The 55474-nt window shown below is 66.3% G+C and carries 56 protein-coding genes (1 of these 56 cut by a window edge); 30 read left to right on the plus strand and 26 right to left on the minus strand.

Annotated elements, in window-relative coordinates:
• Nucleotides 1-383: the start of a helix-turn-helix domain-containing protein gene (locus NLR35_RS05600; RefSeq protein WP_257165558.1), read on the minus strand. It extends 574 nt beyond the left edge of the window; only the first 383 of its 957 coding nucleotides appear in the window; its start codon is at nucleotides 381-383; the stop codon falls past the left edge of the window.
• Nucleotides 384-578: 195 nt separating this feature from the next.
• Between NLR35_RS05600 and NLR35_RS05605 the strand changes: the two genes are divergently transcribed.
• From NLR35_RS05605 to NLR35_RS05615, 3 genes are all read left to right on the plus strand, one after another.
• Nucleotides 579-1616: a carbon-nitrogen hydrolase family protein gene (locus NLR35_RS05605; RefSeq protein ID WP_257165559.1), complete on the plus strand. Its 1038-nt coding sequence runs from the start codon at nucleotides 579-581 to the stop codon at nucleotides 1614-1616.
• An 11-nt stretch (nucleotides 1617-1627) separates the two neighbouring features.
• A complete protein-coding gene (locus NLR35_RS05610; RefSeq protein WP_257165560.1) occupies nucleotides 1628-2653 on the plus strand; it encodes a phenylacetaldoxime dehydratase family protein in 1026 nt (341 codons plus the stop codon).
• A gap of 269 nt (nucleotides 2654-2922) precedes the next feature.
• Nucleotides 2923-3216: a hypothetical protein gene (locus NLR35_RS05615; RefSeq protein ID WP_257165561.1), complete on the plus strand. Its 294-nt coding sequence runs from the start codon at nucleotides 2923-2925 to the stop codon at nucleotides 3214-3216.
• A 60-nt stretch (nucleotides 3217-3276) separates the two neighbouring features.
• On the opposite strand, the gene NLR35_RS05620 is transcribed toward NLR35_RS05615, so the two are convergent.
• Nucleotides 3277-4212, minus strand: a complete 936-nt coding sequence (locus NLR35_RS05620) for a glycine/sarcosine/betaine reductase selenoprotein B family protein (RefSeq protein WP_257165562.1) — start codon at nucleotides 4210-4212, stop codon at nucleotides 3277-3279.
• 202 nt (nucleotides 4213-4414) lie between these two features.
• On the opposite strand from NLR35_RS05620, the gene NLR35_RS05625 reads away from it, so the two are divergent.
• From NLR35_RS05625 to nadC, 8 genes are all read left to right on the plus strand, one after another.
• Entirely contained in the window at nucleotides 4415-5353 is a 939-nt protein-coding gene (locus NLR35_RS05625; RefSeq protein ID WP_374940790.1) for a transglycosylase SLT domain-containing protein, read from the plus strand.
• Nucleotides 5354-5455: 102 nt separating this feature from the next.
• Entirely contained in the window at nucleotides 5456-6202 is a 747-nt protein-coding gene (locus NLR35_RS05630; protein ID WP_257165563.1) for an AzlC family ABC transporter permease, read from the plus strand.
• Complete coding sequence (locus NLR35_RS05635) at nucleotides 6199-6543, plus strand: AzlD domain-containing protein (protein WP_257165564.1); 345 nt, start codon at nucleotides 6199-6201, stop codon at nucleotides 6541-6543. Before NLR35_RS05630 ends, NLR35_RS05635 begins: the two co-directional genes overlap by 4 nt.
• 67 nt (nucleotides 6544-6610) lie before the next feature.
• Nucleotides 6611-7099, plus strand: coding sequence for a tRNA (N6-threonylcarbamoyladenosine(37)-N6)-methyltransferase TrmO (gene tsaA / locus NLR35_RS05640; RefSeq protein ID WP_257165565.1), 489 nt, complete (start codon nucleotides 6611-6613; stop codon nucleotides 7097-7099).
• A gap of 15 nt (nucleotides 7100-7114) precedes the next feature.
• On the plus strand, nucleotides 7115-8071 hold the full coding sequence (locus NLR35_RS05645; protein ID WP_257165780.1) for a hypothetical protein: 957 nt from the start codon (nucleotides 7115-7117) through the stop codon (nucleotides 8069-8071).
• Between the two features lie 68 nt (nucleotides 8072-8139).
• Nucleotides 8140-9126, plus strand: coding sequence for a quinolinate synthase NadA (gene nadA / locus NLR35_RS05650; RefSeq protein ID WP_257165566.1), 987 nt, complete (start codon nucleotides 8140-8142; stop codon nucleotides 9124-9126).
• The gene (locus NLR35_RS05655) at nucleotides 9123-10676 is read left to right on the plus strand and encodes an L-aspartate oxidase (protein WP_257165567.1); all 1554 of its coding nucleotides are present in this window, start codon (nucleotides 9123-9125) and stop codon (nucleotides 10674-10676) included. Before nadA ends, NLR35_RS05655 begins: the two co-directional genes overlap by 4 nt.
• Nucleotides 10673-11521: a carboxylating nicotinate-nucleotide diphosphorylase gene (gene nadC, locus NLR35_RS05660; RefSeq protein ID WP_257165568.1), complete on the plus strand. Its 849-nt coding sequence runs from the start codon at nucleotides 10673-10675 to the stop codon at nucleotides 11519-11521. Before NLR35_RS05655 ends, nadC begins: the two co-directional genes overlap by 4 nt.
• Here the strand turns inward: nadC and NLR35_RS05665 are convergent, their stop codons facing one another.
• The 4 genes from NLR35_RS05665 to NLR35_RS05680 all read right to left on the minus strand — a co-directional run bounded on the left by NLR35_RS05665 (nucleotide 11522) and on the right by NLR35_RS05680 (nucleotide 14569).
• Entirely contained in the window at nucleotides 11522-11947 is a 426-nt protein-coding gene (locus tag NLR35_RS05665; RefSeq protein WP_257165569.1) for an HIT family protein, read from the minus strand.
• A 61-nt stretch (nucleotides 11948-12008) separates the two neighbouring features.
• Nucleotides 12009-13217 (minus strand): GNAT family N-acetyltransferase, encoded by a 1209-nt coding sequence (locus NLR35_RS05670; RefSeq protein WP_257165570.1) that lies wholly within the window; start codon nucleotides 13215-13217, stop codon nucleotides 12009-12011.
• A 101-nt stretch (nucleotides 13218-13318) separates the two neighbouring features.
• Nucleotides 13319-14071 carry a glycerophosphodiester phosphodiesterase gene (locus tag NLR35_RS05675; RefSeq protein ID WP_257165571.1) on the minus strand — a complete coding sequence of 251 codons (753 nt, stop codon included), beginning with the start codon at nucleotides 14069-14071 and terminating at the stop codon, nucleotides 13319-13321.
• A 30-nt stretch (nucleotides 14072-14101) separates the two neighbouring features.
• A complete protein-coding gene (locus tag NLR35_RS05680) occupies nucleotides 14102-14569 on the minus strand; it encodes a RidA family protein (protein ID WP_257165572.1) in 468 nt (155 codons plus the stop codon).
• 205 nt (nucleotides 14570-14774) lie between these two features.
• Here NLR35_RS05680 and NLR35_RS05685 point away from each other — a divergent pair, with 205 nt between their 5' ends.
• Nucleotides 14775-15632, plus strand: a complete 858-nt coding sequence (locus NLR35_RS05685) for a cell envelope integrity EipB family protein (RefSeq protein ID WP_257165573.1) — start codon at nucleotides 14775-14777, stop codon at nucleotides 15630-15632.
• An 8-nt stretch (nucleotides 15633-15640) separates the two neighbouring features.
• On the opposite strand, the gene NLR35_RS05690 is transcribed toward NLR35_RS05685, so the two are convergent.
• Nucleotides 15641-16948, minus strand: a complete 1308-nt coding sequence (locus NLR35_RS05690) for a DNA polymerase IV (RefSeq protein ID WP_257165574.1) — start codon at nucleotides 16946-16948, stop codon at nucleotides 15641-15643.
• The gene (locus NLR35_RS05695; RefSeq protein WP_257165575.1) at nucleotides 16945-17244 is read right to left on the minus strand and encodes a DUF3572 domain-containing protein; all 300 of its coding nucleotides are present in this window, start codon (nucleotides 17242-17244) and stop codon (nucleotides 16945-16947) included. The genes NLR35_RS05690 and NLR35_RS05695 overlap by 4 nt, the downstream gene beginning before the upstream one ends.
• Before the next feature lie 218 nt (nucleotides 17245-17462).
• Here NLR35_RS05695 and NLR35_RS05700 point away from each other — a divergent pair, with 218 nt between their 5' ends.
• Together NLR35_RS05700 and NLR35_RS05705 are read left to right on the plus strand one after the other, a co-directional pair.
• Complete coding sequence (locus NLR35_RS05700; protein ID WP_006611250.1) at nucleotides 17463-17828, plus strand: response regulator; 366 nt, start codon at nucleotides 17463-17465, stop codon at nucleotides 17826-17828.
• 12 nt (nucleotides 17829-17840) lie between these two features.
• Complete coding sequence (locus NLR35_RS05705) at nucleotides 17841-19262, plus strand: PleD family two-component system response regulator (RefSeq protein ID WP_257165576.1); 1422 nt, start codon at nucleotides 17841-17843, stop codon at nucleotides 19260-19262.
• Between the two features lie 1380 nt (nucleotides 19263-20642).
• On the opposite strand, the gene NLR35_RS05710 is transcribed toward NLR35_RS05705, so the two are convergent.
• A complete protein-coding gene (locus NLR35_RS05710; protein WP_257165577.1) occupies nucleotides 20643-21023 on the minus strand; it encodes a DUF6869 domain-containing protein in 381 nt (126 codons plus the stop codon).
• Nucleotides 21024-21370: 347 nt separating this feature from the next.
• Here NLR35_RS05710 and NLR35_RS05715 point away from each other — a divergent pair, with 347 nt between their 5' ends.
• A complete protein-coding gene (locus NLR35_RS05715; RefSeq protein ID WP_257165578.1) occupies nucleotides 21371-21859 on the plus strand; it encodes a DUF1127 domain-containing protein in 489 nt (162 codons plus the stop codon).
• 501 nt (nucleotides 21860-22360) lie between these two features.
• Nucleotides 22361-22744: a DUF1127 domain-containing protein gene (locus NLR35_RS05720; RefSeq protein WP_257165579.1), complete on the plus strand. Its 384-nt coding sequence runs from the start codon at nucleotides 22361-22363 to the stop codon at nucleotides 22742-22744.
• A gap of 343 nt (nucleotides 22745-23087) precedes the next feature.
• Here NLR35_RS05720 and NLR35_RS05725 read toward each other — a convergent pair whose 3' ends face one another.
• Nucleotides 23088-23375 (minus strand): hypothetical protein, encoded by a 288-nt coding sequence (locus tag NLR35_RS05725; RefSeq protein WP_257165580.1) that lies wholly within the window; start codon nucleotides 23373-23375, stop codon nucleotides 23088-23090.
• A gap of 143 nt (nucleotides 23376-23518) precedes the next feature.
• On the opposite strand from NLR35_RS05725, the gene NLR35_RS05730 reads away from it, so the two are divergent.
• On the plus strand, nucleotides 23519-23749 hold the full coding sequence (locus NLR35_RS05730) for a hypothetical protein (RefSeq protein WP_257165581.1): 231 nt from the start codon (nucleotides 23519-23521) through the stop codon (nucleotides 23747-23749).
• A 14-nt stretch (nucleotides 23750-23763) separates the two neighbouring features.
• Here the strand turns inward: NLR35_RS05730 and NLR35_RS05735 are convergent, their stop codons facing one another.
• The 7 genes from NLR35_RS05735 to topA form a co-directional block, all read right to left on the minus strand.
• Complete coding sequence (locus NLR35_RS05735; RefSeq protein ID WP_257165582.1) at nucleotides 23764-25116, minus strand: globin-coupled sensor protein; 1353 nt, start codon at nucleotides 25114-25116, stop codon at nucleotides 23764-23766.
• Between the two features lie 235 nt (nucleotides 25117-25351).
• Nucleotides 25352-25519, minus strand: a complete 168-nt coding sequence (gene rpmG / locus NLR35_RS05740) for a 50S ribosomal protein L33 (RefSeq protein ID WP_006611239.1) — start codon at nucleotides 25517-25519, stop codon at nucleotides 25352-25354.
• Nucleotides 25520-25648: 129 nt separating this feature from the next.
• The gene (locus tag NLR35_RS05745; protein WP_257165583.1) at nucleotides 25649-26974 is read right to left on the minus strand and encodes an LLM class flavin-dependent oxidoreductase; all 1326 of its coding nucleotides are present in this window, start codon (nucleotides 26972-26974) and stop codon (nucleotides 25649-25651) included.
• 363 nt (nucleotides 26975-27337) lie between these two features.
• The gene (locus NLR35_RS05750) at nucleotides 27338-28096 is read right to left on the minus strand and encodes an NUDIX domain-containing protein (protein ID WP_257165584.1); all 759 of its coding nucleotides are present in this window, start codon (nucleotides 28094-28096) and stop codon (nucleotides 27338-27340) included.
• 40 nt (nucleotides 28097-28136) lie between these two features.
• Nucleotides 28137-28580, minus strand: a complete 444-nt coding sequence (locus NLR35_RS05755) for a DUF983 domain-containing protein (RefSeq protein WP_257165585.1) — start codon at nucleotides 28578-28580, stop codon at nucleotides 28137-28139.
• Nucleotides 28577-30946, minus strand: a complete 2370-nt coding sequence (gene rnr / locus NLR35_RS05760; RefSeq protein WP_257165586.1) for a ribonuclease R — start codon at nucleotides 30944-30946, stop codon at nucleotides 28577-28579. The genes NLR35_RS05755 and rnr overlap by 4 nt, the downstream gene beginning before the upstream one ends.
• Before the next feature lie 4 nt (nucleotides 30947-30950).
• On the minus strand, nucleotides 30951-33713 hold the full coding sequence (topA, locus tag NLR35_RS05765) for a type I DNA topoisomerase (RefSeq protein WP_257165587.1): 2763 nt from the start codon (nucleotides 33711-33713) through the stop codon (nucleotides 30951-30953).
• Nucleotides 33714-33982: 269 nt separating this feature from the next.
• On the opposite strand from topA, the gene NLR35_RS05770 reads away from it, so the two are divergent.
• On the plus strand, nucleotides 33983-34147 hold the full coding sequence (locus NLR35_RS05770) for a hypothetical protein (RefSeq protein ID WP_008964912.1): 165 nt from the start codon (nucleotides 33983-33985) through the stop codon (nucleotides 34145-34147).
• A 223-nt stretch (nucleotides 34148-34370) separates the two neighbouring features.
• On the opposite strand, the gene NLR35_RS05775 is transcribed toward NLR35_RS05770, so the two are convergent.
• Nucleotides 34371-34979: an FMN-dependent NADH-azoreductase gene (locus NLR35_RS05775; RefSeq protein WP_257165588.1), complete on the minus strand. Its 609-nt coding sequence runs from the start codon at nucleotides 34977-34979 to the stop codon at nucleotides 34371-34373.
• 97 nt (nucleotides 34980-35076) lie between these two features.
• Between NLR35_RS05775 and NLR35_RS05780 the strand changes: the two genes are divergently transcribed.
• Nucleotides 35077-35475 carry a helix-turn-helix domain-containing protein gene (locus NLR35_RS05780; RefSeq protein WP_257165589.1) on the plus strand — a complete coding sequence of 133 codons (399 nt, stop codon included), beginning with the start codon at nucleotides 35077-35079 and terminating at the stop codon, nucleotides 35473-35475.
• Nucleotides 35476-35478: 3 nt separating this feature from the next.
• Here the strand turns inward: NLR35_RS05780 and dprA are convergent, their stop codons facing one another.
• The 5 genes from dprA to NLR35_RS05805 form a co-directional block, all read right to left on the minus strand.
• A complete protein-coding gene (gene dprA / locus NLR35_RS05785; protein ID WP_257165590.1) occupies nucleotides 35479-36597 on the minus strand; it encodes a DNA-processing protein DprA in 1119 nt (372 codons plus the stop codon).
• A 60-nt stretch (nucleotides 36598-36657) separates the two neighbouring features.
• Nucleotides 36658-37986: a patatin-like phospholipase family protein gene (locus tag NLR35_RS05790; protein WP_257165591.1), complete on the minus strand. Its 1329-nt coding sequence runs from the start codon at nucleotides 37984-37986 to the stop codon at nucleotides 36658-36660.
• A gap of 224 nt (nucleotides 37987-38210) precedes the next feature.
• Nucleotides 38211-38807: a glycerol-3-phosphate 1-O-acyltransferase PlsY gene (gene plsY / locus NLR35_RS05795; protein ID WP_257165592.1), complete on the minus strand. Its 597-nt coding sequence runs from the start codon at nucleotides 38805-38807 to the stop codon at nucleotides 38211-38213.
• A gap of 30 nt (nucleotides 38808-38837) precedes the next feature.
• Complete coding sequence (locus NLR35_RS05800; protein ID WP_257165593.1) at nucleotides 38838-40139, minus strand: dihydroorotase; 1302 nt, start codon at nucleotides 40137-40139, stop codon at nucleotides 38838-38840.
• 24 nt (nucleotides 40140-40163) lie between these two features.
• Nucleotides 40164-41117, minus strand: a complete 954-nt coding sequence (locus NLR35_RS05805) for an aspartate carbamoyltransferase catalytic subunit (protein ID WP_257165781.1) — start codon at nucleotides 41115-41117, stop codon at nucleotides 40164-40166.
• 184 nt (nucleotides 41118-41301) lie between these two features.
• Between NLR35_RS05805 and NLR35_RS05810 the strand changes: the two genes are divergently transcribed.
• From NLR35_RS05810 to NLR35_RS05825, 4 genes are all read left to right on the plus strand, one after another.
• Entirely contained in the window at nucleotides 41302-41979 is a 678-nt protein-coding gene (locus NLR35_RS05810; protein ID WP_257165782.1) for a M15 family metallopeptidase, read from the plus strand.
• 21 nt (nucleotides 41980-42000) lie between these two features.
• On the plus strand, nucleotides 42001-43644 hold the full coding sequence (locus NLR35_RS05815) for an acyl-CoA dehydrogenase family protein (protein ID WP_257165594.1): 1644 nt from the start codon (nucleotides 42001-42003) through the stop codon (nucleotides 43642-43644).
• On the plus strand, nucleotides 43641-44465 hold the full coding sequence (locus tag NLR35_RS05820) for a CPBP family intramembrane glutamic endopeptidase (protein ID WP_257165595.1): 825 nt from the start codon (nucleotides 43641-43643) through the stop codon (nucleotides 44463-44465). The genes NLR35_RS05815 and NLR35_RS05820 overlap by 4 nt, the downstream gene beginning before the upstream one ends.
• Before the next feature lie 76 nt (nucleotides 44466-44541).
• On the plus strand, nucleotides 44542-45282 hold the full coding sequence (locus tag NLR35_RS05825; RefSeq protein WP_257165596.1) for a CPBP family intramembrane glutamic endopeptidase: 741 nt from the start codon (nucleotides 44542-44544) through the stop codon (nucleotides 45280-45282).
• On the opposite strand, the gene NLR35_RS05830 is transcribed toward NLR35_RS05825, so the two are convergent.
• Both NLR35_RS05830 and ruvX read right to left on the minus strand, forming a co-directional pair.
• Nucleotides 45279-46208, minus strand: a complete 930-nt coding sequence (locus tag NLR35_RS05830; protein ID WP_257165597.1) for an AEC family transporter — start codon at nucleotides 46206-46208, stop codon at nucleotides 45279-45281. The genes NLR35_RS05825 and NLR35_RS05830 overlap by 4 nt on opposite strands.
• A gap of 3 nt (nucleotides 46209-46211) precedes the next feature.
• Entirely contained in the window at nucleotides 46212-46697 is a 486-nt protein-coding gene (gene ruvX / locus NLR35_RS05835; protein ID WP_257165598.1) for a Holliday junction resolvase RuvX, read from the minus strand.
• A 201-nt stretch (nucleotides 46698-46898) separates the two neighbouring features.
• Between ruvX and NLR35_RS05840 the strand changes: the two genes are divergently transcribed.
• Nucleotides 46899-48473, plus strand: coding sequence for an ABC-F family ATP-binding cassette domain-containing protein (locus tag NLR35_RS05840; protein WP_257165599.1), 1575 nt, complete (start codon nucleotides 46899-46901; stop codon nucleotides 48471-48473).
• Between the two features lie 290 nt (nucleotides 48474-48763).
• On the opposite strand, the gene NLR35_RS05845 is transcribed toward NLR35_RS05840, so the two are convergent.
• Nucleotides 48764-49699, minus strand: coding sequence for a cyclase family protein (locus NLR35_RS05845; RefSeq protein ID WP_257165600.1), 936 nt, complete (start codon nucleotides 49697-49699; stop codon nucleotides 48764-48766).
• 367 nt (nucleotides 49700-50066) lie between these two features.
• Between NLR35_RS05845 and NLR35_RS05850 the strand changes: the two genes are divergently transcribed.
• From NLR35_RS05850 to gatB, 6 genes are all read left to right on the plus strand, one after another.
• The gene (locus tag NLR35_RS05850) at nucleotides 50067-51143 is read left to right on the plus strand and encodes a nitronate monooxygenase family protein (RefSeq protein WP_257165601.1); all 1077 of its coding nucleotides are present in this window, start codon (nucleotides 50067-50069) and stop codon (nucleotides 51141-51143) included.
• A gap of 120 nt (nucleotides 51144-51263) precedes the next feature.
• On the plus strand, nucleotides 51264-51551 hold the full coding sequence (gatC, locus tag NLR35_RS05855) for an Asp-tRNA(Asn)/Glu-tRNA(Gln) amidotransferase subunit GatC (protein WP_257165602.1): 288 nt from the start codon (nucleotides 51264-51266) through the stop codon (nucleotides 51549-51551).
• A gap of 79 nt (nucleotides 51552-51630) precedes the next feature.
• Nucleotides 51631-51864: a hypothetical protein gene (locus tag NLR35_RS05860; protein WP_257165603.1), complete on the plus strand. Its 234-nt coding sequence runs from the start codon at nucleotides 51631-51633 to the stop codon at nucleotides 51862-51864.
• The gene (gene gatA / locus NLR35_RS05865) at nucleotides 51861-53336 is read left to right on the plus strand and encodes an Asp-tRNA(Asn)/Glu-tRNA(Gln) amidotransferase subunit GatA (RefSeq protein ID WP_257165604.1); all 1476 of its coding nucleotides are present in this window, start codon (nucleotides 51861-51863) and stop codon (nucleotides 53334-53336) included. The genes NLR35_RS05860 and gatA overlap by 4 nt, the downstream gene beginning before the upstream one ends.
• Nucleotides 53327-53623, plus strand: a complete 297-nt coding sequence (locus NLR35_RS05870; protein WP_257165605.1) for a hypothetical protein — start codon at nucleotides 53327-53329, stop codon at nucleotides 53621-53623. The genes gatA and NLR35_RS05870 overlap by 10 nt, the downstream gene beginning before the upstream one ends.
• A gap of 5 nt (nucleotides 53624-53628) precedes the next feature.
• Nucleotides 53629-55107 carry an Asp-tRNA(Asn)/Glu-tRNA(Gln) amidotransferase subunit GatB gene (gene gatB, locus NLR35_RS05875; protein WP_257165606.1) on the plus strand — a complete coding sequence of 493 codons (1479 nt, stop codon included), beginning with the start codon at nucleotides 53629-53631 and terminating at the stop codon, nucleotides 55105-55107.
• Nucleotides 55108-55474: the final 367 nt, after the last annotated feature.

A 55474-nucleotide genomic window follows, 5' to 3' on the forward strand; every position in this document is an offset into this window, starting at 1 on the left:
TTGAACACGGTCTGCCGGAATGCGGCGTCGAACTGCAGCTCGTAGGGGCGCGTCGTGTCATAGATCGCGAATTCGCCTGGCCGGATCACCGTGTCGCGGCCGTCCTGGGTCACGCCTCCGATCCCCTCACGCCCGAGCGCGACCAGCACGTAGTCCGCATCCGCCCGCGCGATGCGTTGCGACGTCCGGTGCACGCGCTGCCGGTCGGAGGCAACCTCGGAGCAGACGGCCCGCCCCAGCGTCGTGTGCGTGACCGAGCCACGAAACGCGCTGCCGAGATCGGACGTGCAGTCGAGCCCGACATAGACGTCGCAGACGATGTCCTGCCACAGCGCCAGCCGGCGGTGGCCCGGGCTTCCCTCCGTGGTGAACAGGACCGGCATCGCGGTCTCCCTTTGCACCTGTGCCAATGGACGGTTGGAAATGCAGCAAATTCCGGGCCGGCGCCTCGCACTGTGCCTGCCGCAGTCGAGTTTTCGTGCCGAGCCAGACGAGCGCGAATGGCGGCTGAGGTCAATACTTCCCAATCGAAGCGCGCGCGGCGGGACGCCGCTGATCCGGAAAAGGGGAGACGAGCGATGGGACTGGCACATCCGAAATACAAGGTGGCGGTGGTGCAGGCGGCGCCGGCCTGGCTCGACCTGGACGGCTCGATCAAGAAGACGATTGCGCTGATCGAGGAGGCGGCCGACAAGGGCGCCAAGCTGATCGCCTTTCCGGAGGTGTTCATCCCCGGATACCCCTGGCACATCTGGATGGACTCGCCCGCCTGGTGCATCGGCCGTGGCTTCGTGCAGCGCTATTTCGACAACTCGCTCGCCTATGACAGCCCGCAGGCCGAGGCGCTGCGCACCGCTGTGCGCAAGGCGAAACTAACGGCTGTGCTTGGCCTGTCCGAGCGTGACGGCGGCAGCCTCTATATCGCGCAATGGCTGATCGGTCCGGATGGCGAGACCATCGCCAAGCGCCGCAAGCTACGGCCGACCCATGCCGAGCGCACCGTCTATGGCGAGGGCGACGGCAGCGACCTTGCGGTGCATGAGCGTCCCGACATCGGCCGGATCGGCGCGCTGTGCTGCTGGGAGCATCTGCAGCCGCTGTCGAAATATGCGATGTATGCGCAGAACGAGCAGGTGCATGTCGCGGCGTGGCCGAGCTTCTCGCTCTACGACCCGTTCGCGCCTGCGCTTGGCGCCGAGGTCAATAATGCCGCCTCGCGCGTCTATGCCGTGGAAGGCTCGTGCTTCGTGCTGGCGCCGTGCGCGACCGTTTCACAGGCGATGATCGACGAGCTCTGCGACCGTCCCGACAAGCACGCGCTGCTGCATGTCGGTGGCGGCCATGCCGCGATTTTCGGTCCCGACGGCTCGATGCTCGTCGAGAAGCTGCCGCCGGAGCAGGAGGGTCTGGTGATCGCCGAGATCGATCTCGGCATGATCGGCATCGCCAAGAACGCCGCCGATCCGGCTGGGCACTATTCGCGCCCCGACGTGACCCGGCTGTTGCTCAACAAGAAGCCGTTCAATCGCGTCGAGGCGTTCGCGCTCCCGGTCGATACCGTTGCAGCCGCGGCATCCGGCGAGGCCGCGGTCGCGCGGCCTGATCAAACCGCTTGAGGGGACGCGTCATGGAGTCGGCAATTCCCTCGCATCTGACGACCACGCGCTGCCGCCATCGCCGGGTCGATGACGACTACAAGCCACCTTATCCGTCGTTCGTCGCCCGTCATGGAGCGGGCGTCAGCCGCGTGGTCATGGCCTATTTCGGCGTGCAATACCGCGCCGAGACGGCGGCCGCGCCCCCGTCGACGTCGGACTTCATGACGCTCGTATCACGAGCCGACGGACCATCGCATTGGGACCTCGCGCACCATGTCGACCAGGCCGGATGTGCGAACGACGTCTTCGTCGCCTATTGGGACGATGTCCTGCGCTTCGACAGCTGGTTCGAGCCGGCGCGCCTGGCCTGGACCGGGTCCGGCGCGGAAGGGAGCGGCCGCTTCATCGAGGTGCTGCGCCCCGCGATCGAGCGTTATGAGACGTTGTTCTCGTCGCTGGGACGTCCCGAGGGGATCGCGGTCATTGCCGAGGGCATGAGCGGCGAGGTGTTGGAGCATGCTTATTGGGGCGGCATGCGCGATCGAATCCCGTTGTCGCAAACCAACGAGATGCGATCGCTCGGCAAGCCGACCCTGCTGCAGGACGGGCCGCGCCTGCGTGTGATCGCGCAGGACAATCTCTGCATGATTCGCTCTGGCCAGGATTGGAGCGATACCGATGCGGCGGAGCGCCGGATGTATCTCGACGATGTCGAACCCGTGCTGCGCGAGGGCATGGATTTCCTGCGTGATCAGGGAATATCGATCGGCTGCTATGCGAACCGCTATATGCGCTTGCGAGGCACGGACGGCGTCCTCACGGAGAAATCCTACGGGCAGAGCTGGTGGCAGAGCCTGTCGGCGCTTGAGCGCTGGGCGGAGTCGCATCCGACGCATGTCAGGATCTTCGGCGCGGCGATGAAATATCTGTCCTCGCTCGGACCCGCCGCCAAGCTTCGGCTCTATCACGAGGTCACGGTGGCGGCTGCCGACGAGCAGTTCTTCGAATATGTCGGCTGCCACGCCAAAACGGGGATGCTGGCGGCCGTGAGTTGAGACGGCGCGCCAGACCCTCAACCGGTTGCTTCTATACTACACTGCTACCGAATCGATCGGCCGGGCGAGATATTCAGGCATAATCTCGTCCGCCAGCGCCTCGGCGGCTTGCGTTTACCCTCACATTGTTTCACGAATTCGTGGGCAAGGGGGGAATCATGTTCGTAGAGTGGCGCAATACCGGTCTTCTGGGCGCTGTGTTGGGGGCTCTTGCTCTCGGCGCCTGCGCGTCGAGTTCGACTGACATCACCCCGACCTACGTGTCTCCGATGATCTTTCAGTCGTACAACTGCCAGCAGCTTGCGATGGAAGCCCAGAGCGTCTCCTCGCGTGCAGCCATTCTGTCCGGAGCGCAGGACAAGCAGCGAACGAATGACACGATCGCGACCACTGCTGCGGTGGTGGTGTTCTGGCCGGCGGCATTTCTGGTCGGAGGCGACAAGCAGACGGCCGCCGAGCTGGCCAACATGAAGGGCCAGATGGTTGCCATCGAGCAGGCCTCGATCGCCAAGAAGTGCAACATTCAGTTTCAACGGCCCGAGCCGAAGGCTGAAGAGAAGTAGCCGTTCGGTTTTCAAGCTCGCTGGTTGACCTCAGGTCAGGCCGCGTCAGTTCGACCGCGTCTAGGCCGAGGTGTCTCGCAGGCCGCGTGCGATCGCCTTCTGGGCATCGAACTCGGCGCGCCGGCGCGCGAGTTCGGCCGGTGCGAGCAAAGCGGGATTGCTGTAGTCGCGCTTCCAACAGTGATCCCCGCTCCATTGCAGCGGCGATTGCACGGTGGTTCGTGCGGCCGGTGAACGCTCGAGCACATCGAGCGCGAGTTCGAGCGTGAAGGCTTGCGACGCCGTGTCGTGCGGCTTGCCGGCGGAATTGCCGAGCGGGAAATCCGAGAACAGGAAGCGCGGCGCGGCGGCATGCTCGACGATGTCCTTGGCGCAGCCCATCACGACCGTCGCGATGCCGTTGGCTTCGAGATGCCGCGCCACCAGTGTCACGGTCTGATGGCACACCGGGCAATTCGGCACCAGCACGACGGCATCGATCTCATCGGCGCGGCAGCGCGCCAGAATCTCCGGCGCATCGCTCTCGATGGTGACGCGCTGGCTGCGATTGGTCGGTGCCCCGAAGAAGCGTGGCCCGACGGCGCCGATGCGGCCCTCGCGAGCGAAGCGGAGCAGTTGCGCCAGGGGAAACCAGGTGTTGGAGTCCATTGCCGTCGTATGCGTCCGATCGTAAGCGATGTGCGAGATCCGCAGATCGTGCTGCGCCGACGTGTCGCCGTCATAGACGGAGTAGAACTTGGCCCCGCCATTGTAGGGCGCGCCGGGACCCTGATCGCCTTTGGCGGGATCGAAAGGCGCGGCGGTGGTGACGATTGTCACGCGCGACTGCGCCAGGGGCTTGCGCAGCGGCTGGAACGGCGCTGAATTGTAATGAGCCCAGCGATACGGCGTCCCATAGCCGATGGCGAGGTAATAGTCGCGGGTGCGCGCCATGTAGGCCAGCGGCACGGTGTCATCCGGGGCGAAGCCGAGTGTGTCGTCGGTGGGGGTGGCCATCCGTTGCGCTCCCTTGGAGATTGATGATCTGCTAGCGGCGCGACCGTCTGTGTCAAGGCGCCGCGTGCTGGAACCGGAGCACGCCTGAGGCTTTGTCTGTTTGCGGTTGGGTCCGCCGGCGGTCAGGCCGGCTTTTTTCATCGTGTCCATGCTCGTTTCGGTTTCTGCAGCTTGCCAGTCCTTGGGTATCGTCTTCTGTCTCATGGTCGCGATGCTGGGTAGCGTCGCCGCCAATGAGGGCGAGACCGTGTGGCCGCTGGTGGACGGGGCACCTCCGGCCCAGAATGATCCGAAAGACTCGGCCGCGAAGGCTGATGACCCCAAGGAGAGCGGCACCCGCGAGGCGATCTGCCTGATGATCGAGTCCGCGGCCAAGTCCAACGATCTGCCGCTCGAATTCTTTACCCGCGTGATCTGGCAGGAGAGCCGCTTCCAGAGCGATGCCGTCGGCCCGGTGACGCGCAACGGCCAGCGCGCGCAAGGCATTGCCCAGTTCATGCCGGGCACGGCGAGCGAGCGCGAGCTGCTCGATCCATTCGATCCGGTGCAGGCGCTGCCGAAATCGGCGCAGTTCCTGGCCGAGCTGCGCGATCAGTTCGGCAATCTCGGCCTGGCCGCCGCTGCCTATAATGCCGGCCCGCGTCGCGTGCAGAACTGGCTCGCCGGCAAGGGGCAGATGCCCTGGGAGACGCGCAACTACGTCTCGGCCATTACCGGCACCTCGATCGACGAGTGGGCGGCCGCCGGCAAGGGGAGCGAGAAGGGTGGCAAGCTGCCGCCGAGCGCCCGGCCGACCTCATGCCATCAGCTCATGGCGTTGTTGAAGCGCGCGCCCAATCCGTTCGTCACCCAGCTGGAACAGCATGTCGCCGTGTCCGCCGCGAAGGTGTGGGGCGTGCAGCTGGCGGCCGGCTTCGACCGCAACAAGGCGCTGTCGATGTACGCGCGGGCGATCAAGGGCCTCGGCTCGGTGATCGGCGATCGCGACCCGAGCCTGCTGTCCTCGGTCATGCGCACGCGCGGCAACCGCGCCTTCTATCAGGTCCGGATCGGCGCGGACACGCGCGGCGAGGCGGACGCGCTCTGCAACCGCATCCGCGGCGCCGGCGGCGCCTGCTTCGTGCTGCGCAACCGGGCCTGACGGCGGGCGGCTTGCGCCGCGTGCAGAGCCGCGCGCGCGTGATGACGGTTGACGCCGGGCGGTTTCGAAAGCCTTATCGCGCTCCGTTCCGCTTGGCCGCCCGTGACACTTCCTCCGCTCGATTCACCGCAATGGCATGGTTCGCTCCGGGCCTTCGGCTGGGGGCTGCGCGCGACGTCGGCGACCATCCTGTCGGTGGTGCTGTTCGTCACATTCATCGGCATCGGCGCGCTCGCCCACGACACCCATTTCAGCATGCTCTGGGCGATCCTCAGCACCGTGCTGGTGTGGGCCGGGCCGGCGCAGATCATCCTGGTGTCGACGCTTGGCTCCGGCCAGACCATCCTGCAGTCGGCGATCGCGGTCACCATGAGCGCGATCCGGCTGTTTCCGATGGTGGTGGCGGTGCTGCCGTTGATCCGCGAGCCGAAGACCAAGCGGCGGCATCTGGTGCTGATCGCGCACTTCACCGCGGTGACCCTGTGGGTCGAATGCTATCGCTTCCTGCCGCATGTGCCGCGCGAGCGCCGCATCGCCTTCGTGCACGGCCTCGGCAGTGGCCTGATGGCGGTGGCGCTGGTGGCGACCATCATCGGCTATCTGCTGGCGGCCAACCTGTCGCAGACCTTCGGCGCCGCCGTGCTGCTGCTGACGCCGCTCGCCTTCCTGTTCTCCACCCTGCGCAACGCCAAGGAGCTGGCGGACGTGCTCGCGCTCGGCCTCGGCCTTGTACTCTATCCGCTGGCCGCGAAGCTCAACAGCGGCGTCGACATCCTGGTCAGCGGCGTCGTCGCCGGGACGGTTGCGTTCGCCGTCCACAAATGGCGCGAGCGACGGGAGGCGGCATGAGCGACTTCATCGGCGACTGGCATGCGCTGGTGGTGCTGCTGGTCGCGGGCGTCATCCCGAACCAGATCTGGCGGCTGCTGGGCTTATGGTTCGGCAGCGGCCTCGACGAGGGCTCGGACCTGCTGATGTGGGTGAAGGCAGTCGCGACCGCGATCCTCGCCGGCGTTATCGCCCAGATCGTCGTGCAGCCGCCCGGCGCGCTGGCCAGCGTGCCCTGGGAGCTGCGCTATGGCGCTGTCGCAGCCGGCCTTGCGGCCTTTCTCGCGACGCGCCGCTCGATCTTCGCTGGCGTCGTCTGCGGCGAGGCGGTCATGCTGGCCGGAAAATGGTGGCTCGGCTGAGTTGCGCGACCGCAATTGCCGTGCCGCCGCATTCGGCTAGATTGACGGAAGATCCGAGGATTTTGCGATGACCACTGATACCGATCTCCGCCCGGGTGAAGTCGCGATCGCGGCGCCGCAGCCGCGTGATGCTTCGCTGTACTTCATCGGCCGCATTCGCACGCCATGGACCTCGCGGCTGGAGACGCCGCGGCAGGGCAGCTTCGAGGGGCCGGTGTGCCGGCTAGAGATCTTCGAGCCTTGGGTGGCGGCGCTGCAGGGCATCGACGGCTTCAGCCATCTCCAGGTGCTGTACTGGCTCAACCGGGCCCGGCGCGATCTCGTCAAGCAGAGCCCCCGCCATCACGACGGCGAGACCCGCGGCACCTTCGCGCTGCGCTCGCCGGTGCGGCCCAATCCGATCGGCGTCTCGACCGTCCGCTTCGTCGCGCTGGAGAGCAGCACCGTGCTGGTGCGCGGGCTCGACTGCCTCGACGAGACGCCGCTGATCGACCTGAAGCCGGACCATTGCGTGTTCACGCAGGCGCCTGCGTCGGGGGACGACGACAACGCATAAGATCGACGGAGCTCGATAGTCAACGTGAACAAGCGGCCGCAGAAGACCGTAACGGCTCTCGATGCAATCACCGCGGACCTCGTCGCCGTGCTGGTGGCGGTGACCGACGGGCAGCCCAGGATCATGACCATCGAACACGCCGCGGCATTGCCGAGCGGACCGTTTCAATTCGGTCACCGCTCGTTGCAGACGGGGCTGCGCGCGTGGGTCGAGGCACAGACCGGGCATCCCCTGGGGTATGTCGAGCAGCTCTACACTTTCGCCGACCGCGGCCGTAGCGGTGATCCCGACGCGCCCCATCGCATTTCCATCAGCTATCTCGGCCTCACGCGTGAGGAGGAGGGGCGCGAGGGGGCCGATGCGCAATGGTCGTCCTGGTACGACTACTTCCCATGGGAGGATCACCGCGATGGTCCGCCGGCGATCCTCGCCAAGATCATCGCTCCCAAGCTGAAGGCCTGGGCGCGATCCGCCGAACAGCCTGCGCTGCAGAAGACGCGGTGGCGGCGTGCCGCCATCACCTTCGGTGTCGATGGCCACGAGTGGAACGAGGAGCTGGCGCTGCAGCGCTATGAGTTGTTGTACGAGGCCGCGCTGATCGCCGAGAGCGTGCGCGAGAAGGGCGGCGAGGGTGTCGTGCCCGGCCGCGCAATGAGGGGCGACCACCGCCGCATTCTCGCCACCGGCATCGCCCGGCTGCGTGCCAAGATCAAGTATCGCCCGGTCGTGTTCGAGCTGATGCCCGACGAATTCACGCTGCTGCAACTGCAACGCAGCGTCGAGGCGCTCGCCGGGCGGCTGGTTCACAAGCAGAATTTCCGCCGTCTCATCGAGCAGCAGGATCTCGTCGAAGAGACAGGCGCGATGGCGGCCGACACGATCGGCCGTCCGGCCAAGCTGTTCCGCTTCCGCCAGGGCGTGCTGGCCGAACGCGCCGTGGTCGGAACCAAGCTGCCGCTCTCGCGGACGTGATCTCCGGCCCTTGACACGATTTATGCTCAGGATAAGTATAAGCCAGATTATGCTCAAGGAGAGTATAAATGGCCGAGATTGTCCTTTCTCCCGTCGCGCCGAATGCACCGCTCGCCGACCGATTGAAGCGGGTGATCCCGCCGCCGGAATGGGCGGTATACGAGGAGGACGTCGAAGCCATTCGGGCGCTGAAGCGCCGGCGCAAGGCCGTGGTGCTCGCGCATAACTACCAGACGCCCGAGATCTTCCACGGCGTCGCCGACATCGTCGGCGACAGCCTCTTGCTTGCACGTGAAGCGACCAAGGTCGATGCCGAGGTGATCGTGCTCGCCGGCGTGCACTTCATGGCGGAGACCGCCAAGCTGCTCAATCCCGAGAAGACGGTGCTGATCCCGGATATGGAGGCGGGCTGCTCGCTCGCGGAGTCGATCACCGCTGACGATGTCCGGCTGATGCGCGCCCGCCATCCGGGCGTGCCGGTGGTTGCCTATGTCAACACGTCCGTCGCGGTGAAGGCCGAGTCCGACATCTGCTGCACCTCCGGCAATGCACGCGCGATCGTGGAGTCTCTCGGTACGGATCACGTGATCATGCTGCCGGACGAATACCTCGCGCGCAACGTGGCGGCGCAGACCGAGGTGAGGATCACGGCGTGGAAGGGACACTGCGAGGTGCATGAGCGCTTCAGCGCGGAGGACGTTCGCACGCTGCGTGACAATCATCCAGGGGTGACCGTGCTGGCGCATCCGGAGTGTCCGCCCGAGGTGGTGGCCGAGGCGGACTTTGCCGGCTCGACGGCTGCGATGTCCGATTTTGTTGGTGACAAGCGGCCGGCGCGGGTGGTGCTGCTGACGGAATGCTCGATGAGCGACAATGTCGCGGTGATGTATCCCGACATCGAGTTCGTCCGGCCGTGCAATCTGTGCCCGCACATGAAGCGGATCACCTTGAAGAACATCCGCCATGCGCTCGAGACCAACACGCATGAGGTGACGATCGATCCAGGGATGGCCGAGCGCGCGCGGCGTTCGGTGGAAAGGATGCTGGCGCTATGAGTATCGATCTTTCTGACCTCACAGGTTATCCCGTGATCATCGGCGGCGGTGCGGCCGGATTGATGACCGCGCTCGCGCTGGCGCCCGAGCCGGTCGTTCTGCTGTCGAAGTCGCCGCTCGGCGCTGAAGCATCGAGCATGTGGGCGCAGGGCGGCCTGGCCGCCGCCGTCGGTGCTGACGACGATCCGGCGCTGCATCTGCGGGACACCATGCTGGCCGGCGCGGGCCTGTGCGACGAGGCCGCGGCGCGCCGCATCATCGATGCGGCCCCGGGCGCGGTCGAAAGGCTCGCCGAGCTTGGCGTCGCGTTTGATCGGAACGCGGATGGGAGCTGGCGCCCCGGCCTGGAGGCCGCGCACAGCCGCAACCGGATCGTCCACGCCACCGGCGACGGCACCGGACGCGAGATCATGCGCGCGCTGATCGTGGCTGTCAGGCGCTGCCCGTCGGTGACGTTGCTCGAAGGCGTCGAAGCGCGGCAGTTGATCGTTGCGGACAATGCGGTCCAGGGCGTGCTCGCGGTCCGCGGCGACGAACCGCTCGTGCTCGCCACAACACGTGTCGTGATCGCGACCGGCGGCATCGGCGGCCTGTTCCTCGACAGCACCAATCCATCCGGCTGCTTCGGCCAGGGCCTGGCGCTGGCGGCGCGGGCAGGGGCGGTCCTGTCCGATCTGGAGTTCGTGCAGTTTCACCCCACTGCCTTCGATGGGCTGTCGCGGCCGCTGCCGCTGCTCACCGAGGCGATCCGCGGCGATGGCGCGGTGCTGATCGACGAGCGAGGGGTACGCTTCATGGCCGACGAGCCCGGGGCGGAATTGGCGCCGCGCGACGTGGTGGCACGGGCGGTGTGGCGTCACCGCGCGGCGGGTCACCGGACGTTCCTCGATGCGAGGGAGAAGCCAGGCTCGGCCTTCGCCGCGCGCTATCCGGTGATCAGCGCGTTCTGCCGCATGGCCGGCCTCGATCCGGCTGTCGATCCGATCCCGGTGCGGCCGGCCGTGCACTACCATATGGGCGGCATCGCTGTTGACGGGGTGGGCCGAAGCTCGGTCGAAGGCTTATGGGCCTGCGGCGAGGCCAGCCGCACCGGCCTGCACGGCGCCAACCGGCTTGCCAGCAACTCGCTGATGGAAGCCATCGTCTGCGCGCAATGGGTGGCCGAGAGCGTGGCTGGTTCGCCGCCGCGCGCGGCCAAGCCCCGACAGGCCGCAGCAATTCCCGCTGCATCCGATCCCGCAGCGGTGCGTCCGCTGCTGTCCGATGCGCTCGGCGTGCTTCGCGACCGCGATCGGATGACAGAAGCGATTCGGAGCCTGCTCCCGCTGGCGCTGGGAGCAGGGCCTGCGGCCGATCCGGCCCTGGTCGGCCTGATGATGTCGGTTGCGGCGATGGCGCGCGAGGAGAGCCGCGGCGGGCATTGCCGGACCGACTATCCGGACACGCAGTCCGTTGCGCAGCCGTCCCGCTTCACATCGTCCTCGGCGATCGCCGCCGCGCGGGAGATCGCCGAGACCGAGCGTCCCTCGTTCAGGAGCGTCGCATCATGACCCTCAATCCAATCTCGCCCGTGCTCTATGAGCCGCTGGTGCGCATGGCGCTGCTGGAGGATCTCGGTCGCGCCGGCGATATCACCACGGATGCGATCGTGCCTGCGGAGCAGCGCGCGTCTCTCAAGCTGCGGGCGCGCCAGCATGGTGTGATCGCCGGCCTCGACATCGCGCGCTGCGCGTTCCAGACGGTCTCCCCCGAGGTTCGTATGGAGGTCATCCGCGGCGATGGCAGTGTCGTGGTGCCTGGCGACGTGATCGCCACCATCGGCGGGCCGGCGCGGGCGCTGCTGACCGGCGAGCGTGTCGCGCTCAACTTTCTCGGCCACCTCAGCGGCGTCGCCTCGGCGACGGCGTCGCTGGTCGCGGCGGTGAAGGGCACGCGGGCGCAGATCGTTTGCACGCGCAAGACCACGCCGGGGTTGCGCGCGCTGGAGAAATATGCGGTGCGCGCCGGTGGTGGAGGCAATCACCGGTTCGGGCTCGATGATGCCGTGCTGATCAAGGACAATCACGTCGCCATTGCGGGCGGCATTAAGGCTGCGATCACGAGGGCGAAGGCTCATGCCGGCCACCTCGTGAAGATCGAGGTCGAGGTCGACAATCTGGCGCAGCTCGAGGAGGCGCTGGCGCTTGGTGTCGATGCCGTCTTGCTCGATAACATGACGCCGGCGGAGCTCGAACGCGCCGTCGGCATGGCCCGGGGCAAGGCGATCACCGAAGCGTCGGGCCGGATCACGGTCGACATCGCGCCGGCGATTGCGGCGGCGGGTGTCGACCTGATCTCGGTCGGCTGGATCACGCATTCATCGGCCGCGCTCGACATCGGCCTCGACGACGCCTGATCAGCCCTTCAACGCTGCGATCAGCTTCGCGGCGTTCTCCTCCAGCACCTTCGGATCCTCCTTGCGGCTCGCCGGCGGCAGCAGGCTGTCGCCCGCGTGGCGCGGCATGATGTGGACGTGGAGGTGGAACACCATCTGGCCGCCGGCATGCTCGTTGAACTGCTGCACGGTGATGCCGTCGGCGGCAAAGGCGGTCTTGGCGGCGCGGGCGATCGTGCGCACGGCGCGGCCGACGTGGAGATAGTCCTCCTCGGTAATATCGAGGATGTTGCGGGCCGCGGCCTTCGGGATCACCAGCGTATGGCCGGGCACGCGCGGCATGATGTCGAGGAAGGCCAGCACGTGGTCATTCTCGTAGACCTTCACGCACGGGAATTCGCCGCGCAGGATCTTCGCGAACGGATTGTTGGGATCGTAGGCGGTCATCGGCAAATTCCTTCAGCGGTTCCTCGTGACGCGCCTTACTCTCATTGGCCCGTGCCGCCGGTCAAGATTGCTCGTCCACGCTCTTGCGGAACGGTCCGGACTCGGCAAGCTCGCGGCCGGCCTCTTCGATGTAGGCGCGCTCGCGTTTCAGGTAGTCATCGATGGCGCGGCGCAGGCCGCGGTCGGCGATGTAGTGGGCGGAATGGGTGGTCTGCGGCAGGTAGCCGCGCACGATCTTGTGCTCTCCTTGCGCGCCGGCCTCGACGACAGCGAGCTTGTGCTGGATCGCGAAATCGATCGCCTGGTAGTAGCAGACCTCGAAATGCAGGAACGGGTGGTGCTCGATCGCGCCCCAGTTGCGGCCGAACAGCGTATCCGAGCCGATGAAGTTGATCGCGCCCGCGATCCATCGGCCATCGCGCTTGGCCATCACCAGCAGCACGTCATCGGCCATGGTTTCGCCGATCAGCGAGAAGAACTTGCGGTTCAGATAAGGCCGGCCCCATTTGCGCGAGCCGGTGTCCATGTAGAAGTCGAAGAACGCGTCCCAGGCGTCCTCGGTGATGTCCTTGCCGGTCAGCCAGTGGATGGTGATGCCGGCACTGAGCGCGTCGCGCCGCTCGCGCTTAATCGACTTGCGGTGGCGCGAGTTCATCGTCGCCAGGAAATCGTCGAAGGTGGAAAACCCCTGATTGTGCCAGTGGAACTGCTGGTCGGTGCGCTGCAGGAAGCCTTGCGCGGCGAGCATCTCCCACTCGGCCTGCTTGGCGAAGGTGACGTGCACCGAGGACGCCTCGCTGATCCCGCACAGCGCCTTCAGGCCTTGGGCGAGAGCGTTGCCGATCATGTCGCGGTCCTGGTCGGGCCGGATCAGGAGCCGCGGCCCGGTCGCCGGGGTGAAGGGGACGGAGACCTGGAGCTTCGGATAGTAACGCCCGCCAGCGCGCTCATAGGCGTCGGCCCAGCCGCGGTCGAAGACGTATTCACCCTGCGAGTGCGATTTCAGATAGCAGGGCACGACGCCGAGGACCTCGTCGCCGAGCTTGGCCACCAGATGCCGCGGCGCCCAGCCGGTGCGGATCGTCGCTGAGCCGGAGGCTTCGCAGGCGGACAAAAAGGCGTGGGAGACGAACGGGTTGAAGGAGGGGCCGCAGGCGGCGGATGAGCCGGGCGCGAGGCGGCCGGCGGGATTGGCGCAGGCGTCCCAGGCGGCGGCCGGGATCTCGGAGATCCCGGGAACGGCTTCGAGCGTGATCTCAGGTGAGGCCATCGAACCCTTGCAACAGACACGGGCATGGAACGCTCAGCGGAAGCGTCCGGATTGCCTTGCTTCCAAGATCGTGCATCGCAGCACCGACTTCAAGGCCGGCTTCACGTCTCCGGCGTAAACCCTTCGAAGATCATCTGATCCGCGTAGCGGGCGGCGGTGGCGCGCTGCTCCGGGGTGCGGACGGTCCAGGTCAGCAGCGGGCAGCCGAACACATTGCGTGCAATCCACGGCGCGGGGGCCGGGAGCTGCTGCACCCAATAGGCGACGAAATGCGGCTGCGTGCTCATGCCGTGCTTGAGATGCAGCATGCTGTCGCGCTGCCCCTGGGTGAGCTTGTCCCAGTAGCCGTCCTGATAGGTGCGCTGGGCGACGATGCCGCGCGTCAGCGTCGGCATGGTCTCGCGCATGGCGCGCACTTGATCTGGATCGAACGACATGCCGACGGCGGGGCCGGAATAGGCCGACAGCACCTCGGCCATGCGCCGGACCAGCCGGCGGTCACCCTGGAAGGTGCTCTTGACCTCGACCACCAGCGGCACGCGGCCACCGATCAGGTCGCAGAGATCCTTGAGCGTCATCATCCGCTCGTCGGTCTGCTTGAAGCGGATGGCCTTGAGCTCGGCCGCGGTCTTCTCGATCAGCAGGCCCGAGCCCTCGGTGAGACGGCCGAGCTCGTAGTCGTGATGCACCATCGCCTCGCCATCGGCCGACAGCTGGATGTCGCATTCGATGGCGAATTTGCCGGCGACGGCGCCGCGCGCGGCGGCCGGCATGTTCTCGATGATTCCCCGGCTTGCATCATGCAGGCCGCGATGGGCGACGGGGCGGGCCGTCAGCCAGTCAGGTGCGCGCATTCGCCCCGTCCATTCTTGTCCTCGTCAATCCTATTCAACCTCGAACACGCCTTCGACCTCGACCGCCGCATCCGACGGCAGCGCCGAGACGCCGACGGTGGTGCGGGCATGGCGGCCCTTGTCGCCGAACGCCGCGACCATCAGGTCGGAGGCACCGTTGAGCACCTTCGGCCCGTCGAGGAAATCGGGCGCCGAGTTGACGAAGCCGCCGAGGCGGACCACGCGGACGACCTTGTCGAGGTCGCCGATCGCCGCCTTCACCTGCGCCAGCAGGTTCACGCCGCAGCCCTTGGCCGCCGCATAACCATCCTCGAGCGCAACGTTGTAGCCGAGCTTGCCGGCCGCGATCAGCTTACCGTCGCCGCCGAGGCAGACCTGGCCGGAGACGAACAGCAGGTTGCCGGTGCGCACGAACGGGACATAATTGGCGACCGGCGCCTTCGGTGCCGGCAAAGTGATGCCCTGTGCCGCCAGATTCTGTTCAACCGTACCCGCCATCTGAAATCCCCGTTCTGTCGCGTGAGCGCCGGTCCCGTGCCGGACCGCGGCCCTGTTTGGCGCAGTTGCCAGTGACATGCAAGCAGCCAGCGCCGGCGCGAATTCCCCGCCTGGAGCGCACGTTTCCGTGAGCCAGCCGCAGTTGCGACGTAATGCAGCGGTCTCTAATGTGACGCTTTAACGATACGTCCCTCGAGGAAAACTCATGGCTCATTCGTTTCGACTGTCGATGGGAGCGCTGGCTGTCGCGGCGATCACGTTCGCTCCGGCGCAAGCCGGAGCCGGGGTGCCGTTCCTGCCACATCAGGCGCTCTATGAGCTGAGCCTGCTCAAGTCGCGCGGATCGAGTCCGGTCAACAGCGCGCGCGGCCGCATCCTCTACAATTTCTCCGGCAATGCCTGCACCGGATACACGTCGGACTTCCGCCAGGTCTCCGAGCTCGATCTCGGCGAGGGCAAGGTCACCTTGAGCGATCTGCGCTCGACCGCGTGGGAGGATGGCGCCGGCAAGAGCTATCGCTTCAAGATCGACTCGCGGATGAACGATCAGGCGTCCAGCCCGGTCGACGGCATGGCCGAGCGCACCGGAGACCACATCACCGTCAAGCTGAAGCAGCCGGAGGCGAAGACCTTCACGCTCGATGGCGCGACCGTGTTTCCGACCGAGCAGATCCAGCGCATCATCGCGGCTGCGCGCGAGGGCAAATCGTTGCTCGAGCTGTCGGTCTATGATGGCTCCGACAATGGCGAGAAGGTCTACAACACGCTGACCGTGATCGGCGCGGCCGTGCCTGGCGACAAAGCGGCCGCCAAGCCGGACGCCTCGACTGACAACAGCGAAATGAAGACGTTGACGCGCTGGCCGGTGACGGTCAGCTACTACGACCGCGACGCCAAGCGCACCGAGGGCGAGCAGACGCCGGTTTATGCGATGTCGTTCGAGCTGTACGAGAACGGCGTCTCCCGCGCCCTCGTGCTCGACTACAACGACTTCGTCATTGCAGGCTCCCTCGGCAAGTTCGACGTCAAGGACGCGAAGGACAGCAAGCCCTGCAGCAACTGAGACTGGCCTCATTCCGTCTGCTCCGGGCCGTCATAGGCGATGCCGCGGATGACCGCGGCCTGGCCGAATTTCTTGCGCAGCGCATCCATTGCGCGTTCGGCTGAGGCCGAGCGGCGGTCGAGCATGTCGGTGTCGGAAGCCTCGGAGCCTGGACGCAGGGCGCTGACGCCTGCGCCCATCAGGCGAAACGCCGTCCCATCGGTCTCGCGCGCGAGCATCTCCTTGCAGATCGCGAAGATCTTGCCGGCCAGCTGGGTAGGGGCGGCGATCGATTGCGAGCGGGTGCGCTGGCGGAAATCCGCGGTCTTCAGCTTCAGCGTGATGGTCGAGCCGGCGAGCTGGCTCGCCTTCAGTCGCGCCGAGACCTTCTCGGACAGCCGCCACAGCAGCTTTTCCAGGGTCGCATAGTCGCGGATGTCGGTATCGAAGGTGGTCTCGCTCGAGATCGTCTTGGCGCCGCGATCGGCCACCACCTTGCGGTCGTCGATGCCGCGCGCCAGCCGCCACAGCCGTCGGCCCTCGCCGCCGAACTGCTTCATCAGCTCGATCTCGTCGGCGCGCTGCAGGTCCGCGATCAGACGAAAACCGTGGCTCGCCAGGCGCTGCTGGGTGGCCGGGCCGACGCCGAAGATGAAGCCGACCGGCTTGTCGGCGAGCATCATCAGCGCTTCGTCCTGGTCGAGCGCGGCGAAACCGCGGGGCTTATCGAGATCGGAGGCGATCTTGGCCAGGAACTTGTTGCAGGACAGCCCGACCGAGACGGTGATGCCGATCTCGCGCTCGACATCGCGGGCGAAGCGGGCCAGCACTTTCGCCGGGATCATGCCATGGACCCGCTCGGTGCCGGCGAGATCGAGGAACGCCTCGTCGATCGACAGTGGCTCGACCAGCGGCGTCAGAGCCAGCATCGCCTGCCGAACCTCGCGGCCGACCCTGACATATTTCGCCATGTCGGGGCGAATCACCACCGCTGAGGGACACAGCTCCAGCGCCTTGAACATCGGCATCGCCGAGCGCACGCCATAGGTGCGGGCGATGTAGCAGGCCGCCGAGACCACACCGCGCTTGCCGCCGCCGATGATGACCGGGCGGTCGGCGACATCAGGATTGTCACGCTTTTCGACCGTCGCATAGAAGGCGTCGCAGTCGATATGGGCGAGCGTCAGGGCCGGGAGGGTGCGGTGGCGAACCAGGCGCGGCGAGCCGCAGGCGGAGCAGCGCCGCACGGCGGGGGCCAAGTCCGCCAGACAGTCGCGGCAGAAGCAGGCCGGCCCGGCTGCCGCGCGCGATGTACCCTCTGGCGCCGGCGTGGTCACGGCACGTCACGCTCCCATTGGCGGTCGCCCAATACCTGCCGCGCTGCCATGATATTGGTCGGATGTAACTTGGAGTGGGCGGCAAAAGCCTTTACCGTTTCCTCGTCGCGCAGCACGAAATCGAGCACGCTGACCAGGAAATTCGGGTCGGCCGCCGAGGATCGCAGCGTCTCCGGCCCAATCCCGGTCTCGGCCAGGAAACGGCCGATACGCTCGGGGTCCCCGGCCAGGAATGAAAGGGCCTGAACAGCAACGATTTCAGCCACTTCGCGCGGATTTTGAGAACGCTTTTTCAACGGGACATTTGCCTTTCCATTAACTTGTCGTCTCTACTTTGCAGGCCAACATGCCCGAGTCTTCGGAGCCGGTTCAAGCAAGTGGAAACCATCTCGGGCAAAGATGGAATACCGACTTAACGGCTTTGAACGAATCTGGGGCTAGTTTGAATTAGATCAGTAGCGGTGGACAGGCGTCCGCCAGAGGACATGCCGGTGTCAGTGATTCGGAGGGGCGGATGGGCAAGACCGTCCTGATCGTGGAGGACAATGAGCTCAACATGAAGCTCTTTCGCGATCTGTTGGAGGCCCACGGATACCAGACGTCCGGCACCTCCAGCGGCGTGGAGGCGCTCGACATCGTTCGCAAGACGCGGCCCGACCTCATCCTGATGGACATTCAGCTGCCACAGGTCTCGGGGCTGGAAGTGACGAAATGGATCAAGGACGATCCGGATTTGCGCGCGATCCCGGTGGTCGCGGTGACGGCTTTTGCCATGAAGGGCGACGAGGAGCGCATCCGCGAGGGTGGCTGCGAAGCCTATCTTTCTAAGCCGATTTCGGTCGGAAAATTCATAGAAACCGTGCGACGTTTTATCGGCTGAGGAGTTTTTGCAGTGTCCGCGCGCATCCTTGTGGTCGACGACGTCCCCGCCAACGTCAAGCTGTTGGAGGCGCGGCTGTCGGCTGAATATTTCGACGTGCTGACCGCTTCGAACGGCGCCGAGGCGCTGCAGATCTGCCAGCGCGCCGAATGCGACATCATCCTGCTCGACGTCATGATGCCGGACATGGACGGCTTCGAGGTCTGCCGCCGGCTGAAGTCGAATCCGGCCACGCATTTCATTCCCGTGGTGATGGTGACCGCGCTCGACAGCCCGTCCGACCGCGTGCGCGGCCTGGAGGCCGGCGCCGACGACTTTCTCACCAAGCCGGTCTCCGACGTCGTGCTGATCGCGCGCGTGCGCTCGCTGACCCGGCTGAAGATGATGACCGACGAGCTGCGCATGCGCGCGCTGACCTCGCTGGAAATCGGCGTGCAGGCGCCCGAGCGCAATGCGGTGGCCGATGCCGGGAGGGGCGGGCGGATCCTGCTGGTCGACGACCGGCCGTCGTCCTATGAGCGGCTCGGGCCGATGCTGGCGACCGAGCATTCGGTCGACGTCGAGCCCAACCCGGCGGAGGCCGTGTTCAACGCCGCCGACGGCAATTACGACCTGGTCATCGTCTCGCTCGACCTCAACGATTTCGATGGTCTCAGGCTGTGCAGCCAGCTGCGCTCGCTGGAGCGCACGCGCCACGTGCCGATCCTGGCGATTGCGGAAGCCGAGAACAATTCGCGGCTGCTGCGTGGGCTGGAGATCGGCGTCAACGACTATCTCCTGCGCCCGGTCGACAAGAACGAACTCCTGGCGCGCGCCCGCACCCAGATCCGCAAGCGCCGCTACACCGATCATTTGCGCGACAACGTGCAGAACTCGATCGAGATGGCGATCACCGATGCGCTGACGGGCCTGCACAACCGCCGCTACATGGAGACGCATCTTTCGACGCTGGCCGACCAGGCCGCGAGCCGCGGCAAGCCGCTGGCGCTGATGATGCTCGACATCGACTACTTCAAGTCGATCAACGACAATTACGGCCATGATGCCGGCGACGATGTGCTGCGCGAGTTCGCGATGCGGGTGCGCAAATCGATCCGCGGCATCGATCTCGCCTGCCGCTATGGCGGCGAGGAGTTCGTCATCGTGATGCCCGAGACCGATCTGCACGTCGCCGGCATGGTCGCCGAGCGTCTGCGCCGCTCGGTCGCCAACGAGCCGTTCGCCGTGCACAAGGGCGAGAAGCGCATCGAGGTCACCGTCTCGATCGGCATCTCCACCCTGGAGCAGAAGGGCGAGCCGATCGCCGACGTCATGAAGCGCGCGGACGTCGCGCTGTACCGCGCCAAGAACGAAGGCCGCAACCGGGCGGTCGCGATCGCGCCGGTGCATCAAGCGCCGCCCTTCCTGCCGCAGGCCGCGGGCAGGGGCCGATAGAGGGCAGGGCGGGTCAGCGCTTTCTATCCTCTGCTGAGGTGGCCCGGCATCTCTCAAATGCCTTGAGTCCGCCATGGCGCTCATCCGGGCCTCGTGCTTTGAGACGCGCCGCAAGCGGCGCTCCTCAGCATGAGGGGTGAGAGTGTCGCCAAGATCTCTCCGAGTTCTCTCATAGACGGCTCCAAGCCCACCGACCTCGTCCTGAGGAGCACGCCGCAGACGTGCGTCTCGAAGGACGGCCGCGAGCGCTGACGAGCAGGCCGGCTCCGACGTCCGCGACGGCGTGGTTCACCGAGGCGCCGCGGCGTACTGGATCGTCCGCTTTCGCGAACGATCACAACTATGGGGGTGGCATTCACCGTCGTAGACATCGACGCGAGCTCATTCATCCTCGCCGCGCCTCCGCGCCCGAGCTGTGCCATTCAAAACCCTCTTCGAGAACAGAGGGCGCAGGGAAGGCCGGGTGCTGGTCGCACCCATGGTCCGCGTGCAGCAAAAAAGCACGCGGCAGAACCACAGGTACGAACCGGACATCCGGCCCTCCCTGCGCGATGGCTTTACGGCTTACTCCGTGCTCTCCCCGGGGACCGGCGTTCTTGCCCCCGTCGCGAGCGCGCTTCGTCAGCGCCCGCTTGGCCTCAGCATCGGGAGGCCAGGACCACACGGCTTCACCGTGCGCATCAGGATGTTCGTCCGCGCGGACAAGCCACGCTGCACCCCGACACGCCCACCGCAGCCCACCTCACGCTCGTGACGATCGCGATGCGCCCCTCTTGGCGAGGTGGGATGGGCGACGTGTAGCATGATTTCCGGAAAAACGAAAGTAAAAATGCGATACGGGGATCGGAAAGGACGATCATGTTGAGATCATTTGAGAAGTTGGGGTTTCGAAGGAGGGAGATCTCGGAGGCTGCTGAGGGCCGGATTGACTTCTGGTCGCGCGAAGCTCCAGGATGGCTTAGGAGGATCACGCTGGCGTTGATCTGCCTACGAGCTTCAGCGATCTCGTGCTAACACATGCGCTTCCAAGCAACCCGCGATCTCTGGGGAAAAACCAATGAGGCCGCTTCGTATCGGTGCTCTAACTGGTGGGCTGATGGTGTGCGGACTCCTGATCCTTTACGCCTTCGGCGTCGAAACCAACGCCTTAGTGATGGGAGTTTTGGGAGGTGTTGCCGCGTGGTTGGCTGGCTTCATTGAGGATCGCTTCATTGCCACTCGGGGAGTGCCGTAGGGCAGGTCCGTCGGGCGGATCAGCGTAGCGCGATCCGCCGCTTTGCTGCCGCGCCCAAGGACGGCGCATTACGCTAACGCGAACCCGTCCTACGGATCCGGGTTTTATCGGTAGCATGCCCATCGGCTTGGGTGCGCTTGTTGTCGCTAGAAACTTGGGCCTGCAGCGGCCTTCAGTCTCCGCCAGACGTCGTCGGCCATGCGGCTTTGTCCCCAGACGGCACCGAGCATCTTCCTCACGACCGCGTCCTGGCTTGCAAGCTGCTCGATCCGGCCGATGAAGTCGGGGCCGTGGAGGCACAACAGGTCTTCAACGGGTCCCGCGGCGATCAGGGCTAACATACGGTCCGATTGGGCGAGCATCCACAACTGTCGAATGATCGGCCAAGCGGCTTCGGGCTGGTCGCGGACGAGGGCATCCAACGCGTCCCACGCGGAAATGAGTTGTCCGCCGTTCGCCTCGCTTGGTGACAGTCGATGAGAGTCGATCCAGGCTTGGGCGAGGTCGTGGACGCTCTGCTTGGTCATCTGCATCACTCCAGCGGGCTGGCCCTGAGATTTGACTTCATGCGGCTCGTTCAAGCAGCTCTATAGGTGCGTAGCGTAGGGCGGATTAGCGGAGCATAATCCGCCGCTTGTCCGCCCGTGACATGGCGGATGACGCTGCGCTAATCCGCCCTCGCGACGTTGCCGACTCTTCAGTTCGAAGTACTCCCGTCAGAGATGTGCCATCATGCGGAACATCTCTTGATTTTATCCGACATCGATGGTATCCAGTTCTCATGAGCACATCGATCCGCATCGTCAACTTCGATCACATGACCGGCCTTGGCCGGGCCATGGAAGGAGTCGCGCGCTAGGAGATCGACGACGCGATGTTCTCACCAGGCCCCGCCGGCATCGGACGGGGCCTTTTCGTTTGGCCTTGCTCCCTGCCGGCACAACAGCAGGAGCGTAGCATGCCACCTCACCACACCCATTCAACGATCGGCGCCGGGCACGTGTCAGGGCTCAATGTCGATCTCTCGCTCGCGTCAGCGACGGGCGCGATCGGCAGCGTGCAGCCATCGATGCAGTCCGAAGCCTCCATCGCGGCGTTGCGCGAGGTGTTGTCGGAAAAGGACGCGGCCGGTCCTCCGGCTACGCCGACCTGGCTGATCATCCGCCTGATCGGCCGGTGCTGGCGCGCCATTCAAGCGTGGCAACGCCGCGAGTCCGTGCGGGCAAGCCTGTCCGGGCTGAGTGAACGCGAGCTCACCGACATCGGCATGACGCGTGCCGAGATCGAGCACATCGCCGCGCTGCAGACGCTCGAGAGCTTGAGGGAAAACCCGCTCTATCTGGTCTCGCGCAGGGGGATGTAGTCGGTCGCGGGCCGTAGCGATGCGGAGGACGGTCGGCCAATAGAGCGAGATGGTCGCCACAACGTCATTGCGAGCGTCGGCGCAGCAATCCAGGGTCCCGCCCACGACTCTGGATTGCTTCCGCCGTCAGCCTTCGGGCCATGGCGGACATGTCGCTGCGCTCGCAATGACGGCGGTGAGATGGCGCTTCTTTCTGAACAACATTCAGCCGGAGGCGTCGTTTTCGGAGTTCGGCAGAACACGAGCCCCGCATGGGTGCTCATCCGTGAGCGCAGGAACTACATGCCTTGATCTGGCGCAATCTTCGTGGTACTTGCAAACCATGATCAACGTCGTGCGCCACTCCAACCGCAAAAACCCGACCCGCCGTAGCTGGGCCGTGGGAGGAGTCGTGCGCTAGGATTTCGACGACACGATCATTCCACCAGGCCCCGCCGGCATCGGACGGGGCCTTTTTGTTGGGCCACGCTCCCTGCCGGCATCACACAGCAGGAGCGACCGATGCCGCCTCAGACCCACCTCACAGCCGAGATCGCGCACCTCGATCTCGTTCGTCCGACGACGGCCAACGCTGCGCGCGACGTGCCAGCCGCGCCGCGCCCAGCGGCATCCATCACGGTACTGCGCGACGCCATATCTGAGAAGGACGCCGCTGCGCCGCCGGGCGCGTCAGGTCGGCTTGGTCTGTTCGCGCGCCTGTGGCAGTCGTTTCAGGAGCGCCGCCGGCTGCGGCAGATGCGCATCCATCTGGCCAACCTGAGCGAGGCGCAGCTGATCGACATCGGCCTCGGCCGCGCCGACATCGAGCACATCGCCGCGCACCGCGCGCTGGAGAATCTCAAGGACAAGACGGCGCATCTCATGCTGTCGCGCGGCGTGATGTAGCTGCGGACCGGGATCGCGGCTCGGCCCCCGTGCCGGCCGAGGAGAGCGGATCAGCGCAGCTGATCCGCGCCGATGACGCGCGTCGTGACAGGCGGATCAGGCTGACGCCAAGCCGCCTTTCACGTTATCATGCCGGATTCCATGAGTGGGTGAGGCGACGTGTGACGCAACATATCGGCATCGTCGGCTGCTCGGCCGAGGGCGCGGCGCTGTGTTATCGCACGATCTGTAGCTCGCCGACTACGTGGCCTGGCTGCTCGCGCGAGCGGCGCTATCACGCATTATGGCTGGAACGAGCTACTAAGAGGGGCACGGTCTGACACGGCCTCGGGGGAAAGAAAGATCATCCGAGCTTGCGCGGGGAGGGCGGCGGCAGTTCGTCTGCCGATCCCCAACTCGCGACCCAGGCCCTCACGTCATCGAGCGGAACAGCGAGGCGGGTCTGATGAAACGCATCGAGACGCCTGCGGTCTTCGGCGACATCGGGGCCGGCGATGTCGATCATGGAATCGAGCAGCGCGACCGCTTCGGCCAGAACGGCCGCAACATCCTGGCCGCGCTCGGCCGCCAGCTCGGATAAGCGAGTATCGGTCGCTGGGTCGATCTCGATGGTGCGGCTGACGAGCTTCATGGAGCCAAGATAGCGATGCTGGCCGGGACTGTCGAGGCGTCCCGCCAGTCGCGAAGCGTCGTCGGATGATTCGGGAAGGCGGATCGTGCCGGAACCGCACGCCGTGACCCGCGTTTGTCCCCGCGCCCAAGGAGGAGCCCCTTATGACAAAGCTGATGTTCGCGGTTGCCGTCTCGTTGTCCGTTCTGCCGTCATTCGCCCTGGCGCAGGGCCATATGGGCACGCCGCAGGAGCAGAAGGCATGCGCGCCGGACGCCAAGCGCTTCTGCCGCGCTCAGCTCGGTGACGATTTCGGTGTGCAGAACTGCCTGACGCAGAACCGCGCCAAGCTCAGCAAGCGCTGCTCGGCGGTGTTCCAGAGCCACGGCATGTAGTTCGAAAGCGTCGCTCAGGCGGCGCGGACCTTCCGCAGGAATTTCTCCAGCTCGTCCTTCAGCCGATCGCTCTCGCGTGACAGCGAGTGCGCTGACGTGAGGACTTGGGAGGACGCGGAGCCGGTGGCGTCGGCGCCCTTGCTGACGTCACCGATGTTGCCAGCGACGCGCGCCGTGCCGCCGGCGACCTCCTGGACGTTGCGCGAGATCTGTCCGGTGGCGGCGCCCTGCTGCTCGACGGCCGCGGCGATGCCGGCTGCGATTTCCGAAATCTGCTGGATGGTGCCGCCGATCTGCTTGATCGAGGCCACCGACGACTGCGTCGCGTTCTGGATGCCCTCGATCTGCTGGCCGATCTCCTCGGTCGCCTTGGCGGTCTGCGAGGCCAGCGCCTTGACCTCGGAGGCGACCACCGCAAAACCGCGGCCGGCATCGCCGGCGCGCGCTGCCTCGATGGTGGCGTTCAGCGCCAGCAGGTTGGTCTGGGCGGCGATCGAGGTGATCAGCTTGAGCACGTCGCCGATGCGCTCGGCGGTGCGGGACAGCTCGCTGATGCCGACGTCGGTCTGCTCGATCTGGCGGACGGCTTCCTTGGCGATGCTGGTCGATTCCGTGACGCGGCGGCCGATCTCGTGGACGGAGGAGGTCATCTGGCCTGCGGCCGAGGCGACCGAGTGCACGGTGGCCGAGACCTGGCCGGAGGCGGCGGCGGCGCTGGACGACAGCTGCTGGGTCTGCTCGGCGGTCTTGCTCAGCGTGTTGGCCGAGACCTCGAGCGTGCGGGCGTCGGCATGGACCTTGTTGATGATCTGGCCGACGGTGGATTCGAACTCGTCGGCCATGCGCTGCATGGCCGTGTGCTGCTCGGTCTTGGCGGCGTCGAGATAGACCGAGATCGCGAGGTCCATGTCGATCATCGCCGCCTTGGTGATCGCCGCCTGCAGCGCCGCCTTCTTCTCGCGCGCGGCTTGCCCTGCGAACCAGCCGTCGGGCAGCTCGGTCTCGATCGCCCGCTGCAGGCCGGTGACGATCAGCGAATAGCCGGCGATGTACCAGCGCGGCTCCAGCCCCATCCGGTTATGGGCCTGGCCGATCCGCGTTACCGATTTCACATAGTCGGCGTCGAACTTGGCTGATGCCAGCGACATCCAATGGTCGAGCTGGGCCTTGTGGGCGTGCCGCATGGCGGCCTGGCTGGAGAACATCTTGGCGAGCGAGGGGACCTTGCCGACATGGGCGTAGAACTGGTCGAGCAGGCCGGGCAGCACCTTGCCGATCAGCGGCCGCAGCTCGCGCAAGTGCTCGCGGGTCGCGTTGTCGATGCCGATGAAGTCGAGACGGGACTGCAGGGTCTGAGGGTCGGTCATCGCGGGGCCCGGTAAGCTGGGTGAACATGAGGAAGCCGCCGCCGACATGCGGGCGCTTATCTGCCCCAAATTTGCATGGGTTTGGTTGATGGTTCCTTACGGCCGGAACCTCAATTTAACCGACCGGCGAATATTACCGGCGCGTCACGCCGGCACGGCCGATGGGGCGTGAGACAGGCGCAATAAAAAACGGGGCCGAAACGGCCCCGTTGAAGTCGAAAGCAGTCCCGCGATCTTACTTGATCTTGGCTTCGCGGAATTCGACGTGCTTGCGCGCGACCGGGTCGTACTTCTTCTTGACCATCTTGTCGGTCATGGTGCGCGAATTCTTCTTGGCGACGTAATAGAAGCCGGTGTCGGCCGACGACACGAGCTTGACCTTGATGGTGACCGCTTTGGCCATGTCTTGAACCTCTGCAATGGGATCGGGGGTGGGCACCGGCCAAAGAGGGGGCGCCGTTGGCCGGCAACCTACCCAGCCAGCCCTCAAAGTCAAGGTTGCCGGGCCAGATCCGGGGCAGATTCTCAGGTTCTAGGCCGGGAAGAAGCGGTTTTTCGGCCTGGGCAGGCCGAGATTTTCGCGCAAGGTGGGGCCTTCATACTCCGTCCGGAAGATCCCGCGGCGCTGCAGCTCGGGAATCACCTTGTCGACGACATCGTCGAGGCCCGCGGGCAGGAACGGGAACATGATGTTGAAGCCGTCGGAGCCGCGGCTTTCCAGCCAGTCCTGCATCTGGTCGGCGATGGTCTTTGCGGTGCCGACGAAGGCGAGCCCGCCATAGCCGCCGACCCGCTGCGCCAGCTGCCGCACCGTGAGCTTGTCGCGGGCGGCGACGTCGACCAGGCGCTGGCGGCCGCTCTTGGAGGCGTTGGTCTCGGGGATCTCCGGCAGCGGGCCGTCGGGATCGAAGCCGGAGGCATCGGTACCGAGGATGACCGAGAGCGAGGCGATGGCGCTGTCGTAATGCACCCGGCTGTCGAGGAGCGCGCGCTTCTCCTTGGCTTCCTCGACGCTGTCGCCGACCACGACAAAGGCGCCGGGCAGGATCTTCAGATGCTCCGGATTGCGGCCGATCTTGTCCATGCGGCCCTTGATGTCGGCATAGAGCTTCTGGCCGTCCGAAAGGCTGCCGCCGCCGGTGAACACCGCTTCCGCCGTCTCGGCCGCGAGCTGCTTGCCGTCCTCGGAGGCGCCGGCCTGCACGATGACCGGCCAGCCCTGCACGGGGCGGGCGATGTTCAGCGGCCCGCGGACCTTGAGATATTTGCCCTTGTGGTCGAGCACGTGCATCTTTCCGGGATCGAAGAACAGCCCGCTCTCAACGTCGCGCACGAAGGCATCGTCGGCGAAGGAATCCCACAGGCCGGTGACGACGTCGTAGAACTCGCGGGCGCGCTTGTAGCGCTCGGCATGCTCCATGTGATCGTCGAGGCCGAAATTCAGCGCCGCATCAGGGTTGGAGGTCGTGACGATGTTCCAGCCCGCACGGCCGCCCGAGATATGGTCGAGCGAGGCGAAACGCCGGGCGACGTGATAGGGCTCGTCGAACGTGGTCGATCCCGTCGCGATCAGGCCGATGTTCTCGGTGACCGCCGACAGAGCCGACAGCAGCGTGAACGGCTCGAACGAGGTCACGGTGTGGCTGCGCTTCAGCGCATCGATCGGCATATTCAGCACGGCCAGATGATCGGCCATGAAGAAGGCGTCGAACTTCCCGGCCTCCAGCTTGCGGATCAACTGCTTGAGATGCCCGAAGTTGAAATTCGCGTCCGGCCAGGCGCCGGGATAGCGCCACGCGCCGGTGTGGATCGAGACCGGGCGCATGAACGCGCCGAGCTTGAGTTGACGAGGGGCCATGAGGGGGAAGTCCGCGATGGTTGCTGTCTTTGAGGAGATAGGAACTTCGCGGGCGCGCGTCAGCAACCCGCCGCAGAACACGATTTCGTTTTTGGGGCCGCGCGTAGCACGCTCATTCCAGAGAGGGCCGAGCAAGCGACCCAAACAACAGTGTCGTCCCGGCCTTGAGCCGGGACCCATACTCCGTGAAGCCTATGTGAGGCACGGTCTCCATCATCCGGGCCTAAGACAGATTCCGCGGTATGGGTCCCGGCGTTCGCCGGGACGACACTTTTGGTGTGGCGCGACCGCCTATCTCATTCTGAGTGTGGTGGAGCTGACCGCGATCATTCGCGAGAAGCGAATGACATCCTCGCCTTGATGCTAGCCGCCCAGCACGTCCTTCTGCATCTTGCCGCCGTAGAAGTGGAAGAACGGCACTGGCGCGTCGTGGCGCAGCGGGCCGGTGGCCAAGCGCTTGTCGAGTTCGTGGAGGACGTTCTTCGTCATCGGGTGCAAATCGGCCAGCGGCTTGGAGCCGAGCTCGACCCAGACCAGCTCGACCAGCTCCGCATCGGCGTGAATGACGCCGTCGACGCGGTGGGTGATGGCCGATGCATCGGCCGTGAAGAAGCGGGTGTCGAAACGCTTGATGCGGCCGGGCGGAGTGATGGCGCGGGCGATCAGGAACAGGCCGGAGGGATCGGGCAGGAGGCCCGCTTCAGCGAACGGCGCCCATGGTCCGTCCAGCTTCGGGGCAGGGCCGTCGACCTTGCGGCCCAAGCACAGGCCGGTCTCCTCGCAGGCCTCGCGGATCGCGGCGACGGCCAGCGATTTCGCGCGCGAGGCCGTGGTCTGCGGCTTGCCCTTGAACAAATTGGCTTCGAGCTCGGCCGCCATGGGGGCGGCGACCGGAATGCGGTGATCGGTCTTGTCGACGCGGCCGCCGGGGAAGACGAACTTGCCCGGCATGAACACGACCTTGTCGTGGCGCTTGCCGACCAGCACCTTCGGCACCGTGCCGCTGCGGTCGACCAGGATCAGCGTCGCCGCATCCCTTGGCTTGGTGTAGGGGTGGTGATCCGCTTCCTTCTCGGCGGGCTTGCCCGCCGGTGCGCTCGTCGCCGGTGCCGTCTCGCTCATATCCTCCCCGCCTTTTCTTGTTTGTTGATCGTCCCGTCGCTCAAACCGGGGGAATGCCTTCCACCGGGTTGTCGTCGAAGCCGTGCATGCGGAACGCCCATTGCAGCCCGACGACGGCGCCCTTGACGGGCTGGATCAAGGCGAGTGAGGCAATCAAGGTCACCGGCAGATAGACCGCGAGCTGCAGGGCCACCGGCGGCGCGTAGTTGGTCTCGATCGACAGCACCAGCGGCACGATGATGTGGCCGACGATGACGATGACGAGATAGGCCGGCAGGTCGTCGGCGCGATGACCCGAGAAATCCTGGCCGCAGCGGTCACAGTTGTCCGCGACCTTGAGGAAGGCGCGGAACAGCTTGCCCTCGCCGCAACGTGGGCAGCGGCCGCGCAGGCCGCGCTTCATCGCCGTCCACACGTCGCGCTTCTCGGCGAGACCGGTGTCGCGGGTCCAGGTTTGTGGCAATGCGCGGGGCGTTGAACTCATGGCGTCCATGATCTGCCTTTCTTCGATGTGCCGGGCTTGCGTTTTGCCCCTGCCTTTTGGCTTTTCTTACGGCTCTTGTCTTTATGCTTTGGACGAGGTTCGGGCTTGGTCCGCTTGGCTCTCGTCCCGACGGTATTCTTGCGCTTCGGTCCCGCGCCGCGCGGATGCCGCGACACCAGCACGTCGGCCTGCGTCAGCAGCTCGAAGCGCAGTGCGCCGGCCACCGGTTGAGCTTCTACCAGACGCACGTCGACGACGTCCCCCAGCCGGTGCATGGCACCGCTGCGCTGGCCGATCAGCGCGTGGCGGGTCTCGTCATAGTCGAAATATTCCGTGCCGAGGGTTCGGATCGGCACCAGGCCGTCGGCGCCGGTATCATCGAGCTTGATGAAGAGACCCGCGCGGGTGACGCCGGAGATGCGACCCTGGAAGGTGGCGCCGATGCGGTCGGCGAGGTGGTGCGCGATCAGCCGGTCGGCGGTCTCGCGCTCGGCCTTCATCGCGCGGCGCTCGGTGACCGAGATCTGGGCTGCGACCTCGGCCAGATGATCCGGCGTCTCGCTGTCGGGCAGGGCGCCGTCGCCGAGACCCAATGCGCGCAGCAGGCCGCGATGCACGACAAGGTCGGCATAGCGGCGGATCGGCGAGGTGAAATGCGCGTAGCGGCGCAGGTTCAGGCCGAAATGCCCGTAATTGTCCGTGGAGTACTCGGCCTGCGCCTGCGAGCGCAGCACGACCTCGTTGACGAGCTGCTCGTAGTCCTGCCCGGCCACGAGCGTCAGCACGCGGTTGAACAGCGATGGCCGCAGCGCGCCCGATTTGGCGAAGGGCACATCGAGCGTCTTCAGGAATTCCTGCAGCGCATGCACCTTCTCCACCGTCGGCTCGTCGTGCACGCGGTAGATCAGCGGCAGCGCCTTCTTCTCCAGCAGCTCGGCCGCGGCGACGTTGGCCGAGATCATGAACTCCTCGATCAGCTTGTGCGCGTCGAGGCGTTCCGGCACGACGACGCGGTCGACGGTGCCGTCCTTCTTGAGCAGGATCTTGCGCTCGGGAATGTCGAGGTCGAGCGGATCGCGCGCATCGCGGCCGCGCTTGGCGACCTCATAGGCTGCATAGAGCGGCTTGAGGATCGGCTCGAGCAGGGGACCCGTCACGTCATCAGGCTTGCCGTCGATGGCGGCCTGCGCCTGCGCGTAGGAGAGCTTTGCGGCCGAGCGCATCAGCACGCGGTGGAAGGAGTGCGAGCGCTTGCGGCCGTCGGCGCCCATCACCATGCGCACGGCGAGCGCACCGCGCGCTTCGCCCGGCACCAGCGAGCACAGATTGTTGGAGATGCGCTCGGGCAGCATCGGCACGACGCGGTCGGGGAAGTACACCGAGTTGCCGCGGATCAGCGCGTCGCGATCGAGCGCCGAGCCGGGCCGCACGTAGTAGGCGACGTCGGCGATCGCGACGTGGAGGATGAAGCCGCCGGCATTGCTCGGATCGAGATCCGGTTCGGCGTGGACGGCGTCGTCGTGGTCCTTGGCGTCGGGCGGATCGATCGTGACCAGCGGCAGCTCGCGCCAATCCTCGCGCCCCTTCAACGTCGCCGGCTGCGCCGCCTCGGCTTCCGCAACGGCCGCAGCCGAGAAGTCCATAGGGATCTCGTGGGCGTGGATCGCGATCAGGCTGATCGCCTTCTCGGTCGCGACCGAGCCGTAGCGCTCCTTCACGCGGCCCGACGGCAGGCCGTAGCCGCGCCCGCGCAACAGGTCGACGCTGATGAGATCGCCATCCTTGGCATCTTTCGTATCGCCAGGGGCAATCGACAGCTCGCGTCCGGCCTGCTTCTTGTCGACCGGGATCAGGCGCCCGCCGTTGCCGTTGGGGTTGCTCTTGAAGATTCCGAGCACGCGGTTGCGCGCCTGGTCGAGCACCTTCAGCACGCGGCCGCGATAGGCGATCCCGTCGGCATCGTTGATCGGTTCGACGCGGAGCAAAGCGCGATCGCCGACGCCGGCGGTGGCACCTGGCTTGGCGAGGCGAGATGCGTAGATGCGGATGCGCGGCGGCTCGGACTGCTCGGCCTCGTCCCATTCGGCAGGCTTGGCGATCAGCTCGCCATCGCTGTCACGGCCGGTGATGTCGGCGACCAGCGTGGCGGGCAATGTCGCGGGCTCGACGATCTTTTTGCGGCCGCTCTTCTTGACGGTGCCGTCGGCGACGAGCTCGCGCAGCAGCTCTTTCAGTGCTGCGCGATCGGCGTTCTTCAGGCCGAACTCGCGGGCGATATCCTTGGTGCCAACCTTGCCCGGATTGGCGCGGATGAAGGCGACGATGGCCTCCCGCGGAGGGAAGCCGATGTCGCGCTTTTTGATCATTTTCTCATCCGCGGGCCTTGCCGGCGCTCTTCTTGGGCGTGGCCTTGGTGGCAGGCTTGGCCGAGGTCTTGGCGGCCTTGGCAACCGGCGCACGCGCCTTGCTGGTGGACTCTGACTTCGGCTTGGCCGCTGCCTTCTTGGCGACCGCCTTCTTCGCAGGCTTCGGCGTGTCGTCGTCGCCTCCGGCCTTCGGCTTAGTAGCCGCCTTGCTTGAAGAGGACTTGGGCTTCGCAGCCTTCTTCGGAGCCTTCGCCTTGCCGCCGCCCTTGGCCGCACGCTCGTCGATCAGCACGATCGCCTCGGCGAGCGTGATCGTGTCCTTCTCCTTGTCGCCGGGGATGGTGGCGTTGACGCCACCCGCGGTGACATAGGCGCCGTAGCGACCGGCCTTCACGGCGACCGGGCCGAGCGACGGATGGTCACCCAGCGCCTTGCCGGGGTCGGCGCCGAAGCGCTTGCTCGGGCCCTTGGCCACCTTCTCGGCGATCAGGGTGACGGCGCGGTTGAGGCCGATGTCGAACACCTCGTCGCCGGCCTCCAGGCTGGCATAGGTCTTGTCGTGCTTCACGAACGGTCCAAAGCGGCCGAGTCCGGCGGTGATCGGCAGACCCGTTTCCGGATGCTTGCCAATCTCGCGCGGCAGCGACAGCAGCTTCAGCGCCAGATCGAGATCGACGTCGGAGGGCTGCGTGCCCTTCGGGATGCCGGCGCGCTTCGGCTTCTCGCCTTCGGCATAGTCCTTCTGCTCGCCGAGCTGGATGTAGGGCCCGAACCGGCCGGCCTTGACCGCGACCTCGAGGCCGGAATCCGGATCCTGGCCGAGCATGCGATCGGCCGCGGCCTCGCTGTCGGCGGCGAGCGGGCGGGTGTAGCGGCACTCCGGATAGTTGGAGCAGCCGACGAAGGCGCCGAACTTGCCGGCCTTCAGATTGAGCCGGCCGGTGCCGCAGGTCGGGCACTGTCGGACGTCGCCGCCATCCTCGCGCGGCGGATAGATGTGCGGGCCGAGCATCTCGTCGAGCGCGTCGAGCACCTGCGCCACGCGCAGGTCCTTGATGTCGTCGACGGCGCCGATAAAGCCGGTCCAGAAATCCTTCAGTACCTGCTGCCAGGCGATCTCATTGTTGGAGATGCGGTCGAGCTGCTCCTCCAGGTCCGCCGTGAAATCATACTCGACATAGCGGCGGAAGAAGTTTTCGAGGAACGCGATCACGACGCGGCCCTTGTCCTCGCCGTGCAGCCGCTTCTTCTCCAGCTTCACATAGCCGCGCGCCTTCAGCACATCGAGGATCGAGGCATAGGTGGAGGGCCGGCCGATGCCGAGCTCTTCCATGCGCTTGACCAGCGAGGCCTCGGAGAACCGCGGCGGCGGCTCGGTGAAGTGCTGGGTCACCGCGAGATTCTGGCGCTTGAGCGGATCGTTCGGGCTCATCTGCGGCAGGCGGCGGCTGTCCTCGTCCTCCTCGTCGTCGCGGCCTTCCTGATAGAGCGCGAGGAATCCGTCGAACTTGACGACCTGGCCGGTGGCGCGCAGCTCCAGGGTGCGGCCGCCCGCCTTGGCGATGATGTCGACGGTGGTGCGCTCCAGCTCGGCCGACTCCATCTGGCTGGCGATGGTGCGGGTCCAGATCAGCTCATAGAGCTTGGCCTGGTCGTCATCGAGCCGCTTGCGCAGCTCGGCCGGCTTGCGCGACAGGTCGGTCGGTCGGATCGCCTCGTGCGCTTCCTGGGCGTTCTTGGCCTTGGTCTGGTACTGGCGCGGGCTGTCCGGCACGTATTTGTTGCCGTAGATCTCGCCGATCACCTTGCGCGCCTGGGTGATCGCCTCAGGCGCGATCTGCACGCCGTCGGTACGCATATAGGTAATGAGACCGGTGGTCTCGCCACCGATGTCGATGCCTTCATAGAGGCGTTGCGCGATGCGCATCGTATGCGCCGGCGCGAAGCCGAGCTTGCGGCTCGCCTCCTGCTGCAGGGTCGAGGTGGTGAAGGGCGCCTGCGGATTGCGGCGCGCCGGCTTGGCGTCGACGGTCGCGACCGTGTAGCTCGCCGCGTTGAGCGCGTTCTTGAAGTCTTCGGCTTCCGCACCGGTCCCGATGTCGAGCCGCTGGATCTTCTTGCCGTCGGCACCGACGAGGCGGGCCTCGAACGTGTCGCCGCGCGGTGTCGCCAAGGTTGCGATCAGCGACCAGTATTCGCGCGGAACGAACTTCTCGATCTCGAGCTCGCGATCGCAGACGAGGCGCAGCGCCACCGACTGCACGCGGCCGGCCGAGCGCGCGCCCGGCAGCTTGCGCCACAACACGGGGGAGAGCGTGAAGCCCACGAGGTAATCGAGGGCGCGGCGCGCCATGTAGGCATCAACCAGGGCGCCATCGATCTGGCGCGGATTCTTCATCGCCTCGGAGACGGCCTGCTTGGTGATCGCATTGAAGACGACGCGCTCGATCTTCTGATCCTTCAGCGCGCGCTTCTCCTTCATGACCTCGAGCACGTGCCAGGAGATCGCCTCGCCCTCACGATCAGGGTCGGTCGCGAGAATCAGGCGGTCGGCGCCCTTCAGGGACTTGGCGATATCGTTGAGTCGGCCGGCGGCCTTGGGGTCGACCTCCCAGATCATCCGGAAATTTTCTTCCGGATCGACCGAGCCGTTCTTCGCAGGGAGGTCGCGGACATGGCCGAACGAGGCCAGAACCTCATAGGAGGAGCCCAGATACTTATTGATCGTCTTGGCCTTGGCAGGCGACTCCACGATGACGATATTCATGTATTTCCAATGACTTAGTGGAGGGGTCGAAGCCGGTTTCGCGGGATTCGCGCTCGGCCCGTTGACCCGAACATGGGTGGTGAGGGGGTTCCTGTCAAATCGGGGGGCCCCGAAAGTCGATTGCGTCCCACTGGGGAAGTACCTATCAGGTTGTAGGGAGCGCCATTGGAACCGTGCTCTTTTTCCGATGTTTTTCCTTAAATACCCGTCATGGGATAGGTCGATTGGTCAAGGAAGCGGACAGACGCGACCAGGATATAGAAGAGTCGATGGAGGATCCCGATGCCGCGGCGGCGCTGATTGCCGAGGTCACGGCGAGCCTGTCGCAGCTCGCGCAACGCCATAACCTGGACATGCTCGACTACCTCCTGCGCATGGCCAATCTCGAAGCCGAGGAGCATCTCAGGCTGCGCAGCAAGCGCAGGCTGAGCTGATCTTGGTCGCGCTCACGGCGTCGCCACGGTGGTCGCTTCGTCTTGGCTGAGTTCTTGTCGGAACAGAGACGCGGTTGGCTGACAAGCCTGCAGCGACGGAGAGCGGCGGGTGCAGCGTGCTTTCCCGCGCGCTCTGGGAGAGCTGCGCCCGAAGGGGTGATTTCGTTCAGGTCAATACGGTCGGCGACTGCCTGCGCCTTGTTGCGGCAGTCGCCGAAGTCTCTCAGGCCGCGAGGTCGCTCACGGTCTTCAGCGCATGTGCGAGCGCCTGCTCGCGTTGCTCGGGTCCGACCATGATGCCGTCGGCGGCCACGAATTCAGGCGCCGTCACGCCGATGAAGCCGAGCACACCACGCAGATAGGTTTCGAGATGCTCGAGCGCTGCCATGGGGGCGGAGCCGTAGAAGCCGCCGCGTGACAGCGCGACGATGACGCGCTTGCCACCGACGAGACCCTCCGGGCCATTGGCGCCATACTTAAATGTCTTGCCCGGAACCAGAATGCGATCGATCCAGGCCTTGAGCTGGCTCGGGACGGAGAAATTGTACATCGGTGCGCCGATCACGACGATATCGGCGCGGAGAAACTCGTCGAGCACCGCTTGCCCGGCGGCCACGTCCGCCTGCACCGCAGGGTCTGTGATCGCGGCGCCATGAGCAATCGCCATATGTGCTCCGGACAGGTGCAACAACGGCGTAGCTGAGAGATCCCGGTAGGTGAGCTCGAGACCGGGCGTGAGCTCGCGCAGGCGAGTGACGATCGCGGCCGACACCTGACGGCTAACGGAATTGGGGCCGAGCACGCTGGAGTCGACATGGAGCAGTTGGGTCATAGGTCAGTCACCTCAGTACTGGTTTGTAACTGGCGCACTATGAGTGACTGTGCTGTAACCCCACAAGAACGCACATTTTTGAAACCCGGGCACAGCCGTGACACTTGCTGACAGCGATGATCCTGACCTTCCGGCGCAGCCGGGGCCGAATGACTGCCGGGGCGTGGCCTCGATCCTGGCGCGTGTCGGCGACAAATGGAGCGTATTCGTCATCATGATGCTGCAGGACGGACCGAAGCGCTTCAACGAGCTGAAGCGCCTCGTCGGCGGCATCTCCCAGCGCATGCTGACCTTGACGCTGCGCGGGCTGGAGCGCGACGGGCTGGTGACGCGGACGGTGTTTCCGACCATCCCGCCGCGGGTCGACTATGAGCTGACCGATCTCGGCCGCGGCCTGTCGCAGCCGGTGCAGGCGCTCGGGCACTGGGCCATCCAGCACCAGGAGCAGATCGAGCAGGCCCGCTCGCGCTTCGATGCACGCAAGGATGGCGGCTGAGCGTCAGGTGAGCGACACCATCCCGCCGCCATGACGCTCCAGCCGGCCGGCCAGCTCGAGCTCCAGCAGCACCATGCGCAGCACTGCGGGCGACAGGCCGCTGAGCCGGATCAGGTCGTCGATCGACACCGGCGTCGGGCCGAGCAGGGCGGTGATCTGCGCGCGGTCGTGGTTCTCGGGATCGGGCGCGAACAGCTCCTCGTCGGGTTCGCGCAGCGACAAGGGCAGCGGCCGCTCCAGGATCGGCCCGACTGCCTGGATCACATCGGCGGCCTCGGTGACGAGCGTGGCACCCTGCTTGATCAGGTCGTTGGTGCCGGCCGAGCGGGGATCGAGCGGCGAGCCCGGCACGGCGAACACCTCGCGGCCCTGTTCGCCAGCCATCCGGGCGGTGATCAGCGAGCCCGAGCGATGCGCGGCCTCGACCACGACGACGCCAAGCGAGGCGCCCGAGATCAGCCGGTTGCGGCGGGGGAAGTCGCGGGCGCGCGGCTCGTGTCCGAGCGGCATCTCGGAGATGGCGGCGCCGCTGCCGTTGACGATGGCGCCGAGCAGATCGACATGCTCCGGCGGGTAGATGCGGTCGTGGCCGCCGGCGAGAACGGCGACCGTGCCGCTGCTGATGCTCGCGCGATGCGCGGCCTGATCGATGCCGCGCGCCAGGCCGGAGATGATGACGAAGCCGGCCTGGCCGAGCTCATGGGCGATCTGGCCGGCGAATTTGAGCCCGGCCGCGGAGGCATTGCGCGAGCCGACGATGGCGATCATCGGGCGCATCAGGCTGTCGCGGGGGCCGCGGACGGCGAGCAGCGGCGGCGCATCCTCGCAGGTGGCGAGGCGCGGCGGATAGCCGTCCTCGTCCGGTGCCCGGAGTTGGACGCCCCGGCTTTTGCAGGCTTCGAGCTCGGCTTCGGCCTGGCCCACAGTGCAGATCCGGCCGCTCGTCGCCGCGCCGCCGCGGCGAGCCAGGTCCGGCAGACGGTCGAGCGCGGCGCGGGCGGTGCCGAACTGGTCGAGCAGCGCGCGGAAGGTGCGCGGGCCGACATTGTCGGAGCGGATCAGGCGCAGCCGGTCGCGCCGCTCGGTTTCGCTCAGCTCGATGGTCGTATTGATTGCGTCCACGCCAGCCTCCTCGAACAGGGCCAGCATGGAGCAACCCGAGGACGCATGGAAGAGGGCGCGCTACGCCGGAGCGACCTCGCGCGCCTCCTCAGTCGAGGTGGCCGGCCGCTCCTCCGCGATGGCCGGCATGGTGCCGGCGGGGGCCTCGCGCAGCCAGCGGTCCGCTGCCTCGCGCCCGCGTTGATGCAGCATGGCGATGAAGTCGCTGCCGAAGTCGGTGGCCTCGCGCTGCGCCAGGGACTCGATCTCGTCCTCGGCGGCGAGCCGATGCAGGCGGGGCGGGTGCAGGCCGTCGCTGCGGGCCCATTCGAGCGCCGCAAGCTCGGCGTTGAGCACGGCATTGGCTGCGATCTGGTCGAGGCGGCGATCGATCGCGGCTGAGGTCATCGGCACATGGCCGTCCCGCGCCGGCGTGACCTGAACGACGAGCAGATCGGCTGCGCTGGACTCATGTGCAATCTGGATCAGCGGCGGGTTGGCGGCGTAGCCGCCGTCCCAATAGCTTTCATCGTCGATCTCGACGGCCGCATGCATCTGGGCCGGGCAGGTTGAGGCGAGCAGCACGTCCGGCGTGATGTCGCCGTTGCGGAAGATCTGCGGCTGGCCATCGCGGATCCGGGTGGCCGCGAGCAGCAGGCGCGGCGCGCTTGCGCTCTGCACGGCGGCGAAATCGATCGTCGCGGTGAGGATGTCGCGGAGCGGCGCCAGATCGAGCGGATCGGCGCGTCCGCCGCGCAATCCCGTGCCGAACGAGACCGCGCTGCTGGCCGGCGAATAGCCGCCGATCAGCATCAGCGCGCGGAACGAGGCCTCATCGGCAAGCCCGGTCCAGAACTCGGCCAGCCGGCCGCGGGCTTCGTCGCGGCCGCCGCTGGCCAGCCCGCTGGCGAGTAGCGTCGCGTTGATCGCGCCGGCGCTGGCGCCGCTGATCGTGTCGAAATCGCAGGCCGGCTCCTCCAGCAGGCGGTCCAGCACGCCCCAGGTGAAGGCCGAGAAGGTTCCGCCGCCCTGCAGCGCCAGCGACAGCTTGCGCGGCGGCCACACGCGCGGCGGCGGCGGCAGCTTGGCGTTCGCGATGGTCTCGGCCAGGGATCGCTCCGGCGCGTCGGCGGCCTTTGGCTCGGTGGTGGCGGTCGAGCCCGTGGCGGCGATCATCATCTCGACGACGGCCGTGGCGCTCTCGGATGGCGTGGTCGCGGCCGTTGATGCGATCGGGGCAGCCGGGCTCTCGGCCATCGGATCGGCTGCGAGGTCGTGCGCCGGCGGCTCGATCGCTGCGGCCTGTGTCGGTTCAGCGGTGTTGCCGGCGGATGCGAACGGGTCGTCGGTCGACCAGATCTGGGCCGCGGAGAGGAGGGCGCTGGCGCTCGATCGAATGGGTGTGGACATTTGCTGCGCCGACTCCTCCTCAGTGCGGTGATCGCGGGGAAGCCGCGAGCCGCTTGAATTGGTCTTGCGTGTTCAGATGCCGGAATCATGACAGGCAATCATGATTCACACCAGAGTCGGCGTTAACTTATTAGCTGATGATGTGGCGGTGTTGCTGCGTTGCCGCTGTAATTTCAGGGCGAGACACAGGATGTGCGCATTTGCTCCGTATTTGTCCGGAGTGATTACTTCTTAGCGCCGATCTTGCTCTCTGTGCCGCCCTGCAAGCGCTTGATGTTTTCGCGATGCATGTAAATGAGCAACAAGGTGAGCAGGGCAAACAACGCGGCCAACGCAGTGTGGCCGAAAGCCCACAGCATGATCGGTGTCAGCACGCTCGCGACGAGTGCAGCAAGTGATGAGTAGCGGAACGCGAAGGCGGTCGCGAGCCAGACCAGGCAGAAGAAGATCGCGCCGGGCCAGAACAGGCCGATGAGGATGCCGATATAGACCGCGACGCCCTTGCCGCCGCGGAATTTCAGCCACACCGGGAACAGGTGGCCGAGGAATGCGCCGAGGCTCGCGATCATCGCGGCGTTGGGACCACCGAGATAGCCGGCGACGATGACGGCGGCCGTGCCCTTCAGCGCATCGCCGAGCAGGGTTCCGGCTGCAAGCCCTTTGCGGCCGGTGCGCAGCACATTGGTGGCGCCGATGTTGCCGGAACCGATGCTGCGCAGATCCTGGGTACCGGCGAGCCTGGTGAGGATCAGGCCGAACGGGATCGAGCCGAACAGATAGCCGATGATGAGAGCGACCGGGAGGAAGGCTTCGGAACCCATCACACAACTCCTTGCGCGCGATGCCGTGCGTCAGACATGTTCGAACACGGTGCGGCCGCCGACGATGGTGCGGACCACGCGGCCGGTGAAGCGGGCCTCGTCGAACGGCGTGTTCTTGCACAGTGATTTCAAGTCGGCGGGATCGAGGATCCAGGGCACATCCGGATCGATCACGATGATGTCGGCCGGCGCGCCCGCGCGCAAGGTGCCGCCGGGCAGGCCGAGCAGTTCCGCCGGGCGAGTCGACATCGCGCGGATCAAGGTGGTCCAGCTCAGTTCGCCGCTGTGCACCAGCCGGAGCGCGGCCGACAGCATCGTCTCCAGGCCGACCGCGCCGCTCGCGGCCTCCGCGAACGGCAACCGCTTGACCTCGACGTCCTGCGGATTGTGGTCGGACATGATCACGTCGATCAGGCCGGACGCCAGTGCCTCGACCAGCGCGCGGCGGTCGACCTCGGTGCGCAGCGGCGGCGTCAGCTTGAGGAAGGTGCGGTAGGGACCGATGTCGTTCTCGTTCAGCGTGACATGGTTGATCGACACCGAGGCGCTCACGGCAAGGCCGGCGTCGCGCGCGCGCTTGAGGACGTCGAGCGAGTCCACCGAGCTCAGCGCAGCCGCGTGGTAGCGGCCCTTGGTGAGGGCGACGAGACGCATGTCGCGCTCGAGCACGACGGCTTCGGCCGCAGGCGGAATGCCGGAGAGGCCGAGGCGCGAGGCGAACTCGCCTTCGTTCATGACGCCTTCGCCGACGAGGTTCGGATCCTCGGTGTGATGCACGATCAGGGCGTCGAAGTCGCGCGCGTAGGTCAGCGCGCGCCGCATCACCTGCGCGTTCATCACGCTGGTGTGGCCATTGGAGAAGGCGACTGCGCCGGCGGCGCGCAACAGGCCGATCTCCGTCATCTCCTCGCCGCGCAGGCCCTTGGTCAGCGCCGCCATCGGCTGGATGTTGACGATGGCGGTGTCGCGGGCGCGGCGCAGCACGAAGTCGACGGTGGCGGAGTTGTCGATGACCGGCTCGGTGCCGGGCTGGCAGATGATGGTGGTGATGCCGCCGGTGGCGGCGGCCTGGCTGGCGCTTGCGAACGTCTCGCGATGGCCGAGGCCCGGCTCGCCGACGAAGGCGCAGATGTCGACCAGGCCTGGCGCGACGATCTGGCCGGCGCAGTTGATGACATCGGTTCCTTCCGGCACGCCGGCGGCGCCGATGCCGCGCTTGAGGTCGCGGATGACGCCGTCGGCGATCAGCACGTCACCGGGACCGTCGATGTCGCGGGAGGGATCGATGACGCGCGCGTTGGCGAGCAGGATCGGGCGGCGATCGGTCAGCATGTCGTTTCGTCCCGAGGTCTCAAATCAAGCATTGGGCAGGTTGCGGGCCAGCGCCTCGAGCACGGCCATGCGCACGGCGACACCCATTTCGACCTGTTCCCGGATCAGCGACTGCGCGCCGTCGGCGACGATGGAGTCGATCTCGACGCCGCGGTTCATCGGGCCGGGATGCATCACGAGCGCATCGGGCTTAGCGTAAGCGAGCTTCTTCTGGTCCAGTCCGAAATATTGGAAGTACTCCGACGAGGACGGCACGAAGGAGCCGTTCATGCGCTCGCGCTGCAGCCGTAGCATCATGACGATATCGGCGCCGTTGAGCCCCTCGCGCATGTCGCGTGCGACCTCGACGCCCATCCGCTCGATGCCCGGCGGCAGCAAGGTGGAGGGCGCGACGACGCGGACGCGCGCGCCCATCGTGTTCAGCAGGAGGATGTTGGAGCGCGCCACGCGCGAATGCAGCACGTCGCCGCAGATCGCGATCACGAGGCCCTCGATGCGGCCCTTGTTGCGGCGGATGGTCAGCGCATCCAGCAGCGCCTGGGTCGGGTGCTCATGCGCGCCGTCGCCGGCATTGATCACGGAGCCGTCGACCTTGCGGGCCAAAAGCTCGACCGCGCCGGAGGCGTGGTGGCGGACCACCAGGATGTCCGGATGCATCGCATTGAGCGTGACGGCGGTGTCCACCAGGGTCTCGCCCTTCTTGATGGACGAGGACGACACCGACATGTTCATGACGTCGGCGCCGAGCCGCTTGCCGGCAAGCTCGAACGAGGATTGCGTCCGCGTCGAGGCCTCGAAGAACAGGTTGACCTGGGTCCGGCCGCGCAGCACGGTGCGCTTCTTGTCGACCTGACGATTCAGTTCGACATACTCCTCGGACAGGTCGAGGAGACCGGTGATGTCGTGGGCGGAAAGGCCCTCGATTCCCAGCAAATGCCGGTGCCCGAGGACGAAAGTCGATTTCGGAGAGGTTGCCATTAAAGCCAGAGCTATAGGCGCGGTTTCCATGGCGGGCAAGGCCGAAAGCCGGGGTTCCGAGTTATCCCCCGTTCCGTCTCGCGGCTTGCGGCGGCCTGCAGGGTGGCGGTTGATCGCTGCCGGAAGATTGCTCGGATCGGGCATCCTGCTGGCGAGCCTTGCGCCGGCCTCGGCGGCGACCCTGATGGCGGATTTCGCCTACCTCCGCGACATCGATCCGACCATCCTCCAGGACATCCGCTATGCCGGCAGCAACAATTTCGTCGGGCGCCGCCTTCCAGGGTACGACGCGGCCGAATGTATCGTGACGCGCAAGGTGGGGCTGCGGCTGAAGGCGATCCAGGCCGAGTTGCGGCCGCGCGGTCTGTCCCTGAAGATGCTCGACTGCTACCGGCCGGTGCGTGCCGTCGCGGAGATGCTGGCCTGGTCGCAGGACGGCGAGACCGCTGCCGCTCGCCGCTACAATCCGCATGTCGCCAAGCAGGACTTGTTCCGTCTCGGCTACATCGCCCTGCGTTCCGCTCATTCCACAGGTGCGGCGATCGATCTGACGCTCGTCGAGCTCGCGGCCGACAATTCCGCCGCGTTCGATCCGGCCAAGGACTATGCTGACTGCACGGCGCCGGCGGCGCTGCGTGCGCCCGAAGGCAGCGTCGACATGGGAACGGGCTATGATTGTCTGGACCCCAAGGCTCATACCGCCGCGCAAGACCTGACGCCGCAGCAGCGGCGCTGGCGCAATGAGCTGGTGACCGTGATGGCGCGGCAAGGTTTTGTGAACTATGCCAGGGAGTGGTGGCACTTTTCGCTGCCGGGCGCGGACACGACCACTTATGTTTTCCCCATTCGGCCGCGCCGATAGTCGATTCGCACAGGCAAGGCCATGACCCAGTCTTTCCACGCGACCCACGAGGTCTTCAACCAGTCGCCGCCATTCGAGGACGTGAACCTGTTCACGGTGGACCGGCCGCTGATCGACGCCGTGAAGGCGAATGGCGGCGTCGGCGCCGAGCAGGAGCTCAGCGCGTTCGGCGAGCTGTGGGGCACGGCTGAGATGGCGGAGCAGGGCCGGCTCGCCAACGAGAATACGCCGAAGCTGCGTACTTTCGATGCCAAGGGCTTTCGTCGGGACGTGGTCGAGTTTCATCCGGCCTATCATCACATGATGGCGCGATCGGCTGCGGCCGGATTGCACAATTCGACCTGGACGGCGCAAGGCAAGCCCGCCGGCGGCAGCTCCGAGGTGGTGCGCGCGGCGAAGTTCTACGTCGCTTCGCAGGTCGAGAGTGGTCATCTCTGTCCGGTCACCATGACGCGCGCCTCCGTCGCGGCGCTGGCGTCGCAGCCTGACCTGCTGGCCAAGGCGATGCCTGTCATCGCGACACGCAACTACGATGCTGCGTTTGCGCCGTGGTGGCGGAAGCGCGGCATGACGCTCGGCATGGGCATGACCGAGAAGCAGGGCGGCACCGACGTGCGTGCGAACATGACCCGCGCCGAACGCTCCGGCGACGGCTATCGCGTCACCGGGCACAAATGGTTCATGTCGGCGCCGATGTGCGACGCCTTCCTGGTGCTGGCGCAAGCCGAGGGCGGCCTGACCTGTTTCTTCATGCCGCGTTTTGCGCCGGACGGATCGATCAATGCGCTCCGCTTCCAGCGCCTCAAGGACAAGCTCGGCAATCGCTCCAATGCATCCTCCGAGGTCGAGTTCGCGGGCGCTTACGCCGAGCGCGTCGGCGAGGAGGGCAGGGGCATCAGCACCATCATCCAGATGGTGCAACTGACGCGGCAGGATTGCGCGATCTCGTCCGCCGGCCTGATGCGTTCGGGGCTGGCGCATGCGCTGCATCACGCGCGTCATCGCAGCGTGTTCCAGAAGCATCTCGCCGACCAGCCGCTGATGCAGTCGGTGCTCGCCGACATGGCCCTTCACGTCGCGGCGACGGTGGCGCTGGTGATGCGGCTGTGCCGCGCGTTCGATCGCATGCACGAGGATCCGGCCGAGGCGGCGTACATGCGGTTGCTGACGCCCGCGATCAAATACTGGGTGTGCAAGAGCGCGCCGCCGTTTCTCTACGAGGCGATGGAGTGCCTCGGCGGCAACGGCTATGTCGAGGACGGCCTGCTCGCGCGCCACTTCCGGGAGTCGCCCGTCAACGCGATCTGGGAAGGCTCGGGCAATGTGATGTGCCTCGACGTGCTGCGCGCGCTGTCGCGCGAGGCGGAGGCGGCGACTGCGGTCTTGAAAGCCCTGGCCGAGGAGACGCGTGCTCTGCCCGGCGCAGCGGACGCGGTCGCCATGATCGGCAAGGCCTTCCGGCGCGGCGACGGCGAGCGTGTCGCACGGCTGGCCGTCGAGACGTTGGCGCTGCTGGCGGCCGCGGCCGCGCTCAATGCGGTGACGCCCGCTCACGCCGAGCTGTTCGCCGCCACGCGGCTCGCCAACGTTCATCCGAGCATGTATGGCGCCGTCGATCTCGATCCCGCCGCCATCCGTGCCCTGCTGGAGCGCGCCCTGCCTTGACCGACACTCCCGACACCGCCGTCATCGATTCCCTCGATCCGCTCCAGCCGCCGCAGCAGGTTGCTCCGGCCCAGCATCAGCCGCGCACGCTCGGCTTCTGGCGGACGACGTTGTGGGGTCTCCTCATCATCGTCCTCTTCTTCGTCGGTCAGCTGACGCCGATCATCTATCTGCTGCTGCGCCATGACGGCGCGTTCACGGGCGCGGTCGAGCTTCAGACGGCCGCGGTCCAGATCGCGAGCCGGTCGCTCACGGTGTCGCTGTCGGCGATCATGGGTGTGCCGGCGATCCTGCTCCCGATCTACTTCGCCGTCCGCCACACCCGCAGGTCGTTCGCCGACTATCTCGGCCTGCGTTGGACCGGCTGGAAGAATTTCGCCCTCGGCGTGGTCGGCATGGTCGTGATCCTGAGCTGCTGGGAACTGGCGGCGCATCTGACCGGACGCGGCGACTCGTCGTCGAGCTTCATGGTGGACATCCTGAAGACCGCGAAGGGCGACGGCGTGGTCTGGCTGATGGTCATCGCCTTCTGCGTCGCGGCGCCGGTGTCGGAAGAGCTTATGGCGCGCGGCTTTCTCTATCGCGGCTGGTCGGACTCCTTCCTGCGGGTGCCCGGGGCCATCCTGCTGTCATCAGCGGTCTGGACCGTCCTGCATCTTCAATACGACTGGTTCGCTTTGCTGAACGTGTTTTCGCTGGGCGTGTGGTTCGGCTATCTGCGCTATCGCACCCACTCCCTTTATCTGACCATGGTGCTGCACGGCCTCAACAACCTCGCCGCCACGATTCAGACGATGTGGCTGGCGAGCGGCAACGGGTGATTGAGCGATCCCGGAGGCCCTCGTTGCTTACCTCGGTCTTCCGCGCGACCATGCTCCGCAACATCCGGGGATCATCATGACCGATGCCATTCGGGCAACCAAGGCGCCGCGTACCTGGTATTTTTTCGGGACGCTGGGGTTCACGCTGCTCGCGGCCTTGGCCTCATTGCTCGGCGGATTCGTGACGCTGGTCGTCCTGCTGCTCGTTCACCGCGTCCCGATGGAGGGCGCCTATGAGCAGATGATGACTCACGTCTACTGGAAGACGGCTGCGGGGATCGGCAGCGTTCCCGGCGAGCTTGCCGGGATCTGGTTCGCGGTGCGCTGGGCACGTCGGCGGTTCTCCGAATATCTCGCCTTGCGCTGGCCAACGGCGCAAGACCTCGTTCTCGCCCTGCTCGTCATGCTGGCCGTCATCCACATCGTCAGCTTCATCGGACAATCGATGGGGGAGACGCTCGACGCGGGTGTGCTCGCTGAATTCGGTCGCGCGCGCCGCGATGGTCCGCTGACGCTGTTCTTCTACCTGGTGATGGGCTGCATCGCAGCTCCCATCGTCGAGGAATTCGCGGTGCGGGGCTTCATGCTCCGCGGCTGGTCCGAGTCGTTTTTACGGCCGGCCGGGGCGATCGTGCTCACGGCGGCTTTCTGGGCCATTTGCCACACCCAGTACAATTGGTTCGGCGTGTTCGAGATCTTCGTGATCGGCCTCGTGCTGGGTTATTACCGCCTTCGCAGCGGCTCGACCTGGCTCACGGTCGTCGTGCACTCCGCTAACAACATCTATTCGTACTTGATCATCGGTCTGCTCACCTAGCCCGTGCCGACCAGTGCGATGAAGAGCGGCATGGTCAGCGCGGCGAGCACCGTCTGCAGCGAAATGATCTGGGCCAGCAGCGGCGCGTCGCCGCCCATCTGCTTGGCGAGCACATAGGCGCTGGGCGAGGTCGGCACCGCCGCGCAGATGGCGACCACCGCGAGGCTCGGGCCGCTGACGCCGAACCAGGCCGCGAGCCCGATCGCAAGGATCGGCATCAGCACCAGCTTGAGCGCGACGCCGAGTGCGGCCGCAGGTCCGGCGCGCCGCAGGCCTTCGAAATGCAGGCCCGCGCCGGTCACCAGCAGGCCGATCGGCAGCGACGCCTGGCCGAGCGCGTCGGCGGCGTCATGCCAGAGCTTCGGCAGCGGCAGATGCACCAGGTTGAGCACGAGCCCGACGATGCAGGCCCAGATCAGCGGATTGCGGACGATCGTCGCGACGATCTCGCCCATCGAGCGCCGGGTCGGAGAGGCATAATGGGCGAGAACGGCGACGCTGAACACGTTGACCATCGGGATGATCGCGATCATGCCCACCGAGGCCACGGCAAGCCCGGTCGGACCGAACAGGCTGCCGGAGACGCTGAGCGCAACATAGGTCTGCCAGCGCGTCGCCCCCTGGAAGATCGAGGTGAAGGCCGGGCCGTCGACGCCGGAACGGGCGAGCAGGGGCCGCAGCGCGAGACATAGCGCGGACATGGCCAGCATTGCCAGGAACAGCGCGCCGCCGATGCCAGCCACCGGGACTTTGCTCAGATCGGCCTTGACCAGGCTCTGCAGCAGCAGCGCCGGAAACAACACATAATAAGTCAACCGCTCGAGCCCATGCCATTGCGTGTCGAGCCGGATCAGGCTGCGTCGCAGGCCGAACCCTAGCACGATCAGCAGGAACACCGGCGCGAGCGCCGCAACGACGGGGCTCATGGGCTAGCGGCCGGACTGGCGCAGCGTCGCGAGCCGGTCGAGCGCGCCTTGCAGAATGAAGATCGCCGCATGGGTGTCGATCACCTCGGCGCGCCTGGCGCGGCTGACATCCATGCCGATCAGCTCGCGCTCGACGGCCGCCGTCGACAGCCGCTCGTCCCACAGGCCGATCGGCAGGTCGGTGAGGCCGGCGAGGTTGCGTGCAAAGGCGCGGGTCGATTGCGCCCGCGGCCCTTCGCTGCCGTCCATGTTGATGGGCAGGCCGAGCACGAAGCCGACCACCTTGCGCTCGGCGCAGATCGCGAGCAGCCGCGCGGCATCGGCCTTGAACGCCTTGCGCTGGATGGTCTCGACGCCGGTGGCGAGTTTCCGGTCCGGATCGGACACGGCAACGCCGATCGTCTTGGTGCCGAGATCGAGGCCGACGAGCGCGCCGCGTTCGGGCCAGCGGGCGGCGGCTTCGATGAGAGGAAGAATGGGAGCGGGCATGGCGCGCCGCTTAGCACGCGGGTCGGCAACGGGCCAGCAGGCGCGACGCATGTCTTGAGGTTTGGCTGGAGTGGACGGCTCGGGTTGTCGCTGCACTGCGATCGGCCTATATGGAGCATCGTACCGTGAACAGGAGTGGTGCCGTGGATCGCAGGACCAGCTTAGCCCGCCGCTTTGTGTCCTCTGCCGTCACGGTTGCTCATGCCCTCCTTTCTGACGCTCGATGCGGTCTCTGCCGCGACACCTGATCACCATCGTCTGTTCGACAACCTCTCCCTTTCGATCGGCGCCGAACGCATCGGTCTGGTCGGCCGCAACGGCTCGGGCAAGTCGACCTTGCTCCGGATCGTCGCGGGGTTGTGCGAGCCCGCCGCGGGAACGGTCACGCGCACCGGCGCGCTCGGGCTGCTGGCGCAGTATTGGGATCCCGGACTGCGCGTGAGCGAGGCGCTCGGCGTCTCCGGCGCGCTCGCGACGCTCGATCGGATCGTCGCCGGGCAGGGTAGTGACGTTGATCTCGCTAACGCCGATTGGAGCCTGCCGGGCCGCGTCGACGAGGCGCTGCTCGGGGCAGGGCTGCCCGGCGCGGCGCTCGATCGCGCGATCGACTCGCTGAGCGGCGGCGAGCGGACGCGCATCGGCATCGCCCGGCTGCTGATCGAGGCGCCGGACCTGCTGCTGCTCGACGAGCCCACCAACAATCTCGATGCCGACGGCCGCGCTGCGATCGGCCGCCTGGTGCAGAGCTGGCGTGGCGGCGTGCTGGTCGCCAGCCACGACCGCGCGCTGCTCGAGCTGATGGACCGGATCGTCGAGCTGACGCCGGTCGGCGTACACATCGTCGGCGGCGGCTGGTCGATGTTCGTGCAGGCCCGCGACGAAGCGCGGGCCCGCGCGGACGCGACGCTGGAACGTGCCGATGCGCATCTGCGCGACGTGGGCCGCGCCGTGCAGCGCCAGCGCGAGGCCAAGGCGCGCAAGGACAAGGCCGGCCGTGCCTTCGCTGCCAGCGGTTCGGCGCCGAAGCTGCTGCTCGGTGCGCGCGCCGAGCGGGCGGAGGCCACCGGCGGCCGCTCGCAACGGCTCGCCGAGCGCATGGTCACGGCAGCGACCGAGCAGCGCGACCAGGCGCGCCGGCAGGTCGAGGTGCTGACGCCGCTCTCGATGGTGCTGCCGCCGACCGGGCTCGGCGCCGGGACGGAGCTCCTGGTCATGGACCACGTGGTCGTGAGAGCGGGCGACCGCAGCTTCGGCCCCTGGACGCTGCAAATCAAAGGGCGTCAGCGGATCGCGGTGACCGGACGGAACGGCGCCGGCAAGACCACGCTGCTGCGCGCGGCGATCGGCGCCATTGCATTGTCCGGCGGCACGCTCCGGCGCGCGGAGGGGATCGCCATGCTCGACCAGCATGTCGCGCTGCTCGATCGCGGCGACAGCATCATCGGCAATTTCCGCCGGCTGCATCCGGCGCTCAGCCGCGAGGCCGCGCATGCGGCCTGCGCGCGCTTCGCGTTCCGCAACCACGACGCCGAGCAGAGGGTGGAGACGCTGTCCGGCGGCGAGCGGCTGCGCGCCGGATTGGCCTGCACGTTCGGCGGCGAGCAGCCGCCCTCGCTGTTGCTGCTGGACGAGCCGACCAACCATCTCGACATCTTTTCGATCGAGATCCTGGAACAGGCGCTGCGCGCCTTCGACGGCGCGCTGCTCGTCGTCAGTCACGACCGGTCGTTTCTCGCGGCGATCGGTGTCGAAGAGGAGTTCGTGGTCAGAGGCTGAACGCCTGATCATCAGTGCCGATCGGTGTACCACCCAAGGGCGGCACCTCTCGCCGCTGAGCGCGAAGCACTCGCATATGACGATGGGAGTTTGTTTGGGGCTCTCCGTCCCGGAGCGTCATTGCCGGGCCTGTCCCGGCCATCCACGTCGATCGGCATCCTCGGAACGACGTGGATGCCCGGGACGAGCCCGGGCATGACGGAGTAACCAACTCGCTGTGCAACTCGTCGCGGGCGGCCCGGAGTCTTTCTGTGCGATCGCACTCGCTCCAACCGGGAGAGGTGAGGCCGCTACCGGATCGCGATCGGGTTGATGTTGCCCTGGACGCCGCCGCGCCAGCGCGGTTGGCCCAGGACGAACAGGAACTCGTAGCCCTTGTCCTTGGCCAGCGCGGCGGTGTCCATGTTCTCCAGGATGTAGGTCCCGTTCATCGCGAGCAGGATCTGGTGCACCTCGAACAGGTTGTTGGACTCGAACGGGATCGCCTCCACCGCCCAATTGTCGGCGCCGACGGCGACCACGCCCTTCGAGGTCAGGTACTTCGCGCCCTCGACGCCAAGGCCCGGCTCACCGGCGCCGTAGCGCTTGTCGTCCTTGCCGATCAGACCGAGCCAGCCGGTGTGGAAGATGACGATATCGCCCTGCCGGATCTCGACGCCCTGTTTCTTGGCGGCCTCCTCGATCTCCTTGACGTTGAAGGCGGTGCCTTCCTTGACCACGTCGGTGTTGTAATAGGCAGCCATGTCGAGCAGCACTCCGCGCGCCACCAGCGGCGGCACCTTCTCGATGCCAAGCTTCTTCAGACCGGTCGGGTCGGCGAAGTCGAGCAGCTTGTTGCCGTTGTAATAGACGTGCTCGATGCCGAGATGGCCGAGACCGTCGAGCTGGCTGCCGACGCCGACCCAGCCCTCGACGATGTCGTCATTATAGGTCGCCTTGTTCGGGCCGAGGCCGGGAATGCCGGCCTGTCCCGGCTGCACCACCGTGATCTTGAACGAGCGCGGCGGATAGGCGGGGGTCTTGGAGTCGATGATCATCCCGAGCGGGTAGGTCTTGCCGGTCTTCACCAGCGAGGCGGCTTTGACCACCAGTTCCGGCGTCATGTAGTTGGCGGCGCCGATCTCGTCGTTCGGCCCCCATTTCGACTTCGTCCAGTCCTGAGCATGAGCCGTCCCGACCGCACCGATCATGACGATCGAGCAGCACAACACGAACGCGTTGCGCATCGCATTTCCTCCGACATGTTGATGTTTGTTGTTTTCGCGCTGGCCAGCGCCGCATTCTAACTGAGGTCGACGCTGTTCAAAGTTGTTTTTCGCGTTTGCGTTGCACTGTGCCGGAGTGTCGCATCTGACGATATTGCCGAGCGGCAACCGCCTTGCGACATGGTTTCACGACGCGGAATAGGTGCAATGCGTCGGGTTCTCGCCGGCACTCCAGACTGTTGCTGGCGCACGCACGGGAGTAGTGTCGCACTGCATTCGTGAGGTCGATCCGATCGCCACGTCTCGGCTAAGAAAACGTCTCGGCTAAGAAAACGTCTCGGCTAAGAACACGTCCCGGCCAAGAACAAGCACGCACAAGGAGCAGCCCATGTGGCCCGATCGCCGCTTCCTCGACCTCGTCAAGACCGAGCACCCGATCGTGCTCGCCCCGATGGCGGGGGTGATGGATGCCGATCTGGTGATCGCGGTCGCGCAAGGCGGCGGGCTCGGCTCGCTGCCGTCAGCGATGCTCAGCCCCGACAAGGTGCGCGAGCAGGTCAACATCATCCGCCAGCGCGTCTCGGCGCCGATCAACCTGAACTTCTTCTGCCATACGCCCGTCGAGGCCGACGCGGCGCGTGAGGCCGGGTGGAAGAGGCGGCTCGGTGCGTATTATCAAGAGTACGGCGTTGATCCCGAGGCTCCGGTCGCGGCCGCAAACCGCGCGCCGTTCGATGCGGCGATGTGCGCCGTGGTCGAGGAGCTGAAGCCGGAGATCATCAGCTTCCATTTTGGCTTGCCGGAGCCGACGCTGCTGGCACGTGTGAAGGCGACCCGTGCGGTCGTCATGGCCTCGGCCACGGTCGTGCGCGAGGCGGTGTGGCTGGAGAAAAACGGCGCCGACGTCATCATCGCGCAGGGCGCGGAGGCCGGCGGCCATCGCGGCATGTTCCTGACCGACAAGCTCGCCGAGCAGGTCGGCACCTTTGCGCTGGTGCCTCAGGTCGTCGATGCGGTGAAGGTGCCGGTGATCGCGGCCGGCGGCATTGCGGATGCGCGCGGCATCGCGGCGGCGTTCGCGCTCGGCGCCTCCGGCGTGCAGATCGGCAGCGCCTATCTGCGCTGTCCCGAATCGAAGGTCAGCGTCATGGCCCGTGCCGCTCTCGCGGCGGCTGACGACGAATCCACCGTCATCACCAACGTGATGACCGGCCGGCTGGCCCGCGGCGTCGCCAACCGGGTGATGCGCGAGGTCGGGCCGATCTCGCCGGACGCGCCGGCGTTCCCGCATGCCGCGACCGCGCTCGGCCCGCTCAAGGCGGCCGCGGAGAAGCAGGGCAAGGTCGATTTCACCAATCTCTGGGCCGGCCAGGCGCTGCCGCTCGGGCGCGAGATACCGGCGGCCGGATTGACGCGGACGCTGGCGGAGCAGGCGCTCGCACGCCTCGCGAAGCTGGCGGGCTGACGCCGCGGGAAACGTCGAGGGCAGGGCGGCGCCCCGGAAAACCCTGAAGCCAGCCGGTTGCGGCGCGAAAGCGGGCTCTGCTATAGGGCGGGTTCACTATTTTTCGTGAGGCTCTATATAATGTCGGTCGATGCCGCCACCGTCCGCAAGATCGCGCAATTGGCGCGGATCGCTGTCACTGACGCCGAGGTCCCGCATCTGCAGGGCGAGCTCAATGCGATGCTGGCCTTCGTCGAGCAGCTCTCGGAGGTCAATGTCGAGGGCGTCGAGCCGATGACCTCGGTGACCCCGATGGCGATGAAGAAGCGCCAGGACGTCGTCACGGACGGCGAGATCGCGGACGACATCATCAAGAACGCGCCGATGACCGAGAACAACTTCTTTCTCGTGCCGAAGGTCGTGGAATAGCCAGGTGGAATAGCCGAGGCAGGTCGGCGCGCTCCTCGCGCGCCATCTGCTCCTCCAACCGACAAGCGAGCCGACGCCGATGTGCATGCTCTGCGACGATGAAGCGGCCTACAAGGCCTATATGGACTATCTCGACGCGATGGAGCGGCAGGGCCAGGCCGCCGATCCGGACAAGACCGTCAACGAGATCCTCGACCAGCTCGAGGCGGCCAATGCCAATAAGGCCAAGCCGGCGAACAACAAGTTCTTCGCCGACGATGCCGCCGACGACAAGACGCTTTCCCCGTTCTTCTGCAGCCCGATCAACAAATGACCGATTTGACTTCGCTGACGCTCGCCGAGGCCCGCAAGGGTCTCGACAGCAAGACCTTCACGTCGCTCGAGCTGACCGACGCCCATCTCAAGGCGATGGAAGACGCGCGCGCGCTCAACGCCTTCGTGATGGAGACGCCGGATCAGGCGCGCGCGATGGCGCGCGAGGCCGACGCCAGGATCGGCAAGGGCGAAGGCGGGCCGCTCGCCGGCATTCCGCTCGGGATCAAGGATCTGTTCGCGACCAAGGACGTCCGCACCACGGCGTGCTCGAAGATCCTCGGCAATTTCGTGCCGACTTACGAGTCGACCGTCACCTCGCAGCTCTGGCGCGACGGCGCCGTGATGCTCGGCAAGCTCAACAATGACGAGTTCGCGATGGGCTCGTCGAATGAGACCTCGTGCTTCGGCCCGGTCGGCAACCCCTGGCGCCGCGAGGGCTCCAACACGACGCTGGTTCCGGGCGGCTCGTCCGGCGGCTCGGCCTCTGCGGTGGCGGCGCTGCTCTGCATGGGCGCGACGGCGACCGACACCGGCGGCTCGATCCGCCAGCCCGCCGCGTTCACCGCCACCGTCGGCATCAAGCCGACCTATGGCCGCTGCTCGCGCTGGGGCATCGTCGCCTTCGCCTCGTCGCTCGACCAGGCCGGGCCGATCGCGCGCTCGACGCGTGATGCTGCGATCCTGCTGCGCTCGATGGCCGGGCACGACCCGAAGGACACGACCTCGGTCGACATTCCCGTGCCGGACTACGAGGCTTCGATCGGCAAGTCCGTGAAGGGCATGAAGATCGGCATTCCCAAGGAATATCGTCTCGACGGCATGCCGGCCGAGATCGAGAAGCTGTGGGCCGAGGGCGCGGCCTGGCTGAAGGCCGCCGGCGCCGAGTTGGTCGAGGTATCGCTGCCGCACACCAAATACGCGCTGCCGGCGTATTACATCGTGGCCCCTGCGGAGGCGTCCTCGAACCTCGCCCGCTATGACGGCGTCCGCTACGGCCTGCGGGTGCCCGGCAAGTCCATCGGCGAGTTGTACGAGAACACCCGGGCCGAGGGCTTCGGCGCCGAGGTCCGCCGCCGCGTCATGATCGGCACCTATGTGCTGTCGGCCGGCTATTACGACGCCTATTACATCCGGGCGCAGCGGGTCCGGACCCTCATCAAGAAGGATTTCGAGGACTGTTTCACCAAGGGCGTCAACGCGATCCTGACGCCGGCGACGCCATCGGCCGCCTTCGGCATCGGCGAGAAGGGCGGCGCCGACCCGGTCGAGATGTATCTCAACGACATCTTTACAGTGACGGTGAACATGGCCGGCCTTCCCGGCATCGCGGTGCCGGCCGGCAAGGATGCGCAGGGCCTGCCGCTCGGCCTGCAGCTGATCGGCCGTCCGTTCGACGAGGAAACGCTGTTCTCGCTCGGCGAGGTCATCGAGCAGGCGGCGGGACGGTTCACGCCGGTCCGGTGGTGGTAGGCGTAGCCGATTTCAACAGGAGCCTCGCGGGCGATAAGCCCGCCGCCGGCCTGTCGCCCGTGCTTACCGGCCTGTGGTGGCTGGCGAAAGGCGATTGGGACCGGGCGCACAGGATCATTCAGGACGAGACCGGCCGCGATGCGGCCTGGGCGCACGCGCATCTGCATCGCGTCGAGGGCGACCTCGGCAATGCCGGCTATTGGTACCGCCAGGCGGGGCAGCCGGTGGCGACAGATGCATTGGATATCGAATTCGAGCGGATCGTCTCCGCGCTGATGGGGAGTTGAGGGCCATGACGGCAACCAGCGGCAAGCTGATGAAGGGCGCCACGGGCGACTGGGAGGTCGTGATCGGCATGGAGATCCATGCCCAGGTCACCTCGAAGTCGAAACTGTTCTCGGGCGCCTCCACCGCCTTCGGCGGCGATCCCAACACCCACGTCTCGCTGGTCGACGTGGCGATGCCGGGCATGCTGCCGGTCATCAACGAGGAGTGCGTGCGCCAGGCCGTGCGCACCGGGCTCGGTCTGAACGCCAAGATCAACCTGCGCTCGGTGTTCGACCGCAAGAACTATTTCTATCCCGACCTGCCGCAGGGCTACCAGATCAGCCAGTACAAGGATCCGATCGTCGGCGAGGGCGAGGTCACGGTCGAGCTCGACGGCGGCAAGACCGCGACAATCGGGATCGAGCGCCTGCACATCGAGCAGGATCCGGGCAAGATGCTGCACGACCAGTCGCCGTCGCTGTCCTATATCGACTACAACCGCTGCGGCGTGGCGCTGATGGAGATCGTCTCCAAGCCGGACATCCGCGACGCCGAGCAGGCCAAGGCCTACGTGACGAAGCTGCGCTCGATCATGCGCTATCTCGGCACCTGCGACGGCGACATGGAGAAGGGCTCGCTGCGCGCCGACGTCAACGTCTCCGTGCGCAAGCCGGGCGGTCCGCTCGGCACTCGCTGCGAGATCAAGAACATCAACTCTATCAGCTTCATCGGCCAGGCGGTCGAGGCCGAGGCGCGGCGCCAGATCGAGATCATCGAGGACGGCGGCGTGATCGAGCAGGAAACCCGCCGGTTCGATCCCGACAAGGGCGAGACGCGCTCGATGCGCTCCAAGGAGGAGGCGCATGACTACCGCTACTTCCCGGACCCGGACCTGCTGCCACTGGAATTCAGCCAGGCGTTCGTCGACGAGCTGAAGGCGGCGCTGCCGGAATTGCCCGACCAGAAGAAGGCGCGCTTCATCGCCGATCTCGGCCTGTCGCCGTACGACGCTTCGGTGCTGGTGGCCGAGCGGGAGAGCGCGGCGTTCTATGAGAGCGTGCTGGCGGCGCTGCCGGACCGGGCGCGCGACGGCAAGCTGGCCGCCAACTGGGTCATCAACGAGCTGTTCGGCCGGCTGAACAAGGAAGGCCGCGACATTGCGTCGTCTCCCGTGTCTGCTTCGCAGCTTGCTGCCATTGTCGCGCTGATCGGCGAGGGCACCATCTCCGGCAAGATCGCCAAGGACCTGTTCGAGATCGTCTGGAGCGAGGGCGGCGATCCGCGCGAGCTGGTCGAGAGCCGCGGCATGAAGCAGGTCACCGACCTCGGCGCGATCGAGAAGGTGGTCGACGAGATCATCGCCGCCAACCCGGACAAGGTCGCGCAGGCCAAGGCGAAGCCGCAGCTCGCCGGCTGGTTCGTCGGTCAGGTGATGAAGTCGTCGGGCGGCAAGGCCAACCCGCAGGCCGTCAACGATCTCCTGAAGAGCAAGCTCGGCATCTGAAACGACGATCGCTTATCTTCGTTCCGGCGGCGCGCACCAAGGTGCGCGCCGTTTTCGTTTGGGCTCGCGTCCGGCGAATCGCCGCACGCGATTCGCAAAAAAGCCACCGTTCGCGAGCGATCGAACGCGCACGACGGTGTGTACGATGAAAATTTTTTCGTTGCCAAAATTTACGACTCGGAGTCCGCGAGCGGCTCTTCTGATGTGAGTCTGCGCGGCGCAACGGAGTTGTCGCCGCTGCCGCCTCGTCTTGCAGCAATTCAGGAAATCCTTGCAGCGTAGGCTTTTCCTGCGATCGCTATTAGTAGCAGGCTCGCCGTTGCGCCGACGCGGAAACGCATTTCCGATGTCGACGGTCGTGCTGCTT

It is taken from the genome of Bradyrhizobium sp. SRS-191 (assembly GCF_024586915.1).
Classification (GTDB): Bacteria; Pseudomonadota; Alphaproteobacteria; order Rhizobiales; family Xanthobacteraceae; genus Bradyrhizobium.

Bases quoted from the DNA above. Each gene is read 5' to 3' on its own strand.
- gatC (WP_257165602.1), top strand. From the start codon at position 51,264: ATGTCGGTCGATGCCGCCACCGTCCGCAAGATCGCGCAATTGGCGCGG.
- NLR35_RS05620 (WP_257165562.1), bottom strand. From the start codon at position 4,212: ATGGCCACCCCCACCGACGACACACTCGGCTTCGCCCCGGATGACACC.
- NLR35_RS05625 (WP_374940790.1), top strand. From the start codon at position 4,415: ATGGTCGCGATGCTGGGTAGCGTCGCCGCCAATGAGGGCGAGACCGTG.
- NLR35_RS05845 (WP_257165600.1), bottom strand. From the start codon at position 49,699: ATGCGCAACGCGTTCGTGTTGTGCTGCTCGATCGTCATGATCGGTGCG.
- NLR35_RS05710 (WP_257165577.1), bottom strand. From the start codon at position 21,023: ATGACCAAGCAGAGCGTCCACGACCTCGCCCAAGCCTGGATCGACTCT.
- NLR35_RS05685 (WP_257165573.1), top strand. From the start codon at position 14,775: ATGGCTCATTCGTTTCGACTGTCGATGGGAGCGCTGGCTGTCGCGGCG.
- nadA (WP_257165566.1), top strand. From the start codon at position 8,140: ATGGCCGAGATTGTCCTTTCTCCCGTCGCGCCGAATGCACCGCTCGCC.
- gatA (WP_257165604.1), top strand. From the start codon at position 51,861: ATGACCGATTTGACTTCGCTGACGCTCGCCGAGGCCCGCAAGGGTCTC.
- NLR35_RS05800 (WP_257165593.1), bottom strand. From the start codon at position 40,139: ATGCTGACCGATCGCCGCCCGATCCTGCTCGCCAACGCGCGCGTCATC.
- NLR35_RS05840 (WP_257165599.1), top strand. From the start codon at position 46,899: ATGCCCTCCTTTCTGACGCTCGATGCGGTCTCTGCCGCGACACCTGAT.
- nadC (WP_257165568.1), top strand. From the start codon at position 10,673: ATGACCCTCAATCCAATCTCGCCCGTGCTCTATGAGCCGCTGGTGCGC.
- NLR35_RS05770 (WP_008964912.1), top strand. From the start codon at position 33,983: ATGGAGGATCCCGATGCCGCGGCGGCGCTGATTGCCGAGGTCACGGCG.
- NLR35_RS05665 (WP_257165569.1), bottom strand. From the start codon at position 11,947: ATGACCGCCTACGATCCCAACAATCCGTTCGCGAAGATCCTGCGCGGC.
- topA (WP_257165587.1), bottom strand. From the start codon at position 33,713: ATGAATATCGTCATCGTGGAGTCGCCTGCCAAGGCCAAGACGATCAAT.
- NLR35_RS05745 (WP_257165583.1), bottom strand. From the start codon at position 26,974: ATGGCCCCTCGTCAACTCAAGCTCGGCGCGTTCATGCGCCCGGTCTCG.
- NLR35_RS05670 (WP_257165570.1), bottom strand. From the start codon at position 13,217: ATGGCCTCACCTGAGATCACGCTCGAAGCCGTTCCCGGGATCTCCGAG.
- NLR35_RS05775 (WP_257165588.1), bottom strand. From the start codon at position 34,979: ATGACCCAACTGCTCCATGTCGACTCCAGCGTGCTCGGCCCCAATTCC.
- NLR35_RS05850 (WP_257165601.1), top strand. From the start codon at position 50,067: ATGTGGCCCGATCGCCGCTTCCTCGACCTCGTCAAGACCGAGCACCCG.
- NLR35_RS05715 (WP_257165578.1), top strand. From the start codon at position 21,371: ATGTTCTCACCAGGCCCCGCCGGCATCGGACGGGGCCTTTTCGTTTGG.
- NLR35_RS05615 (WP_257165561.1), top strand. From the start codon at position 2,923: ATGATCTTTCAGTCGTACAACTGCCAGCAGCTTGCGATGGAAGCCCAG.
- NLR35_RS05635 (WP_257165564.1), top strand. From the start codon at position 6,199: ATGAGCGACTTCATCGGCGACTGGCATGCGCTGGTGGTGCTGCTGGTC.
- NLR35_RS05830 (WP_257165597.1), bottom strand. From the start codon at position 46,208: ATGAGCCCCGTCGTTGCGGCGCTCGCGCCGGTGTTCCTGCTGATCGTG.
- NLR35_RS05860 (WP_257165603.1), top strand. From the start codon at position 51,631: ATGTGCATGCTCTGCGACGATGAAGCGGCCTACAAGGCCTATATGGAC.
- ruvX (WP_257165598.1), bottom strand. From the start codon at position 46,697: ATGCCCGCTCCCATTCTTCCTCTCATCGAAGCCGCCGCCCGCTGGCCC.
- NLR35_RS05725 (WP_257165580.1), bottom strand. From the start codon at position 23,375: ATGAAGCTCGTCAGCCGCACCATCGAGATCGACCCAGCGACCGATACT.
- NLR35_RS05805 (WP_257165781.1), bottom strand. From the start codon at position 41,117: ATGGCAACCTCTCCGAAATCGACTTTCGTCCTCGGGCACCGGCATTTG.
- NLR35_RS05680 (WP_257165572.1), bottom strand. From the start codon at position 14,569: ATGGCGGGTACGGTTGAACAGAATCTGGCGGCACAGGGCATCACTTTG.
- NLR35_RS05605 (WP_257165559.1), top strand. From the start codon at position 579: ATGGGACTGGCACATCCGAAATACAAGGTGGCGGTGGTGCAGGCGGCG.
- NLR35_RS05790 (WP_257165591.1), bottom strand. From the start codon at position 37,986: ATGTCCACACCCATTCGATCGAGCGCCAGCGCCCTCCTCTCCGCGGCC.
- NLR35_RS05720 (WP_257165579.1), top strand. From the start codon at position 22,361: ATGCCGCCTCAGACCCACCTCACAGCCGAGATCGCGCACCTCGATCTC.
- NLR35_RS05700 (WP_006611250.1), top strand. From the start codon at position 17,463: ATGGGCAAGACCGTCCTGATCGTGGAGGACAATGAGCTCAACATGAAG.
- NLR35_RS05750 (WP_257165584.1), bottom strand. From the start codon at position 28,096: ATGAGCGAGACGGCACCGGCGACGAGCGCACCGGCGGGCAAGCCCGCC.
- plsY (WP_257165592.1), bottom strand. From the start codon at position 38,807: ATGGGTTCCGAAGCCTTCCTCCCGGTCGCTCTCATCATCGGCTATCTG.
- NLR35_RS05825 (WP_257165596.1), top strand. From the start codon at position 44,542: ATGACCGATGCCATTCGGGCAACCAAGGCGCCGCGTACCTGGTATTTT.
- rpmG (WP_006611239.1), bottom strand. From the start codon at position 25,519: ATGGCCAAAGCGGTCACCATCAAGGTCAAGCTCGTGTCGTCGGCCGAC.
- rnr (WP_257165586.1), bottom strand. From the start codon at position 30,946: ATGATCAAAAAGCGCGACATCGGCTTCCCTCCGCGGGAGGCCATCGTC.
- NLR35_RS05810 (WP_257165782.1), top strand. From the start codon at position 41,302: ATGGCGGATTTCGCCTACCTCCGCGACATCGATCCGACCATCCTCCAG.
- NLR35_RS05730 (WP_257165581.1), top strand. From the start codon at position 23,519: ATGACAAAGCTGATGTTCGCGGTTGCCGTCTCGTTGTCCGTTCTGCCG.
- gatB (WP_257165606.1), top strand. From the start codon at position 53,629: ATGACGGCAACCAGCGGCAAGCTGATGAAGGGCGCCACGGGCGACTGG.
- NLR35_RS05815 (WP_257165594.1), top strand. From the start codon at position 42,001: ATGACCCAGTCTTTCCACGCGACCCACGAGGTCTTCAACCAGTCGCCG.
- NLR35_RS05610 (WP_257165560.1), top strand. From the start codon at position 1,628: ATGGAGTCGGCAATTCCCTCGCATCTGACGACCACGCGCTGCCGCCAT.
- NLR35_RS05675 (WP_257165571.1), bottom strand. From the start codon at position 14,071: ATGCGCGCACCTGACTGGCTGACGGCCCGCCCCGTCGCCCATCGCGGC.
- tsaA (WP_257165565.1), top strand. From the start codon at position 6,611: ATGACCACTGATACCGATCTCCGCCCGGGTGAAGTCGCGATCGCGGCG.
- NLR35_RS05655 (WP_257165567.1), top strand. From the start codon at position 9,123: ATGAGTATCGATCTTTCTGACCTCACAGGTTATCCCGTGATCATCGGC.
- NLR35_RS05735 (WP_257165582.1), bottom strand. From the start codon at position 25,116: ATGACCGACCCTCAGACCCTGCAGTCCCGTCTCGACTTCATCGGCATC.
- NLR35_RS05755 (WP_257165585.1), bottom strand. From the start codon at position 28,580: ATGAGTTCAACGCCCCGCGCATTGCCACAAACCTGGACCCGCGACACC.